The 42,625-nt window shown below is 46.7% G+C and carries 33 protein-coding genes and 1 tRNA gene; 16 read left to right on the top strand and 18 right to left on the bottom strand.

The genetic code is table 11. The features are described 5' to 3' along the window. Positions 1-524: hypothetical protein (locus tag VIM72_RS10620; protein WP_332002811.1), on the top strand; the 524-nt coding region annotated here is incomplete at its 5' end. A 4-nt stretch (positions 525-528) separates the two neighbouring features. Here the strand turns inward: VIM72_RS10620 and VIM72_RS10615 are convergent. Next, positions 529-2,418 (bottom strand): hypothetical protein, encoded by a 1,890-nt coding sequence (locus tag VIM72_RS10615; protein ID WP_332002810.1) that lies wholly within the window; start codon positions 2,416-2,418, stop codon positions 529-531. Then, complete coding sequence (locus tag VIM72_RS10610) at positions 2,415-3,716, bottom strand: glycosyltransferase family 2 protein (protein ID WP_332002809.1); 1,302 nt, start codon at positions 3,714-3,716, stop codon at positions 2,415-2,417. The genes VIM72_RS10615 and VIM72_RS10610 overlap by 4 nt, the downstream gene beginning before the upstream one ends. A gap of 320 nt (positions 3,717-4,036) precedes the next feature. Here VIM72_RS10610 and VIM72_RS10605 point away from each other — a divergent pair, with 320 nt between their 5' ends. The 3 genes from VIM72_RS10605 (at position 4,037) to arr (ending at position 7,015) form a co-directional block, all read left to right on the top strand. Beyond that, positions 4,037-6,013, top strand: a complete 1,977-nt coding sequence (locus VIM72_RS10605) for a sensor histidine kinase (RefSeq protein ID WP_332002808.1) — start codon at positions 4,037-4,039, stop codon at positions 6,011-6,013. 110 nt (positions 6,014-6,123) lie between these two features. Further along, the gene (locus tag VIM72_RS10600; protein ID WP_332002807.1) at positions 6,124-6,585 is read left to right on the top strand and encodes a MarR family winged helix-turn-helix transcriptional regulator; all 462 of its coding nucleotides are present in this window, start codon (positions 6,124-6,126) and stop codon (positions 6,583-6,585) included. 4 nt (positions 6,586-6,589) lie between these two features. Continuing rightward, positions 6,590-7,015 (top strand): NAD(+)--rifampin ADP-ribosyltransferase, encoded by a 426-nt coding sequence (gene arr, locus VIM72_RS10595; RefSeq protein ID WP_332002806.1) that lies wholly within the window; start codon positions 6,590-6,592, stop codon positions 7,013-7,015. A gap of 19 nt (positions 7,016-7,034) precedes the next feature. On the opposite strand, the gene VIM72_RS10590 is transcribed toward arr, so the two are convergent. From VIM72_RS10590 to VIM72_RS10560, 7 genes are all read right to left on the bottom strand, one after another. Further along, the gene (locus tag VIM72_RS10590; RefSeq protein WP_332002805.1) at positions 7,035-7,568 is read right to left on the bottom strand and encodes a gluconate 2-dehydrogenase subunit 3 family protein; all 534 of its coding nucleotides are present in this window, start codon (positions 7,566-7,568) and stop codon (positions 7,035-7,037) included. Then, on the bottom strand, positions 7,569-9,269 hold the full coding sequence (locus VIM72_RS10585) for a GMC family oxidoreductase (protein WP_332002804.1): 1,701 nt from the start codon (positions 9,267-9,269) through the stop codon (positions 7,569-7,571). An 11-nt stretch (positions 9,270-9,280) separates the two neighbouring features. Next, on the bottom strand, positions 9,281-10,024 hold the full coding sequence (locus VIM72_RS10580) for a glucosamine-6-phosphate deaminase (protein ID WP_332002803.1): 744 nt from the start codon (positions 10,022-10,024) through the stop codon (positions 9,281-9,283). Then, a complete protein-coding gene (locus VIM72_RS10575) occupies positions 9,996-11,129 on the bottom strand; it encodes a Gfo/Idh/MocA family oxidoreductase (protein ID WP_332002802.1) in 1,134 nt (377 codons plus the stop codon). The genes VIM72_RS10580 and VIM72_RS10575 overlap by 29 nt, the downstream gene beginning before the upstream one ends. Positions 11,130-11,194: 65 nt before the next feature. After that, positions 11,195-12,013 carry a glycoside hydrolase family 16 protein gene (locus VIM72_RS10570; protein ID WP_332002801.1) on the bottom strand — a complete coding sequence of 273 codons (819 nt, stop codon included), beginning with the start codon at positions 12,011-12,013 and terminating at the stop codon, positions 11,195-11,197. Between the two features lie 12 nt (positions 12,014-12,025). Continuing rightward, positions 12,026-13,561 (bottom strand): RagB/SusD family nutrient uptake outer membrane protein, encoded by a 1,536-nt coding sequence (locus tag VIM72_RS10565; protein WP_332002800.1) that lies wholly within the window; start codon positions 13,559-13,561, stop codon positions 12,026-12,028. Positions 13,562-13,619: 58 nt separating this feature from the next. Then, entirely contained in the window at positions 13,620-16,697 is a 3,078-nt protein-coding gene (locus VIM72_RS10560) for a TonB-dependent receptor (RefSeq protein WP_332002799.1), read from the bottom strand. A 331-nt stretch (positions 16,698-17,028) separates the two neighbouring features. Here VIM72_RS10560 and VIM72_RS10555 point away from each other — a divergent pair, with 331 nt between their 5' ends. The 4 genes from VIM72_RS10555 to VIM72_RS10540 all read left to right on the top strand — a co-directional run bounded on the left by VIM72_RS10555 (position 17,029) and on the right by VIM72_RS10540 (position 25,385). Next, on the top strand, positions 17,029-19,779 hold the full coding sequence (locus VIM72_RS10555; protein ID WP_332002798.1) for a ligand-binding sensor domain-containing protein: 2,751 nt from the start codon (positions 17,029-17,031) through the stop codon (positions 19,777-19,779). Positions 19,780-19,879: 100 nt separating this feature from the next. After that, positions 19,880-20,455, top strand: a complete 576-nt coding sequence (locus tag VIM72_RS10550) for an RNA polymerase sigma factor (protein WP_332002797.1) — start codon at positions 19,880-19,882, stop codon at positions 20,453-20,455. A 215-nt stretch (positions 20,456-20,670) separates the two neighbouring features. Then, positions 20,671-22,326 (top strand): hypothetical protein, encoded by a 1,656-nt coding sequence (locus VIM72_RS10545; protein WP_332002796.1) that lies wholly within the window; start codon positions 20,671-20,673, stop codon positions 22,324-22,326. A gap of 230 nt (positions 22,327-22,556) precedes the next feature. After that, the gene (locus VIM72_RS10540; RefSeq protein WP_332002795.1) at positions 22,557-25,385 is read left to right on the top strand and encodes a sugar-binding domain-containing protein; all 2,829 of its coding nucleotides are present in this window, start codon (positions 22,557-22,559) and stop codon (positions 25,383-25,385) included. A gap of 237 nt (positions 25,386-25,622) precedes the next feature. Here the strand turns inward: VIM72_RS10540 and VIM72_RS10535 are convergent, their stop codons facing one another. Both VIM72_RS10535 and VIM72_RS10530 read right to left on the bottom strand, forming a co-directional pair. After that, the gene (locus VIM72_RS10535; protein ID WP_332002794.1) at positions 25,623-26,030 is read right to left on the bottom strand and encodes a hypothetical protein; all 408 of its coding nucleotides are present in this window, start codon (positions 26,028-26,030) and stop codon (positions 25,623-25,625) included. 65 nt (positions 26,031-26,095) lie between these two features. Beyond that, a tRNA-Lys gene (locus tag VIM72_RS10530) sits at positions 26,096-26,168 on the bottom strand. Between the two features lie 87 nt (positions 26,169-26,255). Here VIM72_RS10530 and VIM72_RS10525 point away from each other — a divergent pair. Continuing rightward, on the top strand, positions 26,256-26,735 hold the full coding sequence (locus tag VIM72_RS10525) for a hypothetical protein (protein WP_332002793.1): 480 nt from the start codon (positions 26,256-26,258) through the stop codon (positions 26,733-26,735). A gap of 58 nt (positions 26,736-26,793) precedes the next feature. On the opposite strand, the gene rluF is transcribed toward VIM72_RS10525, so the two are convergent. Beyond that, positions 26,794-27,543, bottom strand: a complete 750-nt coding sequence (gene rluF / locus VIM72_RS10520; RefSeq protein WP_332002792.1) for a 23S rRNA pseudouridine(2604) synthase RluF — start codon at positions 27,541-27,543, stop codon at positions 26,794-26,796. 110 nt (positions 27,544-27,653) lie between these two features. Here rluF and VIM72_RS10515 point away from each other — a divergent pair, with 110 nt between their 5' ends. Further along, entirely contained in the window at positions 27,654-29,600 is a 1,947-nt protein-coding gene (locus VIM72_RS10515; RefSeq protein ID WP_332002791.1) for a lectin-like domain-containing protein, read from the top strand. Positions 29,601-29,728: 128 nt separating this feature from the next. On the opposite strand, the gene VIM72_RS10510 is transcribed toward VIM72_RS10515, so the two are convergent. From VIM72_RS10510 to VIM72_RS10500, 3 genes are all read right to left on the bottom strand, one after another. Beyond that, positions 29,729-30,811, bottom strand: coding sequence for a 3-oxoacyl-ACP synthase III family protein (locus VIM72_RS10510; RefSeq protein WP_332002790.1), 1,083 nt, complete (start codon positions 30,809-30,811; stop codon positions 29,729-29,731). Between the two features lie 154 nt (positions 30,812-30,965). After that, positions 30,966-31,973, bottom strand: coding sequence for an LLM class flavin-dependent oxidoreductase (locus VIM72_RS10505; protein ID WP_332002789.1), 1,008 nt, complete (start codon positions 31,971-31,973; stop codon positions 30,966-30,968). A gap of 61 nt (positions 31,974-32,034) precedes the next feature. Continuing rightward, positions 32,035-32,790, bottom strand: coding sequence for a type 1 glutamine amidotransferase domain-containing protein (locus tag VIM72_RS10500; protein WP_332002788.1), 756 nt, complete (start codon positions 32,788-32,790; stop codon positions 32,035-32,037). A 69-nt stretch (positions 32,791-32,859) separates the two neighbouring features. Here VIM72_RS10500 and VIM72_RS10495 point away from each other — a divergent pair, with 69 nt between their 5' ends. Both VIM72_RS10495 and VIM72_RS10490 read left to right on the top strand, forming a co-directional pair. Next, positions 32,860-33,447 (top strand): Crp/Fnr family transcriptional regulator, encoded by a 588-nt coding sequence (locus tag VIM72_RS10495; protein WP_332002787.1) that lies wholly within the window; start codon positions 32,860-32,862, stop codon positions 33,445-33,447. Between the two features lie 99 nt (positions 33,448-33,546). Next, a complete protein-coding gene (locus VIM72_RS10490; RefSeq protein ID WP_332002786.1) occupies positions 33,547-33,936 on the top strand; it encodes a RidA family protein in 390 nt (129 codons plus the stop codon). Positions 33,937-33,979: 43 nt separating this feature from the next. Here VIM72_RS10490 and VIM72_RS10485 read toward each other — a convergent pair whose 3' ends face one another. The 3 genes from VIM72_RS10485 to VIM72_RS10475 form a co-directional block, all read right to left on the bottom strand. After that, positions 33,980-35,080: a glycosyltransferase gene (locus VIM72_RS10485; RefSeq protein ID WP_332002785.1), complete on the bottom strand. Its 1,101-nt coding sequence runs from the start codon at positions 35,078-35,080 to the stop codon at positions 33,980-33,982. 246 nt (positions 35,081-35,326) lie between these two features. Then, entirely contained in the window at positions 35,327-36,514 is a 1,188-nt protein-coding gene (locus tag VIM72_RS10480) for a M20 family metallopeptidase (RefSeq protein WP_332002784.1), read from the bottom strand. A 64-nt stretch (positions 36,515-36,578) separates the two neighbouring features. Further along, a complete protein-coding gene (locus tag VIM72_RS10475) occupies positions 36,579-37,904 on the bottom strand; it encodes a sugar MFS transporter (protein ID WP_332002783.1) in 1,326 nt (441 codons plus the stop codon). 269 nt (positions 37,905-38,173) lie between these two features. Here VIM72_RS10475 and VIM72_RS10470 point away from each other — a divergent pair, with 269 nt between their 5' ends. The 4 genes from VIM72_RS10470 to VIM72_RS10455 all read left to right on the top strand — a co-directional run. Further along, positions 38,174-38,695, top strand: a complete 522-nt coding sequence (locus tag VIM72_RS10470; protein WP_332002782.1) for a DinB family protein — start codon at positions 38,174-38,176, stop codon at positions 38,693-38,695. A gap of 353 nt (positions 38,696-39,048) precedes the next feature. Beyond that, positions 39,049-39,600: a gluconate 2-dehydrogenase subunit 3 family protein gene (locus VIM72_RS10465; RefSeq protein WP_332002781.1), complete on the top strand. Its 552-nt coding sequence runs from the start codon at positions 39,049-39,051 to the stop codon at positions 39,598-39,600. A gap of 11 nt (positions 39,601-39,611) precedes the next feature. Further along, entirely contained in the window at positions 39,612-41,321 is a 1,710-nt protein-coding gene (locus VIM72_RS10460; RefSeq protein ID WP_332002780.1) for a GMC family oxidoreductase, read from the top strand. A 134-nt stretch (positions 41,322-41,455) separates the two neighbouring features. After that, a partial coding sequence (locus VIM72_RS10455; RefSeq protein ID WP_332002779.1) for a hypothetical protein occupies positions 41,456-42,625 on the top strand: 1,170 nt, incomplete at its 3' end.

Here is a 42,625-nt window from a genome sequence, read left to right as displayed (position 1 = left end):
CAACCGGCATTGCAGCTGATGACGCCTTTTATTTCAGCCCGGGTATTAACGCAGGCTTCCCCTGGCTTTACGCTACCGGCAGATGGAATACAAATTTCCATGTCAGCGGTTTTTCTTATGGATTGGGCACTTCAATCCGGTTATCCGGCCAATGGCGTATGTGCATTGACGTTACTACCGGATCGTTAGCAAAAGATTACCCGGCGGCAGCTGATACCCTGGCCAATTCCAATATTGGCGTAAAAGGGCGACTGTCGCGTTTGGAGCTTCAGGCGGAGAAAGGGCTGAATAAACGACTGTGCCTGCGTTTCGGCCCGGTGTTAAACCTGTTGCACACCACCTATTACCTGAACGGGGAAAAAACAGCTCCGGAAAATATGATTTTTCCCAGGCAGGAGATAGAGAACAATTACTACCTGATAAAACCAATATATACCATCAGCAATAGTTACAGCGATCAGTCGGTCTCCAATAACAAAATCTGGATCGGCTTCCGGGCCGGCCTGTATTTCCTTCTCAGGTAATGCCCTACTCCGCAGGATAGCGGATCTTGTAAACAATTGCCGGTTCTGCGTCTCCAATGATTTTAGCAGGTATAAACATATCCGGATACTTCAGGCTCAGATAAAAAGCATACAAATGCAAAGTGCTGATGATATGCCCGGTGTTCTGCCCTGGCGCCAGGCGCAGGCTGGCTAATATCATGTGCGACACCTTATGTTGTACCAGCTCTTCCTTCAAAAGATCCACCGGATAAATGGCATACTCGTAATGCGCTTTTCTAAAACCGGCGAGAATACCAGGGATGTCTGGCTGACTGCGAATGGCATAGGTTTTCAGCTTTGCAGCAAAGGTACTTTTCAGCTCATTGGGAATCCTGTATATTACCCCCGTTCTGCTATTGGCTTCATTGATACGAAAAGGTACAACGGCATAAATATACCTGCCGAAGCTATTATTCAGCTCCCTGAAGGAGTTTACATCAGATAATATCTCTGAGAGGTCTGCCATTATAGGCGTTTGGCGGTTATCCCGGCAACTGTCAGCTAAAATACTTTCCGTAACAGCGGGAACCTGGTAGATACCGAAATTAGGAACCCCGGAAAAGATAAAAGCGATAGATGGTTTCCGGCAGGCAAATGCGGAATCGCCGCTGATGTTTTGTGCACACCACCTTGCAGCTGCTATATAATTCCTGACATCGGGGGTATAACCATACAGCAGATCACCCAACAGGTTATTGCTCCTTTCCTGGCTATGTTCATCTATTTTTGACAACGTTGTTTTGAGATTAACGGCAGTGGAAAAAGCCAGTACAATACAGGCAACAGGTATACCTGCTTTGATGCCCGCCAGACGCCATCTTTCCAGTGCACCGGTCAGTACAATGAGGATAAATGGTACATGGATCAGGATAATACGTTCCTGGTTCCAGCTGGCCTGTAATGCCAGGAAGGAAACGATGCAACCCGAAAACACCATCAGGCCTGTAAGGAACAACAGCTGGTTATGCCGGTAGTGGCGCCAGAGGGCCCATCCCAACAGCGCACAACAAAAAAAGGTGAGTATGGCGTTGGTGTGAAAATCAGTATCGCGCAGAAAACCCAATATATTTATACAGTGATACGAGAGGTATTCATGACTATTTTCTACGAGGCGCTGCAGTATACCCGGGAGGTTTTCGTATCCTTTCGACGGATCATAGAAATCCTTTTGCATCAACGACAATAACTGGGTTTTAAAATGTACCCCTTCGGTAGCTGGCCAAATTATCTTCTTACAGGTAAAATATAAAATGAATACCACGCCAACAGCACCGGTATTACAGAGAAGATGCTTCCATTGCCTGTAGGCAATGAAATAAAGTACAAAACCCACTATGCAAAATGCGCCCGCGGTTCTGGTAAGCAAACAACTTAACAACAGCAGGGCCAGCAACAGGTGCTTCCGGATCAGCGGATACCTGCCGGGTATAATGAACGCACGGTTGAAAAAAAATAAGGTAGTTACCATCAGCAATAAAAAGAACGCCTCGGAGTAAAGCTGGTAGCCATAATATAACAGGTGTGAATTAACAGCACACCAGCTGATAATGAGCAACAGTACACCGGCGCTCATCACTTCACTGTAAAGCTTGTAGAAGACAAACAGGAAAAGTAGCAGGAACAAGGCGGAACTGAGCTTCAATATTACCAGGTTGATACCCAAAAAAAAGATAACAGGGCTGAGCACAATAGGATATAAAGGTCCCTGATAGCCAGGCAGCCGGCCTTCCTTGAGAAAGTAAAAAGCACCTTCCACATAGGTGCTGTCGTCGCCGCCTTCTGTCATCTTAACATCAAACAGCATTACAAGCATCAGGCAACAGGTTGCTAAACAGGCAATGAGGCACCAATGCTGAAGCGTCATTTTTTTCATGGATTGAACTTTATTTTCACCACAGCAAATGCCCACATTTTCAGAAGGATCCATCCATGCTTCCAGCGGGAAATATTGGTAGTGCCATACCTTCTTGCTTTATAGCTAACGGGCAGATCAATGATCTTCAAGCCGAGTTTGTAAGCGCCGAACAGCAGGTCAAAATCACCGAAGGGATCGAAATTGCCGAAGTAAGACCGGTTTTTCTCCAATGCCAGGTAATGAGATCTTAACAGCACTTTGGTGCCACATAAGGTATCTTTAATCGGCTGATGCAGCAGCCAGGAAAATAAACGGGAAAAAACCTTATTGCCAATTAAATTAAAGCCCCTCATGGCATTTTCTTCCATTTTATAAACGAGGCGGCAACCATTGATAAAATCTCCTCTCCGTTTTGCTAGCGCATCATAGAATTTTGGAAGATCTTCCGGTTCTACAGAGATATCGGCATCCAGGATCATGAGGATATCTCCGCTGGCCTGGCGGAAGGCTTCCCGTACGGCATTCCCTTTACCCTTACCGGTTTGCCGTAAGACGATGATATTATGCTGCTGATACTTTTGCTGCACATACAGCATCTGTCCCCAGGTATTGTCGGACGAATTACCCTCAATAAAAATGATCTCCTGCCTTGAACCAAACAATGGAATACGATTGAGTATATTCTCTATATTACCAGCCTCATTCCGCGCAGGAATTATGATACTAACAGAATATTGAGCCGGTTCCCCTGCGGGTTCATCGGAGAGAAAACGCGCGAAATAAAAGTGATTGAGGCAAAGGTGATTCAACAGCGGCATATTAGCTACCACCTTGTTAAAAAAGATACTGAGAAACGGGATATTAAAAGGGAGCAGTATCTTACGCGTATGCCGGAAAACTTCCATACCTTCAAGGCTGAATAAGTTTTTTACGTCGCTGTGTGAAAGCCAGTTTGATACGGTTGCTTCTTCTTTTCCGGACAACCATCTATGCAGCCGGATAGCCGCATTCCATACCATATTATATTCTGTAACGATGATGAGCGTGCGCCGGTGGATCAGTGGTCGGAGTTGTTCAAGCAACAGCTGAATATCATCGCTTCTTCCCAGCATATTTTCCAGTACAACCTGATCGAAAGTATGAGGTATGTTCTTCAGATGGTACCAGGTACCCACCTCGTATATTTGACCATCGCTATTGCTTGCCGTTATTCCATTTTTACCGCCGCTGATATGTAGCCTGGAGCCATCCGGTTGCTGAAAAAAATCCAGGTATTCCCGGACCTTTTTTGAGTTGTATCGCTGCTTGACTGACATTGATGATAAACTGACTTTTGATAAAAAATATAGTGCCTGATCTACTTCCTGTTACCTATTCTGAGAATAATCATTCCTAATAACAATAAGGGGAAAAGGAGCAGGCATATGATGGTCACCACTGCTTTCCATATATTAATGGCATAGCAGAACATACTTTCTATTCGCATGGTCACATTGATTTTAACAGGATGATATATGCTTAATAACACTGGTCGCAGCATATACCCTTATGAAGTGCTGGAAAATATTGTCGCCCGGCAGAATGCCAGGTATTAAATAAATTATTGCAATAAAAAATGTAAACTTGCCGTTAAAAAATGATGTCCCGGGTCATTTTCCTGTTGCTTGTACTTTACCTGCCTTGTGCTGCGCAGCACCCCGGTAAGCATTACCGGGATAGCCTGGCTGCCCTGATAACAGCTCCTGCCAACCCGGACAGCATAAAGGCCAGGGCCGGGTTCCTGTTGTCAGATGAATGGTCTTCCACCGACACCACCCAATCAAAGCTATACCTGGAAACGGGCAAAAAATACAGTGGTAAAAACAACTATCTGCTGGGCCTCTATAATTTTTATGCCGGGCAATATTATTATGATACCGATCCTGCAAGGGCAAAGGAATCTTATCTTAAATGCACCGCCTTACTGGATCCCTATACCCATACAGAAGCCTGGTATTTTAAAGCAAGGGCATGGCGGAACTACGGCTCATTATTGCTGAATGCCGACGATGATAAATCCTTTCTTACCATCTTAACCGAAAAAGTAATTCCGGCTACTATAAAGTCGGGCGACAAGCTGTTGCTGTCGAGGAACTACGCAGATGTAGGGCTTATTTTCTGTAATCAATGGCAATATGATAAAGCGGAAACCTATTATGATAAAGCCATTGGTATTTTAAACGCTATGCCGCAGCCTCCCCTCACGGAAGCCAATACCTATATAGACGCAACATCGAATTTACTGTATGAAGATAAACTGGATAAAGCATTAAAGCTGATAAATACCTCCAGGCCCCTTCTGACCCCCGGGAGCCTTCCGGAAATAGAATTCTACAAAAACCAGGGGATTTATTACAGGAAGACCCGGAAATACCAGCAATCGTTAGCCGCACTGGATACGGCATTGGCTGCCGCTAAGAAGAAAACCTGGGCCTACAGGACAGAAAGCGTTATGTTCCTGAAATTTAAAACGCTTAAAGAAATGGGGCAGCTAAAACCCGCAAAAGAGGTACTGCTGCAGATCGTAGAAGCACCCACTTCTTTATTCAATCAAAACAGGCTGATTCATTATTACGAACTGGCTGAAATATTCGCCCAGATGGGAGATATGACATCCGCCTATAAATGGCAGAAGGCCTATGGAACGTTGCTGGACAGCCTCAGTAATGTACGTCTGAAAGACCAGATCAATGAACTGGAATCCAAATTCCGTTATGCAGAAAATAAAAGGGAAATAGCCGAACTGAGCCTGATCAATGAAAAAGCACAATCGGCCGTAAAAAGCAGCCGGTTAATGAATTGGTTATTGATATCTGCCAGTATCTTCTTTTTAATAGTAGCCAGCTTTGGATGGCTTTTTTACCGGAATAACCGGAAACTTTCACAGCAGTTAAAACTCAGCCATATCCAGGAATTAAAGGATGTTAACCTGCAACAGCAGATTAAAATAGCCCAGGCAATGCTCCAGGGCCAGGAAGAAGAGCGGAACAGGGTAGCCCGCGACCTTCACGACGGATTGGGCAGTATGCTGGCCGGCGTAAAGCTCAATCTTTCCCATATTGCTTCTGACAAAGAAAGGGAACCTGATCCGCGACTGATGAATACCATGAAACAATTAGACAGCTCCGTAGGAGAATTACGCCGCATTGCGCATAATATGATGCCTTCCATCCTGCTGCGATACGGCCTGGAAGCCTCCCTGAAAGAGCTGTGTGAATCGTTGATGTCATCCGGCCTGTCAATAGACCTGCAATGCCTGAACATACATCCGCAGCTACCCATGGAAGAGCAACTTTCCATATACCGTATTGTGCAGGAACTATTATCCAATGTAGTGAAACATGCCGCCGCCAGAAATGTAATGCTTCAATGCAGCCAGGATAATGAGATCTTTCTAATTACCCTTGAAGATGATGGCAAAGGATTTGATTTTGAGCAGACAGATCTCCAAAAAGGTATAGGCATCACTAATATCAGAAACCGGGTAGCGTATCTGAATGGAACACTGGAATTCAAAAAGAGAGACAATGGGCCTGGTACTGTGGTAGATATTGAATTACATGTAACTGTTTAAAACCATAGCTTTCTTCATACCCCTATCCGCAAATAAATTTTCAATTTTTTTTGGGAGACTGTGCATTTATTATTTATCTTTACAATCAAGATAATTAATAATCAAGATATATGCCCGGTAAAGAAGAAATCAGGAAGCTAAGGAAACTCAGCCAGCAATTGGCGTATACGTCTATCCAAATGCACGAAGCCATTGGCAGGAAAGCGGGCATGTCCGGCACTGATCATAAATATTTAGGCTTCTTACTCCAGCAGGGGGAAATGACAGCCGGGGAGTTTTCCACTATAACGGGCCTTACCACCGGTGCGGTTACCAGCTTAATAGATCGCTTTGAGAAGAAAAAACTGGTAAAACGGCAACCGGATAAAACCGACCGCAGGAAGGTGATCATCGTACCGGATACAGAAAAAATAACAAAGCTGTTTAAGCCCCTTTATGAAGATTTTCAGCATAGCACTGAAAAACAGTTGGCTACATTTTCATCAGAAGAATTAAAAGTTTTAGAGCGGTATTTTCTCACTGCCATAGAGATAATGAACCATAAAATAGAAACGATCCATCAAGAACAATAATACTATGAACGACACTCAAACACCCATTCAGAACGCTTTCGCCCAAACGTTCTTTCATGGCACCAAAGCGGATTTAAAAATCGGGGATCTTATCGCTACCGGTTATACTTCCAATTTTGTGGACCGGCAATTAAAACACATTTACCTCTCTGCTACCCTGAATGCAGCGGTATGGGGAGCTGAGCTTGCTTCGGGAGAAGGTCGTGAAAGAATATACCTGGTAGAAGCAACAGGCGCCCTGGAAGATGATCCTAACGTAACCAATAAAAAATTTCCGGGTAATCCTACCATGTCGTACCGCTCCATCCATCCGTTTAAAGTTGTGGGTGAGGTTACGGTATGGCAAAGGCATTCACCGGAGCAAATCAAGGCAATGAAAGATGCGCTGGAACAGCTGAAACAGCAGGGAACCATGGTGATAGAAGAGTAAGTATCGCCGGCTTCATTACTCAGCTCCATGCTGTTTCCCCGTTGTAATCAATACATCCTTCGTAAGTTCCCGGTACCGGCAGGAAGCGCAATACCTGTGTGGCCCCGGCTTCGGAGGTAAAGAAACCTAACAGGGTCAGCTGCTTCATCAGTGTAAAGTAATGCGACGGCGTATGCTGATTCCTGGCTTGTTTATCAATAATAGTAAGCAGGGATTGTTTTTGTTCCGCAGAAAGTTGCACAAAACCTGTTTTAAATTCCTTCTTTGAAGCATCGTTTAAATGCGTAATCCCCTGCTTCAGCATTTGTTGTTGCCCGTTGTCATAACAACCGGCGGCATAAAAGCCAATGAATTTACCTACAGCAGCATCCTTTGCTCCCGGCGTATTGGTACGGGGGATAATGGTTTCCGCCACTTCATCCAGGAAGGCAATATCACCTGTGCTGAAAAGCGGTTCCTTAGCTTCCTTACACCCGGAAAGAAATAATTCTCCGCCAACAAATGCAGCCCCGGTAAGCACGGCGATTGTTTTGATCAGTTCTCTGCGGTCCATTTACAACGCTCCTTTTTTTAGCTGCTCTACTGCATAGCTGGCAGCTCTTGCGGTTAATGACATATAAAGAATAGAAGGGCTCTGGTTGCCTGTGCTTGTCATACAGGCGCCATCCGTAACAAACACATTTTTACAATGATGCAATTGGTTCCATTCATTCAGTAAGGAAGTAGCAGGATCTTTACCCATACGCACTCCTCCCATTTCATGTATATCCAGTCCGGGTGGCTGGTGATTATCCGTTACTACAATATTCCTGGCGCCGGCGGCGGTAAGCATGGCCTTTCCCTGTTCAATAAAATCCTTTACCATTCTTTCGTCGTTGTCATCATAATCTACAGAAGTGATCAGCAAAGGAATTCCCCATTCATCTTTTTTGTCTTTGCTGAGCCGCACATGATTACTTTCCTTTGGAATGGTTTCTCCCTGCATATACATATACGCGCCCCATTTCCCAGGCTTGCTGATAGCTTCTTTAAAATCAGCGCCCAATGCAGCGGGCATGTTTTTATCGCTTAACTTCTCGCGGTAAGCGGCGCTGAAAATCACATATCCCCCTACAAAATCTGTATCTTTCTCATATACATTCCTGAAGTTGGGAATAATACACTCTGCCGGTTTTGATACTTTGTAATACTTATCTTCAAAACCATCAAACTCACCGCTCATGCCCGCCCTGTAATTATGAAAACAGATATATTTTCCCAGCAGGCCATTGTCGTTCCCCAATCCATTTGGAAAACGCCTGGAAGTAGAGTTCAGCAAAACCAGATTGGTGTTTAAAGCGGAGGCATTAAGGAAAATAATTTTTGCATGAAACTCCATCGCTTCTTTTGTTTTGGCATCAATCACTTTTACGCCTGTTGCCTTACCGGATTGCTCATCATAAATAACAGAATGTACCACGGAAAACGGCCGTATGGTCAGGTTCCCCGTCTTTTCCGCCCAGGGAAGTGTAGACGCATTTGAGCTGAAGTAGCCGCCAAACGGGCAGCCCCGCATACAAAGATTGCGGCTCAAACACTGGCGATGCTGCTCTTTATGAATATCGGCTGGTTTGGTTACCTGGGCCCACCTGCCGGATACATAGTGACGGTCAAATTTACCGGCCAGCACCTCTTGTAAATGCTGCTCTACACAATTCAGTTCAAATGCAGGCAGGAATTCCCCGTCCGGCATAGTGGGGATGCCTTCCTTATTTCCGCAAACGCCGATAAATTTTTCTACATGACTGTACCAGGGAGCAATATCCTGGTATCCCACAGGCCACTCAATCCCATATCCATAGCGGTGCGGAGCGGTAAAATCCATTTCACTCCAGCGCGCACAGGCCCTGCCCCATATCAGCGATTTTCCGCCCACCTGGTACCCGCGTATCCATTCAAAAGGTTTCTCCTGTATATAAGGATGATCAGCATCTTTTACAAAAAAATGCCGGGTGCTATCGTCATAACCTGCAGCCCTGCTGATATAAGGGTTCTTAGCCAGATCCTTTAGGGGCACTGCGCCTCTATAGGGAAATTCCCAAACCGGCGTATTCGCGGTGGGATAATCTTTGACATGCTCCACATTCCTTCCCCGTTCCAATACCAGTGTTTTTAATCCTTTTTCACACAACTCTTTCGCCGCCCAGCCACCACTGATGCCGCTACCAACTACAATGGCATCAAACTGCGTAACAACATCTTTACTATCTGCCATACATAAAAATTTTACTGATTGTTATTCATTTCCCTGTTCGACAAACAAACAGCTGCATCCGCATCCAGGAAAAGGGTCACCGACGGATGCTGCAGCAACAGGCTTGCCGGCAGTTCATTCGTGGCGGGCTGCTCCAGCATTTTTTGCACAATCACGGCCTTGTGCTTACCGCTTACCATTAAAATGATATGCCTGCTTTCCAGGAGCGTGCCTATTCCTAAAGTGATCCCTTCATCCAACACCTGTGGCTGATTGAAATATTTTTGTCCCACTTTCTTTGTTACCGGGTGCAATGTTACTACCCGGGTTCTGCTATCAATTGCACTCCCCGGCTCATTCATAGCAACATGTCCATTCATCCCCACGCCCAGGATAGCTACATCTATCCCGTTCTTCTCACGGATAAACTGCTCTGCCCTCAAACATTCTCCGGGAAGATCCGTTGAACGGCCATCAAAAAAACAGATGTTATTTTCAGAGATCCCCAGCGGCCGGAACAGGTCCCTGTTGATAGAATACCGGCAGCTTCCCTCATCCGCACCGTTTAACCCTACCCATTCATCCAATCCTACAAAACTCCAACCGGCGTACTGTGATGGCCGGTACGTATTAGCCATAGCCTTGAATAAACCCGCTGGCGTATCGCCGGATGCAGGGCATAGCAGTGGCTGATCAGAGGCAGCCATCAACTGCATTACATGTGCCGCTGCTTTTGCTGAAAGCGCCTCATATGTTGGATAAATTACTATTCTCACGCATCTGGTATTTAGTGTTGGAAGATGGATGCAGCCATAAATCAACCGGCTTTTCTACTTTCTGATGAAAGGGAAGCATTATTTTTTTGCCCTGCCCCGCAGATGCGTAGGCAGCATAGATAATTTCCAGCACATCCCTGCCGTCTTTCCCCGTTACCAGTGGTTCCCGGTTATGCTGCACACAATCTATAAAGTGCTTTAATTCCTGGGGATAGCCCTGGTTAAAGGCTTCTTCGAATATGCAAAAGCTCCACCCTATAGTAGTATCTGTTTTCTCCATGGCATAGCCATAGCCATTTTTGCTATAGGCCAGCACAGAGTTGCCGGTAAACAGATCCGCATAGGCCACGCCGTCTAATCCATGAATTTCACTGCGGTCGTCCATCCCTCCCTGCTTGGCCCATGAATTTTCCACTACGCCTGTTACGCCGTTTTCAAATTCTATGATCACGATCGAGTTATCTTCTCCCATGGTTCTTCCCTTGTGGAGCACAGTTTTCATCGATGCGGTAACACTTACCGCCTTGCTGTTCTTCAACATCCACCGGAACCAGGCGATGCCATGGCATCCCATATCCATCAATACGCCACCGCCGGATTGACTGACATCATAAAACCAGTCGGAATGAGGGCCGGAATGTTTTTCCGATTGTTTTAGCATATATACCTCGCCTACCGCTCCTTCTTCCACCAGTTTCCGGGCGCGCTCATATTTCGGAGCAAAGCAAAGCTCTTCTGCATACATTAATTTTACTCCGGCAACTTCGCAGGCGGCAATCATTTCATCTGCTTCTTCCAATGTAACCGCCAAAGGTTTTTCGATAATAATATGTTTCCCTGCTGCCGCAGCTTTTAGTGTTATATCCCTGTGCATAAAGTTGGGAAGACAAATATCCACCACATCAATAGCTGTACTACTGAGCAACTCATCCACAGAAGAAAAGTGTTGGGCAATATGATGCCTGTCTGCAAAGGTTTTTGCCCTATCGGCATTTCTTGCATATACCGCTACTATTTCTGCTTCGGGAACAAACCTTGTATAACTTTCCAGGTGGATGTCGGCAATAAACCCCGCTCCTAATATGGCAACTTTTACGCGTTTCATACTTTAACCTTAAAGTGATTCAATAAAAATATAGCCTGATATACTTTGAAATTTTTACAGGGATGCTACTGCACCCATTCATACATTCTTACATAATCCACCTGCATAGCAGCGGGGAACACTGTTTCATCAATACCTTCCTTGCCGCCCCAGTTGCCGCCCACAGCCACGTTCAGCAACAAATAGAATCTCCTGTCAAAAGGCCACCCTTCATGGCCTTTGTGCTCATTAGTCACCTGGTAATACACCTTCCCGTTGAGCAGGAAGGTGATATTATCAGGGGTCCATTCTATTGCATACACATGAAATTTCTTATAAGGATCTTTAATGTAAACACCTTTTGTTTTCTGTGTGCCGATAACATGATTATAGGTTTTGCTGTGCAGGCTTCCGAAGATGCTGTCTTTCATATATCCCACATGTTCCATCACATCAATCTCCCCGCTTTCAGGCCAGCCCCCGTATTCATTGTCTGTTGGCAGCATCCAGATAGCGGGCCAGAGGCCCCTGCCCTTAGGCAGCTTTGCTCTTACTTCCAGCTTCCCGTATTGCCAGTCGCCCTTGTTCTTTGTGGTCATCCTCGCCGATGTGTACTGATGATCGCCACTGCCGCCATTTCTGGCGGTAATAGATAGTATACCGTTTTCCACTTTCGTATTGCTGGTATCTGCACTGGTGTAAAACTGCAGCTCATTATTTCCCCATCCGGATCTTCCGGTCTGATACCCCCACCTGGCGCTGTCCGGCAATCCATCGTTATTAAATTCATCGCTCCAGGTCAGCTTCCATTTCGTATGCCGTTTAATGGACTGGGCGTGGGAAGTTGCGATAAAGCAACATCCCACCCATGTTAAAACGAGACAATAAATACTTCTTTTCATCATATGCTCATTAAATTATTTAAGCCTTGGATTTACGTCTTCCTGTGCCTGTGGAATCGGGATATATTCACTTCTTCCTTTTATAAAACCAGGAAGCACAGTGGCTGCCTGATCGGTTCTCAGCAGGTCGTTGAATCTTTCTCCCCACCATTCACAGATCAGTTCTGCATGGCGTTCATCCAGCAGCTGCTGCAGGGTTACATTAGTGATGGATGCCAGCTTTACCCGGTTCCTCACTAAGTTCACCTGGGCATCCCCGCTTTGTCCTTTACGGATCTTTGCTTCCGCATTCATCAACAGCACTTCCGCATAACGCATGATCCGGATGTTATTATTTGCGCCATAATAATCAATCCTGTCTGCCGTCATTTGCGAACGCGGCGTATAGGATTTGCCATTGAAATATTTCTTCCTGGATGCATTGCCGGAGATAGTATCCCCATCCGGCGTTACGGAATAGGTACCAGGCGCGCCATTAATACCGCAATACTGGATAGCCATTTTTAAACGGACGCTATCATTACGGGATTTCAGGAAGTCAACTGCCTTTTGTGTGGGCACCATCCAGCCCGGGCCTGTGATCACAGGGCTGTAGGTATTTTCTGGGCCCTGGAAGAAAAAGAAGTTACCCCATTCTTCGCCCGGGCCACCGGAAATTACAATATCTCCGGTAGATTTTCCAAAATCGGAATATTGCAGTTCGAGGATAGATTCATCGCACAATTTACCTGGCTTTTTAAACAGCTGGTAGTAATTGCTGAACAGGGAGAATTTGCCACTGTTCACAATCTGGTTGGTACAATCCAGTACTACGTCCCAGTAAGTGCTGCCATTATTATTTCCTGCCAGGTCCATGGCAGCTTTGGCTTTCAGCATGAGCGCAGTGTATTTGGTAACGCCGCCAACATGCGCCGCTGCATTGGGACGGGCATCTTCCAGGTTCGCAATACAGAAATCCATTTCGGAAATGACATATTTATTTACGTCTTCCACACTGCTCTTGCCAACGCCGCCCAGGTTGGCGGGGTCGTTACTTTCTATGCCCAGGATAGGCACTGCTCCATAGCTTCTGCAAAGCCAGAACTGTGCAAGCGCCCTGAAGAAGCGGACCTCCGCCTGGTATCTTGCCAGCAGTTTGGTTTTGTCCGCATCACCGGCCGGGATATTTTTCCCGAATTTATCCAGCTCCGCCAGTGCGCTGTTTGCGCCCAGCACTACGGAGTACATACTGATCCACATATCGTTGATACCCCAGTAACTTTTTACGGTTACATCGGTTTGAAAATTGTGGATGCCTACCTGTCCTGCATCATCATTTCCCGGTTCAATATCATCACTGCGCGACGACCGGATAGCAACGCTGATCCATTTCCCGAAAGTGCCGCTGGCAGCGGTTCTGTATACACCAGACACCGGCTGGTACATTAAAGATAAATCAGTATAATCGATGGTAGTTGCCTGGGGCTGATTTTCCAGCGGGCGGTCCAGGAATTTGGAGCATCCGGAAAATAAAGCCGTTGCGATGAGCAAAATGGATATATAGAATCTCATATTTTCTTTTTTAAATTATCAATCAACATTTTCGTAGGCCCTTTAACGATAGCCTTTCCTAAAAGGTGGCTCTTACACCTAAGCTGTAGGTAGAAGAAACCGGGTAAACGTTCGCATCATAACCGGACACGGAGTAGCCAAAAGAGGTATTGGTGCCAACTTCCGGTGTAAAGCCATTGTATTTGGTAAACAGGAAGGGCCTGTCGGCAGTGGCAAATACTCTCATGGCAATTGGCGATTCCTTGCCTATATTAAAGTTATAGCCCAGCTGAATGTTCTGTACGCGCAGGTAAGCGCCGCTTTCCACGAAGAAGGAATTGCTCACCTTAAACCAGCCCTGCCCAAGTGCATAGGCAGAAGGATAGGCATTTGTTGACCCGGGGCCTGTCCACAGGTTGGAGGCAAACTTTTCATCCAGGTTCAGCGAAGTGGAGGCTTTATAAAGCCGTCCGCGGTTGAGATTGAATATTTTGTTTCCGGACACGCCCTGGAACGCCACGCTGAAATCAAACTTTTTGTAGTTAAGCGCTATATTAAAACCATAGGTAACTTTGGGCAGATAACTTCCCATGTTGATACGGTCTTTATCATCCAGCACGCCATCCCCGTTCTGATCTTTATACTTGGGAAAACCCGGAACGATCGGTGAAGTAGCTGTTTGGTTATAATGCGCCGCCACCGGGTCGCCGCTCACTTCTTCGGGGGTTTGGTAGATGCCTGTGAATTCATAGCCATAGAAGTAGTTGATGGGTTGTCCTACGAGGATACGGTTTGGAAATTCCGCTGTCCACTCAGGGAAACCGCTGGTGGAACTGGGGAGTGTTCCTAAGTTGGTGACTTTATTTTTCAGGGTCGACATATTTGCGCCTACCTGGTATCCGAAGTCACCGATTTTATCGTTCCAGCTCAGTGCTACGTCCCAGCCACTGTTCTCCATATCCGCCCAGTTACCATAAATGGTGGTATAAGTGAAGGGGAATGGCCGGGAGAAAGCAGCCTGGGTGGTTTTCCTGTTGTAGTAGTCGACAGAGCCTTTTAATCTCCCTTTCAGCATTTCAAAATCAATACCTCCATCCCACTCTGTTACTACTTCCCAGGTGATATCTGTATAGAACCTGTTGACAGAATAGCCCGGGATATATTCCCCGTTGGCATTGGCAGTGCTGCCAAAAACAGCGGAAGTGCTGTTGCCTGTTTTTACAATGGCGTAACCTGCGTTGGCATTTACGCCGTCGTTTCCAAGCTTACCCCAGCTACCTCTCAGTTTCAGGAAATCAAAGATCTTCTGGTCCTTCATAAATGCTTCCTTGCTCAGCACCCATCCCAGCCCCACGGAAGGGAAATAGCCCCATTTGGTCTGGTACTTCGAGCTTCCGTCTGCGCGGAAGGTGGCGGTGAGCAGGTATTTATTGTCGTAATCATAGGTACCACGCGTAAAGTAGGAAATACCCGCGTTACGGGTACCATTTTCCCCGTAGTAAGCCGCATTGGGTGTTCCCTGGCCGGCATACCACGATTCTTCCACATTGGGTATGTTATCTGCTTCGGTCCTTGTCTGGCGCCACCGCTCTTCCCTGGTTGATTGTCCCAGTAACAGGCTCCAGTGATGCAGGCCTTTCCCATCCTTATAGGTAAGCAGGTTATCCAGTATATAATTGGTAGTTCTTTCCTGGATGGATTTCAGGTGCGACACGGTAACACCTGCGCCGGGGCCCAGGTTCCGCTGGGGCATATAGTTTGTTCCCAGCAGGGAACCGTAGATCTGGCTTAACTGGGACCTGAAGGTGAGCTTATTTTCCCAGAAACTGGCTTCGCCATATAACGTTGGTAAGATCTGGAAAGCCTTTGAACGGTCGTAATTATAATAGGCAGAGGCCATCGGGTTTTTATCATCAGACCTTCCAATCACAGAAGCGGCAGTGAACTTCACCGGGAAAGCATTTACATTGGCATCGTCGTACACCGGGAACAACGGGGAAGCCGTGTAAGCATCCAGGAAAGCGCCATTATTGGGGCTATAAGTGACCGAGTTATTGAAGATGGTGGAGAAACCTAATTTCAACCAGCTAAACGCCCTGGCTTCCAGTTGCAAGCGGCCGTTATATCTTGTAAAGTTATTCAGCGCATTCAGGATACCGTTCTGGTAGGTGTAGTTTAAGCCCATTGAGTAGGTTACCTTGTCGCTTCCCCCCTGCACGTCAATACCGTGGTTGGTCATCATAGCGCTTTTTCTCAAGATCACATCATACCAATCGGTACTGGTAGTGGGATTAAGCCCGCTGCCACCGAACCTTTCAGACGACAATAACACCGTACCGCTGTCGGCCACAGATCTTCGCTGAAGTGAGAACTCCGTATACTGTTTCCCGTTAGCCATTTTAAGGACGTTTGTTGGTTTCTGAACGCCTACGTAGCCGTTATAGGTTACACGGGTCTTCATATTGGCTTTCCCTTTCTTCGTGGTGATCAGTACTACGCCGTTGGCGGCGCGCACCCCGTAAATGGCGGCGCCGGATGCATCCTTCAGGATAGACATATCGGCAATGTCGTTGGGGTTCAGGAAACTGATGTCATTTACAAACATGCCATCCACTACATACAATGGATTTTCGTTGTTAAACGATCCTACTCCCCTGATGCGTACATTCGGGGAGCTGCCGGGGGCTCCGCTGGTGACTACCTGTACACCGGCAACGCTTCCCTGCAGCGCCTCCATAGGGCTGGCAGTAGTACGTTTAAGCATGTTCTCTGTGTTAACAGTGGTAACCGGGGCGGTGAGGTCCCCTTTCTTTTGTGTACCGTAACCTACCACTATTACTTCATCCAGGCTGGTCCTGGAAGTTTCCAGCTGGATATTCAATACGCTGCCGGAGATGGCAACCACCCGGTTTGCAAAACCAATTGCCGACACTGCGATTGAATCTGCACCGGGGGGCACGGAAAGCGTGAATGCGCCGCTTTCATTTGTCAGTGTACCTATAACCGTACCTTTTACACCTATAGAGGCTCCAATGACAGGGGCGTTTTTGTCATCTGTTACAGTACCCTTTACAGTTCTGTTTTGAGCATTGGTGGTAAAATGGCCGGCAATAGAGATTACAAAGAGGATAAAAACGCTGAAGAACTTCTTTTTCATACGTAAAATTTATTTTTTGGTTGTTCCTGATACGTGGATTCGTGGAATGACAAATGTAGGCGGGCTTATCATTAAATGTTGGGAAACTACCCCAACAATACTACGTCATTTGCCGTAAATGCCTATTTTTATAGTAAAAGACACTACTACAATACTACTACATCAGTGGATTGGGGAATGTAATATGAATAGGATCTTACTTAATATACTGCTTTTTTCCGGGTTGTTGCCAACATGCGCTGATACCGTTTCTGCGCAAAACGGATGTGGCCTTCCGGCGGTTGTCAACTACACCAAGTTTAATTATCATGGTGGCAGTCAGAACTGGGACATGGGACAAGATAAGCAGGGAGTAATGTATTTTGCCAACAATGAAGGGCTGCTGAGTTTTGACGGAAGTCACTGGAAGCTGTACCCATTACCCAACAGTACTGTCATATGGTCGCTTGCTGTGAGTGACGACGGGAAAATTTATGTGGGCGGGCAGGATGAGATAGGGTACTTCTCTCCTGATGCAAATGGTATACTGACTTACACTTCTTTAAAAGATAATATCCCTGAGCAACACAAAAAATTTGCTGATATATGGCATATCGCCATCATGGGGGGCAGGATCTTTTTCCAGGCCGATAGCCGCATCTTTGAGTATAACGGTAAATCGATCCGGGTATACCCTTCCAATTCGCAATGGCTTTTCATAGGGCGTGCCGGGGAGCATATTTATGCTTCAGACCGCATGGAAGGGCTATTACATTTTGATAAAAACCAGTGGGCGCCTGTTACAGAAGGAAAGAAACTGGCAGGCATATACATTGCAGGCATCATTCCAATGGGCAAAGACAGCATCTTCATCGTGAGCCGTACAAACGGTATCTTCCTGCTGCACAACGGCTCGATCAGTACAGCGTCTTGTAATCCTCCCCATCATCTCTACATCAACGCTGCGGCGAAGATCAATGATACGGAACTGATGCTGGCCACCTCTTCCGGTGGATGCCAGGTAGTTAATATAAGGAGTAATGTGTGGCAAAGCTATTCCAACGACCAGGGCCTTCAGAACAACAATGCCCTCAGCGTGTTTAAAGATGCCAGCAATAATTTATGGACAGGGCTCAACAGTGGCATCAGTTATATCAACTACAACTCCGCCATCCGGTACCTGCAGGTGGGCAAAGCTAACAACCTTCCCGGCTATTCCACTTCCATATTCAATAACAGGTTATATGTAGCCACTTCCAACGGGCTGTACAGCGCTCCGGTGACCAACAATAATGATATACATGTTACCAGGGATGATTTTTCCCTGGTAAAAAATACAGAGAACCGCGAAGCCTGGAATCTTGCGGAGATGAACGGGCATTTACTGCTTGGCAATGACAACGGGAGTTACGACATAACAGGAACGGAAGCCAGGCAGCTTTCCGGGGATGCAGGCAGCTGGTACTTCCTTCCGCTTTCTTCCGTTTATCCTGTGCAGGATATCATAGTAGGTACTTATTATGGTCTGAAACGGCTCCGGTATGAAGGCAATAGTTTTCATGATGAAGGTAAAATAGAAGGCACTCCCGACTCTTACCGCTTTATGGCCCTGGATACCAATGGGGATATCTGGGCTTCTCATCCCTATCGGGGCGTTTACCGGGTGAGCTTATCGCAGGACAGGAAAAAATATTCCTTCCATCTATACACTGCCAGCGATGGCCTTCCTTCTACCTTAAATAACTTTGTTTTCAAAATAAAAAATCAAATCATCTTTGCTACCGCCGGGGGGCTTTACGAGTTTAACCCGTCCTCTCAAAAATTTTCACCTTCCAGGTTTCTTTCTGCCGTTTTTGGCAATATGAAAGTACGGTACCTGACGGAAGACAAAGAAGGTAACATATGGTTCTGTAATGAGAAAGGAACGGGAGTGGTGCATTTTTCTGCTGCCGACACGGCAGGTATGCCTAAGGTCACTTATTTTCCGGAGCTGGCCGGCCAGCTCCTTCCGAAGTTTGAAAACATTTATCCCTATAACCGGGAGAATGTATTTATTGGCTCAGAAAAAGGATTGATCCATCTCGACTATCAGCGATATACCTCCACCCAGCAGCGTATTACTGTACGGCTGGGAATAGTGAAGATCACCGGTAAAACCGATAGCACCATCTACGGTGGCTACCAGGGCGGGTATCCTGCCACTGCTGCCGAAGGCAGCAACAGGGAAATACCGGAGTTATCATCAGCTTCCAACGCTTTTCATTTTGAGTACAGCTCTCCGGTATATGATTTCCAGCAAAATATTACATACAGCTATCAACTGGAAGGGTATGATAATGACTGGTCTTCCTGGGATAGTAAAACCGAAAAGGACTATACGAACCTGTCGAACGGCAGATACACTTTTAAAGTAAAAGCGCGTGACTACCAGCATAATGAGTCCCCGGTAATGTCTTATACCTTTATTATAAAGGCGCCCTGGTATAAAACCACCTGGGCAATACTTGGCTATATAGCTGTTTTAGCCGGCCTGGTATTTATGATACGCAGGTACCTGAAATATAAGCTGCTGCTGCAACAACAAAAGTTTGAAGAAGAACAGAAGAAGCTCAAATATATCCATCACCTGGAGCTGGAAAAAAATGAAAAGGAGATCATCAAGCTTCAAAACGAAAAACTGGAGCAGGAAGTATTACTGAAGAAAAAAGAACTGGCCAACACCAGTATGCACCTGATGGAGAAATCGGATACCTTAACCAAAATAAAAGAACGGGTATCCCGCCTCAGTGAAACAAATGATATTAAAAGTATCACTGACCTTATTAAAGATGCCGAAAAGATCAATGCCAACTGGGAAGTGTTTGCCGCTCATTTTGATGAGTTGAATGATGATTTCCTGAACAAATTAAAAAAACAATACCCGCAGCTGACCACCTCTGATTTAAAGGTATGCGCTTATATTAAACTGAATCTGACTACAAAGGAAATATCGCAGCTGCTGAATATTACGGTAAGGGGTGTAGAAGTAAGCCGGTACCGGATAAGGAAAAAGATAGGCCTGCCAACGGAGCAATCGTTCAGTACCTTTTTTAACCAGATATAAAATGAAAGTGCCGGGCATTTATTCTCTCTCCCACCGCTAAAAACTAGAGATTATGAAATTTTTATTTTAGTTTGCGCGATAGGAAAATCAAACAGGAAAATTGCCGGCCACTACACTTATAGAAGAACAGGCGCTGCTCACGCTTATTCAAGATGGAGATCCAAAGGCATTGGAACATATTTGTCTGAATTTTTTTGGGCAGCTTAGTTACTATGCCTTTAAGTTAGTTAATGACGCAGCAGCAGCGAAAGATATCGCTTCAGATATTCTTGCAAAAACCGTTGAACAACCCAAACGCTTTGATACTTTCCTGCACTTAAAAAATCATCTTTTTTTTGCCACGCGCCATGCCAGCTTCCGTTGGCTGGGACAGCTTTCCCTGAATGAACTTCAGCTGATGGGAGATGATTACGACTGGCAGTCGGATGTGGAGCAGGCCCGGGCCAGGGTAATTGCTGCGGTAAATGAGCAGATTAACTTACTTCCGAAAGGCTGCGCGGAAGTTTTTACAATGATCTACTTTGAAGGGAGAGACACTGCAGAGGTGGCGAAGATGCTTCGTATCAATACTAAAACAGTACTTAACCAGCAGCAAACTGCGGTGAAATTGTTGAGGGCAGCGCTGCTGAAACAAGGGTTGATGGCTCTTTTTGTGCTTTTCTGGGGCGAGCTGTAAATCGCTACCGGCTATCCGGAAAGTAGCAGCAATGAGCCATACTAAGCCGCAACCGCGTGCCGCTACTGTGCCGGAAGCCGCGAGCTGAAAAGAAAATCATATAGCATAAAAACGAACATCTCATTAGCCAGCTAATTGGCTACGCAGATACATTACGCTTCCCGTAATTATAATTGTTCTTTATAGTATTATTTGTTAACCTTAATAATTATCCCATGATCATTCAAAACATAGCGGCGCTGCAGGCTATTACTTCTCCTGTTTCAAATGAAATCTATGAAGTCTTAAGTTACTACTCCCCGGGAGACAATGGAGGAGGGACATTCTACTGGGATAGCCTTTCTACTGAAACGCACAATGGTGGCACTATCTTCACGGGGGCTCCGGCCACCGGCAGATGGAAAAGGTCTTATACCACATTCATTGATTTAAGATGGTTTGGCGTTAAAGACGGAATTGATTGCTCCTCTTCTCTGACCGCTGCATTATCTCTCTCCGACATGGTAATACTGGAAGATAAAACTTTCACAACGACCAATACAGTAGTCATACCATCCAACAAGCATTTATGTGGCAAAGGGGCGGTTATTTCTTCCACGGCCAATCCTATTCTGTCTGTTCTACCTTCATCCGAGAGGATAGAAATTACGGGGCTTTCTATTACTGGCAATGGAAACAATACTGCCATTGAAATAACCGGTAATTATTCCAATTCGTATAATTCAACAGCAAAGGCATGCGATCTCACTTTTTTGAGGGTAACCCAATGCGCGCTAAGCCTGAAGCTCACCAATGCACGGAAAATAAACCTGATTTCATGTGAATTTTATTCCAAATCGGGTATCTATTACTACGACAGAACAGCAGAAGTTAACATAGATAACTGCTTTATTGTTTCTGACAGCAGTACTGCAAGCGACTTCGGATTAAAAGTAGAAGCTAACCCTGCAAGTTCTCCGCAAATACCTGAAGGGCTGTCTGTTTCCAATACGATGTTCTATTTGTTCCCGGTTAATTTGTGGATCACTGACCTGTTCATTGGCATGTTCACCTCCTGTTATTTTGATGCTACCAACAGGGATCAGAATATACGTATGGAATATGGAATAAAGAATGAGGGTGTATTGTTCAACAACTGCTGGTTCTTTAACAAAGGCATCAGCTATACACCCGTGGCTCCCGCTGCTCCGAAACTTTTCAGATCATCCGTCAGCAACTGTTATTTCCAGGCACAATCAGGAATATCTGTTAATATCCAGCCCATGTCTCATGAGATAGCCATTTCTTCCTGCAGATTTACGGGGTCTACAACAGGTACACAGGTAGGAATGTTATGCGCGAATAATAATAACAATATATCTCTTTCTGACTGTAATTTTTCCTATTATGAGAGTGTGGCGCAATTTAAAGGAGCAGGGCAGTATAATACATTATCGGGCATTGTATGTAACGGGCTTACGACGCCTTATTATTTTGAGTATCCCGTAAATGTCTCCAATGCGGAAGGTATGTCACGAAGCTTTCAAAATACTATTTCCCAGGGATACAGCTTCCCCGCTGCCGGAAATATTTCAAGCATCACCGGCATTTTTCATGGTGGCGTCTACAAGATAACGCTCAGTGGAGCACTAACAATAAGCCACGCCGGTTTTGTTCTTCTCAACCTGCCGACCGGGGCCCTGGTATTGGATGGTGTTTATCGTCACCTGGACTTATCCAGTAACCCGGTTGAAATATCCTGGCTGGTACAAATGGCCGATTATGGAGTAAGTGGAACTATTTCAGTTCTATCAGAAACGCTTGGTAATGGAGCCGCCGGCAGTTTTTCTAATTCTTATTTCAACTATTTTTCGATAGTCCGACTGAGTTAACTTGTTTCCAGTTTTGAACATTGCGCTATAAAGCCGCATAAATCATCCGGTTTATGCGGCTTTATTCCGGGGCTGATTACTCACTCCCACTTTAATATAACCAGATTATCCATTTTTTTCCGCAAATAATCCATCAGTACAAAATTTATTAAAATTAACTTTAACCCTGACTTTTTGCCAAAGCATTCTCATAGATGAACAGTTACATGATGAAAATTTTACTACAACCAATGCTGTCATTTTTATTGGTATTCTCCCTTTTTTCTACAACAGCAGCACAACAAAAAATTGACATTTCGGGCAACTGGGACTTCCAGGTAGACTCGCTCGACAAAGGAATTACCGGCAAATGGTTTAATCATCAGTTAAAAGACCATATTAAACTTCCCGGATCAATGACTACGAATGGAAAAGGCGATGAAGTTTCGGTAAATACTCCCTGGACCGGCAACATTATTGACAAATCCTGGTTCACAAGTAATGAATATGCCAGGTACAGGCAACCGGGAAATATTAAAATACCCTTTTGGCTGCAACCGGCAAAGTATTATAAAGGCGCCGCATGGTATCAAAAAACAATAAATATTCCTGCTTCCTGGAACAACAAATATATACAGCTCTTTATAGAAAGAAGCCATTGGGAAACTACTGTATGGATAGATGATGTGGAGATAGGTATGGAAAACAGCCTGGGCACAGCACAGGTATTTGAGCCAGGAAACAAATTACAGCCAGGTATACACCGCTTAACAATCAGGGTCGACAACAGGATAAAAAATATACAGGTAGGAAATGATGCGCATAGTGTATCCGATCATACACAAACCAACTGGAACGGGATGGTGGGAGAATTGAGCCTCAGGGCCAGGCCACGCGTTTTTATTGGGGGGGTGCAGCTGTATCCCGATATTAAAAACAAACTGGTACTTGCAAAAATCCTGGTTAAGAACACATCAGGTACTCAGCAGGTAGTTTCATTAAACCTCGCTGCTATTCCCGGTAAACCAGGCGTAATAAAACCAATGCCCCTGACGCAGGAAGTAACGCTTTCTGAAAAAGAGAAAACTATAGAAATTGCTTATCCTATGGGAAGCAACCCCTTGCTATGGAATGAATTTCACCCGGACTTATATGAAATGCAGGTAACCCTGAATAAACAGAAACAGGGTGATGCAGACCGCCAGCATATATCTTTCGGGATGCGCGATTTTAAAGCAAAGGGCACCCAGTTTGCCATCAATGACACGCTTACGTTTTTACGCGGTACATTAGATTGCGCGGCTTTCCCAAAAACAGGTTATCCGCCCACTGATGTAGCCACCTGGATAAAGCAATTCAAAACGATAAAGGCTTATGGATTGAATCATATAAGATTTCATTCCTGGTGCCCACCCGAAGCGGCATTTACCGCTGCAGACAGACTCGGTATTTATTTACAGGTGGAATGTTCCGCATGGGCAAGCGGATTTAATACTGCTGTAATTGGCGATGATCTGCCTATAGATAAATACGTTTACGAGGAAAGCGAAAAAATGGTGAAAGCATATGGCAATCATCCCTCTTTTGTAATGATGACCTATGGCAATGAACCCGGTGGAGAAAAACAGACCCAATACCTGGTGGGCTTTGTCAATTACTGGAAAGCCAAAGATGCAAGAAGGGTTTATACTACCGCAGCCGGCTGGCCAGTAAATGACGCCAGTGATTATCACAATACACCAGACCCAAGAATCCAGGGATGGGGCCAGGGCTTGTCAAGTATCATCAACAAGGAGGCGCCGCGATCCGACTATGACTGGACCCATATTATCTCAAAATGGAACCGTCCTGTTGTTAGCCATGAAATTGGCCAGTGGTGCGTATATCCCAATTTCAGGGAAATGAAAAAATATGATGGTATATTAAAACCGAAGAACTTTGAAATCTTCAGAGATAAGTTACAGGAAAATGGCCTGCTGCAGTTAGCCGACAGTTTTTTCATGGCTTCCGGGAAACTACAGGCACTTTGCTATAAAGCTGATATTGAAGCCGCCCTGCGCACTCCTGGATTCGGTGGTTTTCAACTGCTGGGCTTAAATGATTTCCCTGGCCAGGGAACAGCGCTTGTAGGTGTATTAGATCCGTTCTGGGAACCCAAACCTTATATTACTGCTGCGGGGTTTAAACAATTCTGCTCGCCGGTAGTACTTCTGGCCAGGTTGCCAAAAATGATTTACACCAACAACGAAGAACTCCTTGTTCCGCTGGAAATCGCTAATTTCAGCAATGCTCCTATAAAGAACACCTTAATTACATGGCGTATTGAGTCTGAAAACGGAGATCTGTTGTTTGATGGCAGCTTTAAAAAAGAAGCTATTGAAATAGGAAATGGAATTAAGGTAGATACCATACGGCAGGTTCTCGGAGCTGTAAAAAAAGCGCAACGTCTTGTTTTGAAGGCAAAGGTAGGAACTTATACAAATACATGGGATATTTTCGTTTATCCCAAAGCACTACCGGAAACACCAGGGGAAGTACTTATAACCCAAACCCTGGATGCCAATGCTATTGAAAAGCTGAAGCAAGGGGGAAAGGTATTGCTGACATTAAATAAAGGGTCGGTTAAGCCTGAAATGGGTGGCGATATCAAAACCGGTTTCTCCTCCATATTCTGGAATACTGCATGGACAGGTAAGCAACCTCCTGTCACCTTAGGTATTTTATGCGATCCCAAACATCCTGCACTCGCGGATTTCCCTACTCAATATCATAGCAACTGGCAATGGTGGGACGCCATCAATCATTCAAGCGCAATTAAGCTGGAAGTCCTGGCGAAGGACCTCTCTCCCATTGTAAGGGTGATTGACGATTGGGTAACCGCCCGTTCCCTGGGCCTGATCTTTGAATGCAACATAGGAAAAGGCAGGCTCCTTGTTTCGGCAATAGATCTTCTTACCGACCAGGACAAGCGCCCGGAGGCCCGCCAGTTGCTTTACAGCCTCGGGAAATATATGAGCGGAACACAGTTCAAACCAACGCATGCCCTGCAACTGGCACAAATACAGCAATTGTATAATTAAAAAGAACGGCTGGATACCACACAGTTTAAAATAGCCGAAGATTGGTCTTAAGGCGCATAGCGAAGCCTCTTAAACTCTTTTTATGACAGATTTACAAGAATTGGCGTCCTCTGCTGGCGGTAGCCCAGATGCTTTTAGGAAATTTTAGCGAGTACCTGGTCTCTGCGGTTCGATAAAGTACCACTCACTTCAATCGCCTCTATACCAAAATCGCCGATCCAATCATAGAGCAAATCATTAACCAGGCGTCTGAGTTTTGGCAGATCTGTCTGATGGCCCGGTATCAAATCCGGTTCTTCTATGGGGAACAAATACCAAAAGGTCGATTCCGGCAATTACTGTTTGAGCTGTTTCAAATAGCTCCTGAATATTTCTACCAGGGTCAATAACATGCAGATAGGATAAGATATCAATGACACATCTATCAAATATCACATTGCTTCCGCTTTTGGAAACCAGTTTGGCAGCATAATTAAACTGTTCAATAAAATCCTCAGGAATAGGATTTTCCGAAAATTCATACCCTGACATCGCCAGTTGATGATATGGCTCCGCTTCAAGTGTATACCCTGGAAGGTTCTCCAGAAGTTCTTCCGTCAATGTGGTCTTACCTACATTGTGAGCGCCGCATACCGCAATTCTCATATTTTCGTTCGGTTTGTGGAATACGACAAAATAAAACAGGTTCGCAATGCGAACCTGTCTCTCCGTGATCCCCTTGGGACTCGAACCCAAGACCCATACATTAAAAGTGTATTGCTCTACCAACTGAGCTAGGGAATCCTTTACTGTTAAGGGCTGCAAAGATAATAATCCCACTTTAACCGCCAAATTTTTTTTCAGGAAAAATAAAATAACTTCAACATCACTATGAAAAAGTACTTAGCAATTTTATTGTTGACCTGTTCCTGCAGCACACCAGCCACCTCCTACACCTACTACCGCGGAGCAGATGGGCAACTCAAAGTCCAGGAACATACTGAAACCGGCTATGGCTCGCCTCTCCACGCCAAAAGGAAAAAACGGGCCATACAACCTACCATCACTTTTATGGAGGCTGTAAAAGAATACCGCCGCACCTTTCATCATTTTCCGCAGGACTTATGGAACCTGCAAAATATGAACGATAAAAGCCGTAGCGCATTTAAAGACATGAAAGCAACAGGGTTCACCGATCTGCAATTGCAGTATGTTTATCTTGATTCATTTGTGGTGGCTTTTGTACATCAACCGGTGTATACGCTGGCAAATAAAAACAGCCTTCTTTCAGGAACAGCTGTGAACGGCAGGTTTATTTTTACCTATAATGCCAAAGATTCTTCTTTCTTGTATGTAAAGAAACTGGATTAAATAAATAAACCGCCTGCTCATTACTGCATGGCGGCTTATCATTATCTGTTAACATAGATTATTCATCCATGCCATCCTGGTAGTTATTGGCGCCTTTCTCCGTTTTGCTGCTGTTGGCAACAAGGGCGTTGATATTACTGATCTCTTCTTTGGTGAAATACCGCCAGCTGCCGGGCGCCAGGTCTTTCAAGGTCATATTCATGATCCGTATGCGTTTCAGCGTGGTTACTTCATATCCCAAAGCTTCGCACATACGGCGGATCTGCCGGTTAAGCCCCTGGGTTAATATAATGCGGAAACGGTTTGGCCCTTCCTGCTGAACAAAACATTTCTGTGTCATTACACCCAGGATACGTACGCCACTGCGCATATTCTTAACAAATTCCAGGTCTATAGGTTTATCAACGGTAACAATGTATTCCTTTTCATGCTGGTTGCCGGCCCGCAGGATCTTGTTTACAATATCCCCGTCGTTGGTAAGGAATATTAATCCTTCGGAACGCTTATCCAGCCGTCCGATGGGAAATATCCGGGATGGAAAGTTCACATAGTCGATAATGTTCGTTTTATCTTTCAGATCAGTGGTACAGGTAATACCTTTAGGTTTATTGAGCGCTATATACACGGTCGATTTCTTCTTTTTCAGCGGTTCCCCATCTATCTCTACCACATCGCCGTCTTTTACGCGGTTACCTTTGGAGGCAATATTATCGTTGATCGTAACACGGCCCTGTTCAATATATTTGTCCGCCTCCCTCCTGCTGCAGAAGCCCGTTTCACTGATATATTTATTAACGCTGATATCCATATGGCTGCAAATTACTTAAAAACCCAATGCCGTCAATAATTATGCTTTGATGTTAAAAATCAAGAATGTAACTTGTTACAGGCAATTTGTCACGCTGCCCGGTCCCTGATATGAAAAGATTACTATGCCTGATCACCGGCCTGTTATTGCTCAGTAGCTCTTCCCTGACGGGCCAAACGTTGTTGCCATATATCCTCAACGGGGCCGCCACCCAGCGTACCTGTAACTGCTATGTGCTCACTCCCGACCAGCAAACTACCAGCGGTACGGTATGGAACAAAAATAAAATCAACCTCCACCAGTCTTTTAATTATGTTTTTGATGTGAACCTGGGTTGTAAAGATGCTACCGGCGCAGATGGCATTGGCTTCATCCTGCAAACCAAAGGCACCAATCTCGGCGCTACCGGCCAGGGCATCGGTTTTAAGGGCATCTCCCCTTCTTTGGGGATTATCATTGATACGTACCAGAACAACGACGAAAACGATCCGCCATATGATCATATCGCCATTCAGATGAATGGTATCACGGATCACAGCGATCCTGCGGGCAACCTTACCACACCGGTAACAGCGCTGGCCGGAAGCGACAATATTGAAGACTGTAACTGGCATCTTTTCCGTATCCGCTGGGACGCTGCTGCACAGCATATGGAAGTAAGCGTGGATAATGTGCTGCGACTTACACTGGATAAAGATATTGTAAACGATATTTTCGGCGGCGATCCCAACGTATTCTGGGGCTTTGCCGGATCCACCGGCGGCAGCTCCAACAAGCAGGAGTTCTGCGCCGCCCTGCGCCCGGAATTTAACTTCAATCCCGGGCAGATCTTCTGCGATGGCACACCCATCTCCTTCCGGGACAATTCCAGCTCCTTCGGATCTATCACCCGTTGGTGGTGGGATCTGGGAGATGGGACCCAGTCCACTGCACCGTTGCCGCCCGCTCACGTATACCCCGCGGCAGGACAGTATGAAGTAAAGCTGGTGATCGAAGATAACAGCGGCTGCATGTCGGATACCCTGAAGGCGCCCTTTACCGTGGGGGCGTACCCGGTAGTGGACTTCGGCCCCGATCCGCTATGTATTACCGGGAAAATGCAGATGGAAGATCGTACTACCATCGCCGTTGGCACTGCCGAAAAATGGGAATGGAACTGGGGCAACGGTACCACTACTACCGGCCCCCAACCCACTGCCCCCTACACCACGCCGGGACCCAGGCAAATACAGCTCTCGGTCACCTCAGCACAAGGTTGTGCCGGTACCGCCACTAAAACAATTCTTGTGAGCAATACGCCGCAGGTAAGCGGCAACGGTGAAGATGTATGCCTGGGCACAGCCACTGCATTTGAAGGCTTCAACCTTACACCGGCTACTCCGCTAAGCCAGTGGCACTGGGACTTAGGCGGAGGGAACACATTGCAACAGCAACAGGGCAGCTTCCGCTTCGCAGATACCGGCTACTACCGGGTAAGCCTATACGCTGTCAGCAACGATGGCTGTATATCGCCCCAGGTGGAAGTTCCTGTAAGGGTTACTGCTGTATTCGCGCGCGCCGGCAAAGATACCATAGTAGCCAGCGGCCAGCCACTCCAGTTACAGGCGGAATGGCTGAACCCGCGCGTCCGTTATACCTGGTCGCCGGTGACGGGCCTCAATGATCCCTACATTGCCAACCCGGTTGCCATATTGCAGAAAGACCAGACCTTCCGCCTTACCCTCACTTCCCCGGAAGGTTGCGAGGATCACGATGATGTAAACATCAAAGTATACGAGGGACCGGAATTCTATGTTCCCAATGCCTTCACACCCAACAACGACGGGCGTAACGATATTTTCAGGGTGATTGCCGCGGGTGTGCCCAAACTGGATTTCTTTTGCATATGGAACCGCTGGGGACAGGAAATTTTCCGCAGCGCCAGTCTCCCCGGCGGTTGGGACGGTACCTGGAACGGACAACCTGCTCCTGCCGCCACCTATATATGGATGGTGCAGGGCGTGGATTATACAGGACGCCGCTTTAGCAGGAAAGGCACGGTTACGCTTATACGGTAACGGTTTCTGCAACCAAAGCAAGGCAAGCTACGGTTACACTTATACGGTAACAGTATCCGTAGTAAGGCAAGCTACGGTTACGGTTATACGGTAACCCGCAGCTACAGTAAAAGTTATAACGATAATGCCTACACGCGGTAACAGATCGCATTGATATTCATACCAGCTCCTACGGAGGCAAACAGGATCACATCGCCGGCATGCACTTCCTGGTTGGCAATATGCCCCTTGCGTACCATGTCATATAAAGTGGGCACAGTGGCTACAGAGCTGTTGCCAAGTTCGTGGATATTCATAGGCATAATATCCGCAGGCGCTTCCTTGATACCATACAGTGAATAAAAAGCCCTGATGATGGCAATATCCATCTTCTCATTGGCCTGGTGAATAAAGATCTTCTTTACATCAGCAATATTAATTCCACCGGCATCCAGGCAGGCTTTCATGGCTTCAGGCACATGCTTCAATGCAAATTCATATACCTTGCGCCCCTGCATCTTCACATAACGTATACGCGGATCCGCTTCAGGAGCATAGGATTTGCCGATACAAATATAGTTGAGCTCTTCTGTTACATACGATTGCGCACTGGTGCTGATCACCCCTGCCGCGCCTTCTTTATCATCAAAAGCTTCTACAATCACGGCGCCTGCACCGTCGCTGAAAATCATGCTGTCGCGGTCATAACGGTCAATCACCCGGCTCAGCGTTTCTGTGCCAACTACCAGGCACTTCTTTGCCAGTCCTGCTTTAAAGAACGCATCTGCCTGTATAAAGCCCTGGATCCAGCCGGGACAGCCAAACAAAATATCATATGGAATACACGCCGGGTTCCTGATCCCCAATGCCTGCTTTACCCTGGAAGCCAGTGATGGCACTGCATCCGACTGTATCGTATCCGTAAGTATATTACCAAAGTTATGGGCCACTATGATCTGGTCCAGTGTTTCCGGATCAACACCAGCGTCTTTGATGGCTGCTGCTGCCGCAGCCACGGCCATTTCTGTAGCATTCATGTCCAGGTCGGCATACCTGCGCTCGCAGATCCCCGTTACCTCCCCAAATTTGCGGATAATCACCGCCGCCTCATATGGGATCTTCTCTCCCCGGTCACTGTAAAAATCCTGCTGCAAAAAATCACTGTTCTTTATTTTGTTGGCAGGAATAAAACTACCAGTACCGGTAATAACTGTTCTCATTGCATTAACCATAACGTGTCGTTTTTTAAAGCTGCCACCTGACAACCTTTCTCCTAAAGATACAATAAAAACCGTGCCTTCCTGGTCCTGTCGCTGTCTTCATCTCCCAAAAACAAAAATGGCACTGTTAAAAACAGCGCCATCATTTATGTTATCTTCATTGATATTACAAAGTATCCACTACTCCTTTCAATAATTCGTACGACCGTAACCGTTTGTCCTGGTAGTAAATATGCGTGGTAGCCATCAGTTCATCCACCTGTGTTTCTTCTATGAAACGCTGCAAACCAGTTTTAACGGTATCTGTACTACCTACAAAAGAATACACCAGCATCTGTTGTGCCTGCGCCTTTTCATATTCATTCCACACACCTTCCATGCTGTCGATCGGAGGGCCCAGTCGGCGACGATTCCCGCGTATTATTCCCAGGAACAGCTGGTAGAGAGATGTAGCCAGCCGGTTCGCTTCCGCATCGGTGTCTGCAGCAATTACATTCACGCAGGCCATGGTATGGGGAGCCGATAAAAATTCAGAGGGCTTGAAATGCTGCCGGTATATTTTCAGTGCGGCATGCAGTTGTGCGGGTGCAAAATGACTGGCAAACGCATAGGGCAATCCCATGGCGGCGGCCAGGTAAGCGCTGTCGGTACTGGAGCCCAGTATCCAGATGGGAATATCCAGTCCTTCGCCGGGTATAGCCCTTACAGCGCTGGTGTGATTATCAAACGATAAGTATTGTTGCAGTTCCTGTACCTGTTCGGGGAAATCGTAACCGGCCCCAAGCCTGTCGCGGCGCAGGGCCCTTGCTGTTACCTGGTCGGTGCCAGGCGCACGCCCAAGCCCCAGGTCTATCCGGTCGGGATACAGCGAGGCCAGGGTGCCAAACTGCTCTGCCACCACCAACGGGGCATGATTCGGAAGCATAATACCGCCTGATCCTACCCGGATGGTGCTGGTGCCACCGGCAATATATCCCAGTAATACGGCCGTGGCGGAACTCGCCACGCTCACCATATTGTGGTGCTCAGCCATCCAGAACCGCTTATATCCCAGCTTCTCAACATGTTGCGCCAGCTGCAGGCTGTTCCGGAATGCATCTGCAGGCGTACTTCCTTCCGTTACCGGCGCCAGGTCTAATACTGACAACGGCCGTCTTAATCCTTGCTTACTCATGGGTACAAATTTACTATAATGCGACCAACGGACACCAGGCGATATACTTTAGGTAAGCAGCCTAAGCATGCGTGAGCATATCAATGAAGGCAGCCGAAAAATGATAAACATCGCCCGGCCAGCGGGCAGAAAGGTAGTTCCGGTCCCGTACAATGAAACCACGCTCCGGGTGATGTGCATCATCTCTCCGCAATGGTAGCGGGCCACGGACGAACTGTGCAGGGCTTGCCAGCGCGGCCGTTACTTCGGCCTGCACCGTTACCGGGTAGGTAAGATAATAGTCTTTCAGCCACCAACGGGTAAGCTGATAAGCCATCCGCTCCTGGGTGGCCAACAGGGCGGTAGTTTTGTAGGAATGCAACACGGAAAAACCCGTTTGCAGGTTTTTGCTGCGCGCGGCCAGTACTGTACCATGACAAATAGCTGCCACCGGCTTCCCTTCCGTAAAAAAGCGGGCCACCACCTGCTGTAATAAAGCCGATTCCAGATAGGGAATAACGCCTTTGTCGTGCCCCCCGGGCAACAGCAACGCATCATACGCCTCCGCCCGGATCTCTGTATATTTTAATGGCGTACAGAAGGATTCACTGTTCGACATCCGGTGATAAGCCATCACAGCATCTTCCCTGGCCTGCAACAACCATTTCCATATGCCCAGTCCTTCTCCCCTCAATACCCGCAGATCGGCCATACCGCTATAACCGCCCGGTGTGGCAAATTGCACGTCGTACCCTTTTGCCGATAGCAGCAACCAGGGTATAGCTGTTTCTGTAGGATCAAAACCATAATCGGGCAGTGGCACCAGCACCTTCTTCATGCAGGAAGTTTTAATGCAGGAAAGGAAGATAACAAAAATACTTAATTTCAGGCCTTCATAAATCCGGCCATGCTCCATGATATCGAAGAAAAACTACGTGCGCATATAGAAAAAATAGTACCGCTTACCGACCAGGAATTTGAATTTATATCCGGTCATTTCACGGTGAAAAACTATAAAAAACGGGAGCTGATCATCCAAAGCGGGGAAAGCGTACCATATCTTTATTTTGTGATTTCAGGGTTGTTAATGCTATCTCATAACGACGACCAGGGGAAACAGCATATTGTTTCCTTTGCCATGGAAGACTGGTGGGAAACGGATACCCTGGCCTGGTTCACGCAAACGAAAGCCTCCATGTCGTTGCAATGCCTGGAAGATACCATAGTATATTGCCTTTCTCTGCCACAATACAGAGCGCTGTGCGCAGGTATCCGGAAGATGGAACATTTCTTCCTGGAAAAATCAAATGCGGGTCATATCGGCGCGCAGCGCCGCATCTTATCTTTCTTAACTTCCAATGCAAAAGAGCGATATGAGCAACTGCTCAAACGTTATCCATCACTGTACCAGAGAGTATCAAAAACATTGCTGGCAGCTTATCTTGGCGTATCCCGCGAAACCCTCAGCAGGCTTTATCACTCTTCGGGAAAGTGATGTTTGTCACACAAAAAATAATGCATTGTGCTCATCTTTGCAGTGTACAATTTTTTAATCACACCGTGCCTGCAGCGCTACGAATAACAAAACAACAACATGGAAAAAAGAATGATCAATCCCTGGCAATGGCAGGATGAGCGAAGCTATGTGCAGGCCGTTGAAGTAAAGAAAGTAGAAAGTACACTTTATTGCGCAGGCCAGGCGGCTGTAGAAGCTGATGGAACATCAAGTACCGCCGATATGAAAACCCAGATGTTATTGGCGCTTCAAAACCTGGAACGTGTGATCAGCGAAGCTGGTTACCAATGCGGGAATATTGTGCGGTTAAACATTTACACCACTTCTTCTGAAGAATTTTTCAGCTGCTTTGATATATTCCAGGCCTGGATTGCAAAGCATGGCATTAAACAGGCCACTACTTTATTCGAAGTGAAAACGCTCTTTGAAACATTGAAGGTTGAATTCGAAGCAACCGCCGTAAAATAAAATAAAAGCCCGGTATGATCGCCGGGCTCTTTTTTATAATTAGTTATAGGAAGATGAGTAACGATAGTAAAATAAGATAGATCACCAGCTTGATGATTCTCCACCGGTTGGTGCGGAAGTGACGGGGCCGCGTAAAATCAACATTGATACGCCGCATAAAATAACCTGCATAACCGCGCCCTACCAGGGTTTTAAGCATTCCCCATTCATTACTGCACCGCAGTAGGGTCATATAATAAGCTACTTTCAGATCACGGTAACCCATACCCGCAGCTCTTATATAATTAATCCCCATATCTATTAAAGGAATGGCTGCTAAAAGGATCAGCCATTTCTGCCAGCTAAGAAATATAAAGAACAAAGGCGCACATAATAAAGCCAGCAGCAAGCCTTCTACAGGATTGGGAAACGCATACCAGTTAAACGCTTTAAACCTGGGCAGCAGCATGGCCATGCCCGCACCATAACGGGTAAAACGATCGTAATGCGGCTGTCCGTTATTCCACCAGGGATGCGTAACACGCGCTTCTTTCACACAGGTGAATTGCGCATCATGCAGCATGCTTATCCTGGCCCCGAGGTCAATATCCTCTCCCCCGCCAATGGCCGACAGCTCCGGCGAAAACCGCAGGTCCTGCAAAGCGCTGCGCTTAAATATAATGTTTGCTGTTACGCCCCATTTAAACTGCTCCTTCTTCCTGGCAATGGTAAAAATACTGGTAAGCCCCGCGGCATCCAGCGCGCGTGTAAAGGCATTTACAGGAGCCGGGAAATCTGTTAATCCTATAAAACCGATTGCAACCGGTTGCGCTTTGATAGCATCTGCATAACGGAACAACAAATCATCATCTGCCACAATATCATCATCCAGGAATAAGATCCAGTTTCCACTCCCTGCTTCGATTCCTGTGTTACGGGTTTCGCCCGGGCCCCTGTTTTCAGGATTGATAAATAATTGTATGACGCCCTCCTGCGCCAGGCGTTGTAACTCCGCGCCGGGCTTCACATTTGGGTTATCTGCAATAATATAATAATTGAATTTCCAACCGCCGGGCTTAGGCAAATGAATCAATGGAAGCAAATATTGCTCATCCAGCCGGAAGGTGGGAATGATGATATCAATAGAATCTGTAATCCCTGACATAGGGCGCGAAGATAAATAAGATTTATTTCTTATCTGCGGTGATATGCATAAATAAAGGGGTGGCAAGACTACCTCCCCTTTAATATTTTAACCATATCCTATGAAAAACCTGATACAAAGATATATTCATGGCCGTTAGTAGCCCACCTTATTTTGTGAACGCATCATTATTCCCCGTGAATGCATGAAATTAACCGGCCTTAACCGGTGATTAACAAAATAATAAGGGTGTAGCCAACGCTTCCATTAATTACCCAATGTTTTCAGCGCGAGATAAGACATCAGGCCAGCACCGGTTTCCAGCGCTTTTTCATCCGCATCAAACGTAGCGGTGTGCAAACCGGATACAATACCCCGGTTTTCATTGCGTACGCCCAGGCGATAAAAACAGGCATCAGCCACCTGGGAATAGGAGGCAAAATCTTCCGCCGCCATCCAGATGTCCAGGTCTTCCACCAGTTCTTCTCCCAGGTAATCCACCGCATGCCCCCTGCTGGCTGCGGTGAGCTTATCTTCGTTGATCAGCACAGGATATCCTCTTTCTATTTTAATATCGCAGGAGCCTTCCATGCTTTCTGCTATGGAGATGGCCATTTTTTTAATTTTCTCATGCGCCGCACTGCGCCAGGTTTCGTCCAGCGAGCGGAAAGTGCCTTCGAGCTTCACTTCATCGGGGATCACGTTACTGGCACCGTTGGCATGCATTTTTCCGAAGGTGAGCACGGAAGGCAGTAAGGGGTTGGCCCGTCGACTTACAATCTGCTGCAGCGCTATTACCATATGGCAGGCAATCACCACCGGGTCAATGCCCAGGTGCGGCATGGCTCCATGCCCGCCCTTTCCTCTTACTGTAATGGAGATCTCGTCGTTGCTGGCCATATAGCGCCCGGAACGGAAGCCTACCTTGCCTACCGGTAGCTCCGGCATCACATGCTGGCCCAGGATATGATGCGGCCTGGGGTTTTCCAGCACCCCCGCCTTGATCATCAGGCTGGCTCCGCCGGGGATCACTTCTTCCGCCGGCTGGAAAATAAACTTCACCGTTCCGGAAAACTCGTTCTTCATCCGGCTCAGGATGCCCGCTACCCCCAGTAATGACGCGGTATGCACATCGTGCCCGCAGGCATGCATAACACCCTGGTGCTGCGAACGGTAGGGCACTTCGTTCAACTCTACAATAGGCAGGGCATCAATATCGGCCCGCAGGGCCACTACTTTATCAGATGGCCCGCCACCTCCCTGCAATAAAGCAACAATACCGGTATCAGCCATTCTTTCATAAGGGATCCCCAGGGAATGCAACCGGTTTTCAATAAAAGCAGCCGTCTGGTATTCCTGGTATGAAAGCTCTGGATGACTATGCAGATGGCGACGGTTGGCCGTGGCCTCCTCCAGCAGTCCGCTGGCTAATTGCCGGATTCTTTCTTTAAGCATGTAGAAGTCTTTTATAAACTTCAAGTATACAATTTTTTATCCGGTCGAACCGCATCAGGGCATATCACTGCCTGCTCCAGCTTCTTAGCTTATACCCATAAAACGCGTAGAAAATCAGGTAGAGATAGCAGGGGAACAATACCCAGTAAGCCAGCCGTACATTGCAGGCATCTGCCACCAGCCCGTATACCACCGGCAACATGGCATTGCCGCATAAGCCCATGATCATTACAGACGCCCCCAGTTTGGTAAACCGTCCCAATCCATCCAATGCCAGCGGCCATATACCCGCCCATACCAGGGAATTGGCGAATCCAAGCAATACCACGAACCAAATGGAAATATCCGTTACATGCCCAAGGAACCTCACTTCCCCGTGCAGGTATATGATGCCCAGCGTAAATAAGGCGCCGAGAACGGTGCACACTCTCAGGGCATTGGCCTGGCTGATCACCCGCGGGATCAGCAATATACCCAGGAGGTAGCCGCAAATGGTTACGAATAATGTATAGGAAGGAAATGTTTTTGCTTCCAGCAAAGGGATATGCATGGAGCCGGCATAACCGATAATGGTGTCGATGGCCACTACCTGCGTGCCTACGTGTAAAAATATTGCCAGCGCCCCGAGGATCAGGTGGGGAAACTGGAAGATGCTGGTTTTACCGGCATTGGCGCTGGCCACCTCCGCATCTTCGTGCTCTGTGTCAATTTCCGGCAAAGGTGATAAACGCACCAGGCAACCCAATCCAAATAATACTACCGCCACTACGCCATAAGGCACTATCACCCTCCTGATCAGCGCATCCAGCACAGCGCTGCGTGCATCGCCGGTCATATGGGCCAGTTCTTTGAACAGGTCGCCATCCGTGGCTTTCAGTATCACCGCCGCAAAGATCAGCGGCGCCACAATGCCCGCTCCCTTGTTGCAGATGCCCATAATGCTGATACGCGCAGCCGCGCTCTCTTTAGGCCCCAGGATAGTGATATACGGGTTCGCCGCCGTTTGCAGTACGGCCAGCCCCAGGCCAATGATAAACAGCCCTGCCAGGAAAACCTCGTAGGTACGCGTATATGCCGCAGGTATAAAGATCAACGCTCCCATCGACATCACCCAGAACCCTACCATCATTCCCTTCTTGAAACCCACTGCCTTCAGCAGGTAGGATGCCGGAACGGACATAAAAAAATAGGAGATATAAAAAGCAAAAGCTACCAGGTACGACTGGAAATTGCTCAGTTCACAGGCAATCTTAAAATAGGGTATCAGAATGGCATTCACCCAGGTTACAAACCCGAATACAAAAAACAATAAACCTACAATGAGTATCGATATTACGGTATCCCGCCGGCTAAGGGATCCTGCTGTTACAGTAGCTGTTTGTTGTTTCATGCTTAGTTATTTTGTTACTCCAATCGCTTTGCTATGGCCACTGCGTGGGTGATGGCGCAATATCTGGCCGGCATACCCGGTACTTACAGGGCGGGCATTTGCCGGCAATGCAGCCATGGCGATAAAGATAATGTATTGACTTATCCGGTTATTTTTTTTCACTGAGAACGTTACCGGTGTTTTTTTCTCACTTGCATATGAGAACGCATCAATATCCTGAAATCATTATATTTGGCTGCTCAACCAATAATAACTCCAATACAACTGCTATGAGAATTATTTTCGTACTCCCGTTCCTGTTAATATCCTTTTCGGGTTACAGTCAAACCGCTACCACCAGATCCATACTGCTAAACCAGTTACGTAGCACCCATAATAAAGCCGAATGGTTTGTACCGGTGAATACGGCCATAGAAGGGCTTACACCGGAACAGGCCAATTGGAAAGACAGCAGCGGCAATCACTCCATTGCGCAACTGGTAACTCATCTTACTTTCTGGAATCTCGACCAACTGGAAAAGTTTAAAGGGAAAGAAAAGTCGGCCTTCAACGGTAACAACGACGATACCTTTACACCAGCTACAGCGGCGCAATGGGAAGCTTCCGTGAAGCGGATCGACAGTGTGCTTACCGCCTGGGAAACAATCATTGAACAGGCAGATGAAACAAAGCTGTCAACACAATACACCACCATTGCCAATATCAGTGCGCACAATGCTTATCATATTGGCCAGATCCTCTATATCCGTAAACTACGAGGCAACTGGAATCCCGAAAAAGGGGTGAAATAAAACCGGTTCCCGGTTTAATGCCCGCCGGCGCTCAGTGTTGCCGGCGGGAAATAACACTCCCGTTGGCACTCACTGCCCAACGGTACATTCACCCCAGATGCCGGCAGGAAATAATGCTCCCGGTGGTACATCCACTCCCCTGTGCCGGCGAAAACCATTTCTTCCGCAGCACTACCTGCATGATAATACCTCCGCTCCCTACCGGTCGCCACAAAAACATTGTGAAAACTCCCGGATTCCTTTATATTTAATCCCTGTTTCCGGCGGGAACGCACGGAAATGTGGATTTTGCAGTTTATTAAGACTAAAATAATGTCGATCAATTCCCGTTTTGTTACAAAAAATTCCGATCAATGACAGTGACCAGAAGAGCAGCGCTCAGACAGCTGCTGTATGTTTCAGCAGGTATGGCTCTATTGCCGGCATGTTTGCAGCATACCAGCAGAACATCCCTAACATTAAAGAATATTGCGGTAGACGGCGACCAGGAAAAAATGCTGGCTGAGCTCGTGGAAACAATTATCCCCGCCACCACCACACCAGGCGCAAAAGAATTGTCCGCCCACCTGTTTACTCTTATCATGATGGATGATTGCTACCAAAAAGAAGACCAGCAGAAATGGCTCAGTGGCATGAAAGCATTCGAACAGGCCGGTAAAAAATTAAACGGGCATAGCTTCGTTGACAGTACGCCGGCGCAACGGGAAGCCCTGCTTAAAACCTTCGAAGACGCTAAAGACGATAAGGGTGACGCTGCTTTTTTCTATCGCGCTACCAAACGCCTCACCATCCAGGCGTATACCAGCTCTAAATATTTCCTTACCAAAGTAAATGTCTATGAACTGGTACCTGCACGGTACCACGGTTGCGTACCACTGAAACCCATTACCAGGAAGCTTGCCTAACTATTAATTGTATGAGTAAAGATAATACCAGCCTGCAAAACCGTACGTTCGACGCCATAGTTATCGGCTCCGGCATCAGCGGCGGATGGGCGGCAAAAGAATTCACGGAAAAAGGATTGAAAACACTGGTGCTGGAAAGAGGCCGTGATGTAAAACACCTGAAAGACTATCCCACTACCAGCCAGTTTCCCTGGGAATTTCCCCACCGCGGCCAGATACCGGAGGCCATCAAAGCCGCCAACCCGGTGATCAGCCGCTGCTACGCCTATAAGGAAGATGCCATGCACTTCTTCGTGAAAGATACGGAGCATCCTTATGGCCAGCCTAAACCGTTCGACTGGATCAGGGGATACCAGGTAGGTGGGAAATCACTGATGTGGGCCAGGCAAACACAGCGCTGGAGCGACTTCGACTTTGAAGGCCCTGCCCGCGACGGATTCGCCACCGACTGGCCTATCCGTTATAAAGACATCGCCCCCTGGTACAGCTACGTGGAAAAATTTGTGGGCATATCCGGGAACAAAGACGGTTTACCACACCTTCCCGATGGAGAATTCCTGCCACCCCTGGAGCTTTCCTGTGTAGAAAACTATTTCAAGGATTTTGTAAAAAATAATTATACAGACCGGCAGGTGATCTACGCCCGTTGCGCCCACTTAACGCAACCGCAGCAGATCCACCTGGACCAGGGCCGCGGGAAATGCCAGAACAGGGTGCTTTGCCAGCGTGGATGCCCGTTTGGCGGCTATTTCAGCAGCAACTCCTCCACTATTCCATGGGCGGAAAAAACCGGCAACCTTACCCTGCGTCCTTTTTCCGTAGTACATTCCATCATCTATGATGAACAAAAAGGAAAAGCCACCGGCGTGCGCGTGGTGGATACCAATACCAAAGAAATGATGGAGTACTATGCAAAGGTGATTTTCGTAAACGCTGCCGCAGTAAATACCAATGCGGTATTGCTGAACTCCACCTCCCACCGCTTCCCTAACGGACTAGGCAACGACAGCGGCGTACTCGGCAAATACTTTGCCTTTCATAATTATCGCGGCCATATCAGCGGGCAGTATGAAGGATTCAAAGATTCCACCACAGATGGCCGTCGCCCTACCAGCGCCTACCTTCCACGATTCCGCAATGTGCACAAACAGGAAACCGATTTCCTCCGCGGATACGCAGCAGGATTTTCCGCCGGCAGAGGCTCGCACACCAATACCGACGGGTTTGGCAAGAGTCTGAAAGACCAACTGTTTAACAGTGAAACAGGCTCCTGGTATGTTGGCTCCCACATGATGGGAGAAACAATCCCGAAAGAGATCAGCACCGTTACACTGGATACGCAAAAGAAAGATGAATGGGGCATTCCGCAGATCAATATCAACGTAGACTATGATGATAATGATGAAAAAATGCTGAAAGATTTCTTTGAGCAGATGACCGAAATGTATACCAAAGCAGGGTTCACCAATATACATACCAGCGACTCCAAACAGGCGCCCGGACTGGATATCCACGAGATGGGCGGGGTGCGTATGGGTAAAGACCCTAAAACATCCATGCTGAATAAATGGAACCAGATGCACGCATGTAACAACGTATTTGTGACCGATGGAGCTTGTATGACGTCCACGTCTACACAGAATCCGTCGCTTACCTATATGGCGCTCACAGCGAGAGCAGTGGATTACGCAGTTCAGCAATTGAAAAAGGGAGAGATATAAACAATTAACATACTTTTCATGAAGACCTGTTACAGATTTGTAACAGGTCTTTTTTTCTGCCGGATCAAATTAAAATGTTATTTTGGTAATCGTATAAACCCTGTATTTTTGTTTTCTTTTTAAAACCTATACATATGAAATTCATCCAGTTACCTGGCCTGTTATTGGCCTGTTTATTAACCTTGTGCAGCTTTCATTCCCAGGCCCAGGTTCGTGGCACTTTTGTAGTGAATGGCGATATTGACAAATATTACCCGGTGGTATTTACTGACACGGCGTGGAATTATAATGAGGCTTCTGAGCTTCAGATAGGACGCTCCAGCGTGCACCAGGATGGTGCCAATAGCTGGAAAGGCAGTATTATTGCCACATTCAGGTATCATACCGCCAACTGGGGAAACGGTTCTAATTTTATTGAGGCAGATATCCGGCAATACATTAACCCTGCAATGCCATTCAATAAATTTGTGGCCGGTTGGAAAGATGCAACTTCAGTAAATATTTCAAAGATTATTATTATCTGGCTAAGAGGTAACACCAGCTATAACTATAGCTCCCGTTATAACGATAAGGTAGCCGTATACGATGGCACTCCTTCCGGTCCGCTCCCTTATACCGAGCCTCTCAGCAGTGTATCCCATACTTTTAAAACCGCTATCGATAGCTATGTAAACTCCAATGGAGTTACTCGCACAGGTAGTAGTTACAACCTGGGCGGGCTTAACTATTTTTCTGGGAATATAGGTATCGGCACATCCACTCCCACTGCAAAACTGGAAATTGCCGGAGCGCCAACATGGACTGCAAATGGCTGGGGAAAGGCGATCAAACTAACAACCGCTCAATCTATCGAACTGGAGGCCGGTGTCAGGAAATTTGGAATTGCCGCCAGCACTGATTCTCTGCTTTATTTCTTTTCTACTGATACAGACACCACGACACTCCCCGCAAGATATCACATGGTAATCACCAACACGGGCAATATAGGTATTGGCACAACAACACCCAATAACTACAAACTGGCTGTAGAAGGCGCCATCGGCGCACGCCGTATAAAAGTTACGCAGCAAGCCAACTGGGCCGACTTTGTTTTCCACCCGGAATACAAACTTCCTCCGTTACAGGAAGTAGAAAGCTTCATTACAAAAAATGGTCATCTGCCGGAAATCCCAACAGCAGCAGAAGTAAAAGAAAATGGCGTGGACGTTGGCGAGATGAATAAGCTCCTGTTACAAAAAGTAGAAGAGCTTACACTCTATCTTATTCAACAACAAAAAGAAATTGAATCATTGAAGCGCAGGATA

The organism is Chitinophaga sp. (assembly GCF_036569185.1).
Classification (GTDB): domain Bacteria; phylum Bacteroidota; class Bacteroidia; order Chitinophagales; family Chitinophagaceae; genus Chitinophaga.
Note: the sequence above shows the minus strand (reverse complement) of the source record. Positions and strands in the feature narration are given on the sequence as shown.

Bases quoted from the DNA above. Each gene is read 5' to 3' on its own strand.
- VIM72_RS10465 (WP_332002781.1), top strand. From the start codon at position 39,049: ATGACAGTGACCAGAAGAGCAGCGCTCAGACAGCTGCTGTATGTTTCA.
- VIM72_RS10490 (WP_332002786.1), top strand. From the start codon at position 33,547: ATGGAAAAAAGAATGATCAATCCCTGGCAATGGCAGGATGAGCGAAGC.
- rluF (WP_332002792.1), bottom strand. From the start codon at position 27,543: ATGGATATCAGCGTTAATAAATATATCAGTGAAACGGGCTTCTGCAGC.
- VIM72_RS10505 (WP_332002789.1), bottom strand. From the start codon at position 31,973: ATGAGTAAGCAAGGATTAAGACGGCCGTTGTCAGTATTAGACCTGGCG.
- VIM72_RS10470 (WP_332002782.1), top strand. From the start codon at position 38,174: ATGAGAATTATTTTCGTACTCCCGTTCCTGTTAATATCCTTTTCGGGT.
- VIM72_RS10610 (WP_332002809.1), bottom strand. From the start codon at position 3,716: ATGTCAGTCAAGCAGCGATACAACTCAAAAAAGGTCCGGGAATACCTG.
- VIM72_RS10605 (WP_332002808.1), top strand. From the start codon at position 4,037: ATGATGTCCCGGGTCATTTTCCTGTTGCTTGTACTTTACCTGCCTTGT.
- VIM72_RS10485 (WP_332002785.1), bottom strand. From the start codon at position 35,080: ATGTCAGGGATTACAGATTCTATTGATATCATCATTCCCACCTTCCGG.
- VIM72_RS10515 (WP_332002791.1), top strand. From the start codon at position 27,654: ATGAAAAGATTACTATGCCTGATCACCGGCCTGTTATTGCTCAGTAGC.
- VIM72_RS10575 (WP_332002802.1), bottom strand. From the start codon at position 11,129: ATGAAACGCGTAAAAGTTGCCATATTAGGAGCGGGGTTTATTGCCGAC.
- VIM72_RS10615 (WP_332002810.1), bottom strand. From the start codon at position 2,418: ATGAAAAAAATGACGCTTCAGCATTGGTGCCTCATTGCCTGTTTAGCA.
- VIM72_RS10555 (WP_332002798.1), top strand. From the start codon at position 17,029: ATGGGACAAGATAAGCAGGGAGTAATGTATTTTGCCAACAATGAAGGG.
- VIM72_RS10535 (WP_332002794.1), bottom strand. From the start codon at position 26,030: ATGAGAATTGCGGTATGCGGCGCTCACAATGTAGGTAAGACCACATTG.
- VIM72_RS10460 (WP_332002780.1), top strand. From the start codon at position 39,612: ATGAGTAAAGATAATACCAGCCTGCAAAACCGTACGTTCGACGCCATA.
- VIM72_RS10525 (WP_332002793.1), top strand. From the start codon at position 26,256: ATGAAAAAGTACTTAGCAATTTTATTGTTGACCTGTTCCTGCAGCACA.
- VIM72_RS10560 (WP_332002799.1), bottom strand. From the start codon at position 16,697: ATGAAAAAGAAGTTCTTCAGCGTTTTTATCCTCTTTGTAATCTCTATT.
- VIM72_RS10540 (WP_332002795.1), top strand. From the start codon at position 22,557: ATGCTGTCATTTTTATTGGTATTCTCCCTTTTTTCTACAACAGCAGCA.
- VIM72_RS10545 (WP_332002796.1), top strand. From the start codon at position 20,671: ATGATCATTCAAAACATAGCGGCGCTGCAGGCTATTACTTCTCCTGTT.
- arr (WP_332002806.1), top strand. From the start codon at position 6,590: ATGAACGACACTCAAACACCCATTCAGAACGCTTTCGCCCAAACGTTC.
- VIM72_RS10475 (WP_332002783.1), bottom strand. From the start codon at position 37,904: ATGAAACAACAAACAGCTACTGTAACAGCAGGATCCCTTAGCCGGCGG.
- VIM72_RS10565 (WP_332002800.1), bottom strand. From the start codon at position 13,561: ATGAGATTCTATATATCCATTTTGCTCATCGCAACGGCTTTATTTTCC.
- VIM72_RS10600 (WP_332002807.1), top strand. From the start codon at position 6,124: ATGCCCGGTAAAGAAGAAATCAGGAAGCTAAGGAAACTCAGCCAGCAA.
- VIM72_RS10480 (WP_332002784.1), bottom strand. From the start codon at position 36,514: ATGCTTAAAGAAAGAATCCGGCAATTAGCCAGCGGACTGCTGGAGGAG.
- VIM72_RS10500 (WP_332002788.1), bottom strand. From the start codon at position 32,790: ATGAAGAAGGTGCTGGTGCCACTGCCCGATTATGGTTTTGATCCTACA.
- VIM72_RS10585 (WP_332002804.1), bottom strand. From the start codon at position 9,269: ATGGCAGATAGTAAAGATGTTGTTACGCAGTTTGATGCCATTGTAGTT.
- VIM72_RS10510 (WP_332002790.1), bottom strand. From the start codon at position 30,811: ATGGTTAATGCAATGAGAACAGTTATTACCGGTACTGGTAGTTTTATT.
- VIM72_RS10570 (WP_332002801.1), bottom strand. From the start codon at position 12,013: ATGATGAAAAGAAGTATTTATTGTCTCGTTTTAACATGGGTGGGATGT.
- VIM72_RS10590 (WP_332002805.1), bottom strand. From the start codon at position 7,568: ATGGACCGCAGAGAACTGATCAAAACAATCGCCGTGCTTACCGGGGCT.
- VIM72_RS10495 (WP_332002787.1), top strand. From the start codon at position 32,860: ATGCTCCATGATATCGAAGAAAAACTACGTGCGCATATAGAAAAAATA.